54 protein-coding genes, 2 tRNA genes and 1 pseudogene (1 of these 57 cut by a window edge) are annotated in these 57,364 nt (G+C 74.5%); 41 read left to right on the top strand and 16 right to left on the bottom strand.

Annotated features, from left to right (window positions below; translation table 11 throughout):
• Positions 1–154: the start of a BTAD domain-containing putative transcriptional regulator gene (locus VKV23_08645; protein HLI16101.1), read on the bottom strand. Its footprint begins 1,364 nt before the window's first position; 154 of the gene's 1,518 nt are visible here — the first part of the coding sequence; the start codon lies at positions 152–154; the stop codon falls past the left edge of the window.
• A gap of 340 nt (positions 155–494) precedes the next feature.
• On the opposite strand from VKV23_08645, the gene rimP reads away from it, so the two are divergent.
• The 13 genes from rimP to VKV23_08580 all read left to right on the top strand — a co-directional run bounded on the left by rimP (position 495) and on the right by VKV23_08580 (position 12,398).
• Positions 495–1,037, top strand: a complete 543-nt coding sequence (rimP, locus tag VKV23_08640) for a ribosome maturation factor RimP (GenBank protein HLI16100.1) — start codon at positions 495–497, stop codon at positions 1,035–1,037.
• Positions 1,034–2,239: a transcription termination factor NusA gene (gene nusA, locus VKV23_08635; GenBank protein HLI16099.1), complete on the top strand. Its 1,206-nt coding sequence runs from the start codon at positions 1,034–1,036 to the stop codon at positions 2,237–2,239. The genes rimP and nusA overlap by 4 nt, the downstream gene beginning before the upstream one ends.
• On the top strand, positions 2,122–2,490 hold the full coding sequence (locus VKV23_08630) for a YlxR family protein (protein HLI16098.1): 369 nt from the start codon (positions 2,122–2,124) through the stop codon (positions 2,488–2,490). The genes nusA and VKV23_08630 overlap by 118 nt, the downstream gene beginning before the upstream one ends.
• A gap of 93 nt (positions 2,491–2,583) precedes the next feature.
• Complete coding sequence (gene infB, locus VKV23_08625) at positions 2,584–5,253, top strand: translation initiation factor IF-2 (GenBank protein ID HLI16097.1); 2,670 nt, start codon at positions 2,584–2,586, stop codon at positions 5,251–5,253.
• A 92-nt stretch (positions 5,254–5,345) separates the two neighbouring features.
• The gene (locus tag VKV23_08620) at positions 5,346–5,666 is read left to right on the top strand and encodes a ribosome-binding factor A (GenBank protein ID HLI16096.1); all 321 of its coding nucleotides are present in this window, start codon (positions 5,346–5,348) and stop codon (positions 5,664–5,666) included.
• Positions 5,666–6,607, top strand: a complete 942-nt coding sequence (gene truB / locus VKV23_08615; protein HLI16095.1) for a tRNA pseudouridine(55) synthase TruB — start codon at positions 5,666–5,668, stop codon at positions 6,605–6,607. Before VKV23_08620 ends, truB begins: the two co-directional genes overlap by 1 nt.
• Positions 6,598–7,473, top strand: coding sequence for a hypothetical protein (locus VKV23_08610; protein ID HLI16094.1), 876 nt, complete (start codon positions 6,598–6,600; stop codon positions 7,471–7,473). Before truB ends, VKV23_08610 begins: the two co-directional genes overlap by 10 nt.
• A 9-nt stretch (positions 7,474–7,482) precedes the next feature.
• The gene (gene def, locus VKV23_08605) at positions 7,483–8,004 is read left to right on the top strand and encodes a peptide deformylase (GenBank protein HLI16093.1); all 522 of its coding nucleotides are present in this window, start codon (positions 7,483–7,485) and stop codon (positions 8,002–8,004) included.
• 7 nt (positions 8,005–8,011) lie between these two features.
• Positions 8,012–9,634, top strand: a complete 1,623-nt coding sequence (gene rpe, locus VKV23_08600; GenBank protein HLI16092.1) for a ribulose-phosphate 3-epimerase — start codon at positions 8,012–8,014, stop codon at positions 9,632–9,634.
• Positions 9,635–9,671: 37 nt separating this feature from the next.
• A complete protein-coding gene (hisG, locus tag VKV23_08595) occupies positions 9,672–10,547 on the top strand; it encodes an ATP phosphoribosyltransferase (protein HLI16091.1) in 876 nt (291 codons plus the stop codon).
• Positions 10,544–10,852 carry a hypothetical protein gene (locus tag VKV23_08590; GenBank protein HLI16090.1) on the top strand — a complete coding sequence of 103 codons (309 nt, stop codon included), beginning with the start codon at positions 10,544–10,546 and terminating at the stop codon, positions 10,850–10,852. Before hisG ends, VKV23_08590 begins: the two co-directional genes overlap by 4 nt.
• Before the next feature lie 9 nt (positions 10,853–10,861).
• On the top strand, positions 10,862–11,239 hold the full coding sequence (locus VKV23_08585; protein ID HLI16089.1) for a nuclear transport factor 2 family protein: 378 nt from the start codon (positions 10,862–10,864) through the stop codon (positions 11,237–11,239).
• A 136-nt stretch (positions 11,240–11,375) separates the two neighbouring features.
• Positions 11,376–12,398: a zinc-binding dehydrogenase gene (locus VKV23_08580; GenBank protein HLI16088.1), complete on the top strand. Its 1,023-nt coding sequence runs from the start codon at positions 11,376–11,378 to the stop codon at positions 12,396–12,398.
• Between the two features lie 158 nt (positions 12,399–12,556).
• On the opposite strand, the gene VKV23_08575 is transcribed toward VKV23_08580, so the two are convergent.
• A complete protein-coding gene (locus VKV23_08575; protein HLI16087.1) occupies positions 12,557–12,976 on the bottom strand; it encodes a hypothetical protein in 420 nt (139 codons plus the stop codon).
• Positions 12,977–13,189: 213 nt separating this feature from the next.
• Between VKV23_08575 and infC the strand changes: the two genes are divergently transcribed.
• The 6 genes from infC (at position 13,190) to pheT (ending at position 18,886) form a co-directional block, all read left to right on the top strand.
• Positions 13,190–13,786 (top strand): translation initiation factor IF-3, encoded by a 597-nt coding sequence (gene infC, locus VKV23_08570; GenBank protein HLI16086.1) that lies wholly within the window; start codon positions 13,190–13,192, stop codon positions 13,784–13,786.
• 16 nt (positions 13,787–13,802) lie between these two features.
• On the top strand, positions 13,803–13,997 hold the full coding sequence (gene rpmI / locus VKV23_08565) for a 50S ribosomal protein L35 (protein HLI16085.1): 195 nt from the start codon (positions 13,803–13,805) through the stop codon (positions 13,995–13,997).
• 66 nt (positions 13,998–14,063) lie between these two features.
• Positions 14,064–14,477 (top strand): 50S ribosomal protein L20, encoded by a 414-nt coding sequence (gene rplT / locus VKV23_08560; GenBank protein HLI16084.1) that lies wholly within the window; start codon positions 14,064–14,066, stop codon positions 14,475–14,477.
• A 32-nt stretch (positions 14,478–14,509) separates the two neighbouring features.
• Positions 14,510–15,298: an RNA methyltransferase gene (locus VKV23_08555; protein ID HLI16083.1), complete on the top strand. Its 789-nt coding sequence runs from the start codon at positions 14,510–14,512 to the stop codon at positions 15,296–15,298.
• A 5-nt stretch (positions 15,299–15,303) separates the two neighbouring features.
• Positions 15,304–16,374, top strand: coding sequence for a phenylalanine--tRNA ligase subunit alpha (pheS, locus tag VKV23_08550; protein HLI16082.1), 1,071 nt, complete (start codon positions 15,304–15,306; stop codon positions 16,372–16,374).
• Between the two features lie 22 nt (positions 16,375–16,396).
• Complete coding sequence (gene pheT, locus VKV23_08545) at positions 16,397–18,886, top strand: phenylalanine--tRNA ligase subunit beta (GenBank protein HLI16081.1); 2,490 nt, start codon at positions 16,397–16,399, stop codon at positions 18,884–18,886.
• Between the two features lie 205 nt (positions 18,887–19,091).
• On the opposite strand, the gene VKV23_08540 is transcribed toward pheT, so the two are convergent.
• The 9 genes from VKV23_08540 to fabD form a co-directional block, all read right to left on the bottom strand.
• On the bottom strand, positions 19,092–19,448 hold the full coding sequence (locus VKV23_08540; GenBank protein ID HLI16080.1) for a hypothetical protein: 357 nt from the start codon (positions 19,446–19,448) through the stop codon (positions 19,092–19,094).
• Positions 19,449–19,613: 165 nt separating this feature from the next.
• On the bottom strand, positions 19,614–20,885 hold the full coding sequence (locus tag VKV23_08535) for an MFS transporter (protein ID HLI16079.1): 1,272 nt from the start codon (positions 20,883–20,885) through the stop codon (positions 19,614–19,616).
• Positions 20,882–21,334: a MarR family transcriptional regulator gene (locus tag VKV23_08530; protein HLI16078.1), complete on the bottom strand. Its 453-nt coding sequence runs from the start codon at positions 21,332–21,334 to the stop codon at positions 20,882–20,884. The genes VKV23_08535 and VKV23_08530 overlap by 4 nt, the downstream gene beginning before the upstream one ends.
• 49 nt (positions 21,335–21,383) lie before the next feature.
• The gene (locus tag VKV23_08525) at positions 21,384–22,967 is read right to left on the bottom strand and encodes an AarF/UbiB family protein (GenBank protein HLI16077.1); all 1,584 of its coding nucleotides are present in this window, start codon (positions 22,965–22,967) and stop codon (positions 21,384–21,386) included.
• A gap of 2 nt (positions 22,968–22,969) precedes the next feature.
• Positions 22,970–24,172 carry a beta-ketoacyl-ACP synthase II gene (locus tag VKV23_08520; GenBank protein HLI16076.1) on the bottom strand — a complete coding sequence of 401 codons (1,203 nt, stop codon included), beginning with the start codon at positions 24,170–24,172 and terminating at the stop codon, positions 22,970–22,972.
• Positions 24,172–24,411 carry an acyl carrier protein gene (gene acpP, locus VKV23_08515; GenBank protein HLI16075.1) on the bottom strand — a complete coding sequence of 80 codons (240 nt, stop codon included), beginning with the start codon at positions 24,409–24,411 and terminating at the stop codon, positions 24,172–24,174. Before acpP ends, VKV23_08520 begins: the two co-directional genes overlap by 1 nt.
• A gap of 47 nt (positions 24,412–24,458) precedes the next feature.
• Positions 24,459–25,187 (bottom strand): 3-oxoacyl-ACP reductase FabG, encoded by a 729-nt coding sequence (gene fabG / locus VKV23_08510; protein ID HLI16074.1) that lies wholly within the window; start codon positions 25,185–25,187, stop codon positions 24,459–24,461.
• Positions 25,184–26,113 carry a beta-ketoacyl-ACP synthase III gene (locus tag VKV23_08505; protein ID HLI16073.1) on the bottom strand — a complete coding sequence of 310 codons (930 nt, stop codon included), beginning with the start codon at positions 26,111–26,113 and terminating at the stop codon, positions 25,184–25,186. The genes fabG and VKV23_08505 overlap by 4 nt, the downstream gene beginning before the upstream one ends.
• Positions 26,113–27,465 (bottom strand): ACP S-malonyltransferase, encoded by a 1,353-nt coding sequence (gene fabD / locus VKV23_08500; protein ID HLI16072.1) that lies wholly within the window; start codon positions 27,463–27,465, stop codon positions 26,113–26,115. The genes VKV23_08505 and fabD overlap by 1 nt, the downstream gene beginning before the upstream one ends.
• A gap of 122 nt (positions 27,466–27,587) precedes the next feature.
• Here fabD and VKV23_08495 point away from each other — a divergent pair, with 122 nt between their 5' ends.
• Both VKV23_08495 and VKV23_08490 read left to right on the top strand, forming a co-directional pair.
• Positions 27,588–28,046, top strand: a complete 459-nt coding sequence (locus VKV23_08495; protein HLI16071.1) for a hypothetical protein — start codon at positions 27,588–27,590, stop codon at positions 28,044–28,046.
• On the top strand, positions 28,036–28,239 hold the full coding sequence (locus VKV23_08490; protein ID HLI16070.1) for a DUF6186 family protein: 204 nt from the start codon (positions 28,036–28,038) through the stop codon (positions 28,237–28,239). The genes VKV23_08495 and VKV23_08490 overlap by 11 nt, the downstream gene beginning before the upstream one ends.
• Before the next feature lie 18 nt (positions 28,240–28,257).
• Here the strand turns inward: VKV23_08490 and VKV23_08485 are convergent.
• Positions 28,258–28,340 (bottom strand) — tRNA-Leu (locus VKV23_08485).
• A 111-nt stretch (positions 28,341–28,451) separates the two neighbouring features.
• On the opposite strand from VKV23_08485, the gene menC reads away from it, so the two are divergent.
• The 3 genes from menC (at position 28,452) to VKV23_08470 (ending at position 30,559) form a co-directional block, all read left to right on the top strand.
• The gene (gene menC / locus VKV23_08480; protein HLI16069.1) at positions 28,452–29,570 is read left to right on the top strand and encodes an o-succinylbenzoate synthase; all 1,119 of its coding nucleotides are present in this window, start codon (positions 28,452–28,454) and stop codon (positions 29,568–29,570) included.
• 10 nt (positions 29,571–29,580) lie between these two features.
• A complete protein-coding gene (locus VKV23_08475; protein ID HLI16068.1) occupies positions 29,581–29,883 on the top strand; it encodes a hypothetical protein in 303 nt (100 codons plus the stop codon).
• Positions 29,884–29,959: 76 nt separating this feature from the next.
• Positions 29,960–30,559, top strand: coding sequence for a response regulator (locus VKV23_08470; GenBank protein HLI16067.1), 600 nt, complete (start codon positions 29,960–29,962; stop codon positions 30,557–30,559).
• Between the two features lie 9 nt (positions 30,560–30,568).
• Here the strand turns inward: VKV23_08470 and VKV23_08465 are convergent, their stop codons facing one another.
• Complete coding sequence (locus tag VKV23_08465; GenBank protein HLI16066.1) at positions 30,569–31,258, bottom strand: metal-dependent transcriptional regulator; 690 nt, start codon at positions 31,256–31,258, stop codon at positions 30,569–30,571.
• 388 nt (positions 31,259–31,646) lie between these two features.
• On the opposite strand from VKV23_08465, the gene polA reads away from it, so the two are divergent.
• From polA to VKV23_08430, 7 genes are all read left to right on the top strand, one after another.
• Entirely contained in the window at positions 31,647–34,364 is a 2,718-nt protein-coding gene (polA, locus tag VKV23_08460) for a DNA polymerase I (protein ID HLI16065.1), read from the top strand.
• Positions 34,365–34,537: 173 nt separating this feature from the next.
• Complete coding sequence (rpsA, locus tag VKV23_08455) at positions 34,538–35,842, top strand: 30S ribosomal protein S1 (protein ID HLI16064.1); 1,305 nt, start codon at positions 34,538–34,540, stop codon at positions 35,840–35,842.
• Between the two features lie 26 nt (positions 35,843–35,868).
• Complete coding sequence (coaE, locus tag VKV23_08450) at positions 35,869–36,480, top strand: dephospho-CoA kinase (protein HLI16063.1); 612 nt, start codon at positions 35,869–35,871, stop codon at positions 36,478–36,480.
• 47 nt (positions 36,481–36,527) lie between these two features.
• Positions 36,528–38,588, top strand: coding sequence for an excinuclease ABC subunit UvrB (gene uvrB / locus VKV23_08445; protein ID HLI16062.1), 2,061 nt, complete (start codon positions 36,528–36,530; stop codon positions 38,586–38,588).
• Between the two features lie 20 nt (positions 38,589–38,608).
• The gene (uvrA, locus tag VKV23_08440; GenBank protein HLI16061.1) at positions 38,609–41,434 is read left to right on the top strand and encodes an excinuclease ABC subunit UvrA; all 2,826 of its coding nucleotides are present in this window, start codon (positions 38,609–38,611) and stop codon (positions 41,432–41,434) included.
• A gap of 157 nt (positions 41,435–41,591) precedes the next feature.
• A complete protein-coding gene (locus VKV23_08435) occupies positions 41,592–42,167 on the top strand; it encodes a hypothetical protein (GenBank protein ID HLI16060.1) in 576 nt (191 codons plus the stop codon).
• Positions 42,168–42,285: 118 nt separating this feature from the next.
• The gene (locus VKV23_08430; GenBank protein ID HLI16059.1) at positions 42,286–42,618 is read left to right on the top strand and encodes a lipopolysaccharide assembly protein LapA domain-containing protein; all 333 of its coding nucleotides are present in this window, start codon (positions 42,286–42,288) and stop codon (positions 42,616–42,618) included.
• A 6-nt stretch (positions 42,619–42,624) separates the two neighbouring features.
• Here the strand turns inward: VKV23_08430 and nadA are convergent, their stop codons facing one another.
• Positions 42,625–43,770: a quinolinate synthase NadA gene (gene nadA / locus VKV23_08425; GenBank protein HLI16058.1), complete on the bottom strand. Its 1,146-nt coding sequence runs from the start codon at positions 43,768–43,770 to the stop codon at positions 42,625–42,627.
• A 131-nt stretch (positions 43,771–43,901) separates the two neighbouring features.
• Here nadA and uvrC point away from each other — a divergent pair, with 131 nt between their 5' ends.
• The 9 genes from uvrC to VKV23_08380 all read left to right on the top strand — a co-directional run bounded on the left by uvrC (position 43,902) and on the right by VKV23_08380 (position 53,553).
• Positions 43,902–45,776 (top strand): excinuclease ABC subunit UvrC, encoded by a 1,875-nt coding sequence (uvrC, locus tag VKV23_08420; GenBank protein HLI16057.1) that lies wholly within the window; start codon positions 43,902–43,904, stop codon positions 45,774–45,776.
• Complete coding sequence (locus tag VKV23_08415) at positions 45,773–46,597, top strand: class I SAM-dependent methyltransferase (protein ID HLI16056.1); 825 nt, start codon at positions 45,773–45,775, stop codon at positions 46,595–46,597. The genes uvrC and VKV23_08415 overlap by 4 nt, the downstream gene beginning before the upstream one ends.
• Positions 46,598–46,611: 14 nt before the next feature.
• Positions 46,612–47,466: an RNase adapter RapZ gene (gene rapZ / locus VKV23_08410; protein HLI16055.1), complete on the top strand. Its 855-nt coding sequence runs from the start codon at positions 46,612–46,614 to the stop codon at positions 47,464–47,466.
• Positions 47,463–48,356, top strand: a complete 894-nt coding sequence (locus VKV23_08405; protein HLI16054.1) for a gluconeogenesis factor YvcK family protein — start codon at positions 47,463–47,465, stop codon at positions 48,354–48,356. Before rapZ ends, VKV23_08405 begins: the two co-directional genes overlap by 4 nt.
• A 113-nt stretch (positions 48,357–48,469) precedes the next feature.
• The gene (gene gap, locus VKV23_08400) at positions 48,470–49,489 is read left to right on the top strand and encodes a type I glyceraldehyde-3-phosphate dehydrogenase (protein HLI16053.1); all 1,020 of its coding nucleotides are present in this window, start codon (positions 48,470–48,472) and stop codon (positions 49,487–49,489) included.
• Positions 49,486–50,667 (top strand): phosphoglycerate kinase, encoded by a 1,182-nt coding sequence (locus VKV23_08395; protein HLI16052.1) that lies wholly within the window; start codon positions 49,486–49,488, stop codon positions 50,665–50,667. Before gap ends, VKV23_08395 begins: the two co-directional genes overlap by 4 nt.
• The gene (tpiA, locus tag VKV23_08390; protein ID HLI16051.1) at positions 50,664–51,437 is read left to right on the top strand and encodes a triose-phosphate isomerase; all 774 of its coding nucleotides are present in this window, start codon (positions 50,664–50,666) and stop codon (positions 51,435–51,437) included. Before VKV23_08395 ends, tpiA begins: the two co-directional genes overlap by 4 nt.
• A gap of 77 nt (positions 51,438–51,514) precedes the next feature.
• On the top strand, positions 51,515–51,745 hold the full coding sequence (secG, locus tag VKV23_08385; protein HLI16050.1) for a preprotein translocase subunit SecG: 231 nt from the start codon (positions 51,515–51,517) through the stop codon (positions 51,743–51,745).
• Positions 51,736–53,553 (top strand): ABC transporter family substrate-binding protein, encoded by a 1,818-nt coding sequence (locus VKV23_08380; protein ID HLI16049.1) that lies wholly within the window; start codon positions 51,736–51,738, stop codon positions 53,551–53,553. Before secG ends, VKV23_08380 begins: the two co-directional genes overlap by 10 nt.
• Before the next feature lie 57 nt (positions 53,554–53,610).
• Here VKV23_08380 and VKV23_08375 read toward each other — a convergent pair.
• Positions 53,611–53,697 (bottom strand) — tRNA-Leu (locus VKV23_08375).
• Positions 53,698–54,147: 450 nt separating this feature from the next.
• Between VKV23_08375 and VKV23_08370 the strand changes: the two genes are divergently transcribed.
• Positions 54,148–55,518: an FAD-dependent oxidoreductase gene (locus tag VKV23_08370; protein HLI16048.1), complete on the top strand. Its 1,371-nt coding sequence runs from the start codon at positions 54,148–54,150 to the stop codon at positions 55,516–55,518.
• Between the two features lie 1,542 nt (positions 55,519–57,060).
• Here the strand turns inward: VKV23_08370 and VKV23_08365 are convergent.
• A pseudogene (locus VKV23_08365) lies at positions 57,061–57,188 on the bottom strand (IS110 family transposase).
• Positions 57,189–57,364: the final 176 nt, after the last annotated feature.

Raw genomic sequence — 57,364 nt, 5'->3', positions numbered from 1 at the left:
GCTCGTAGAGGATGGGCGGGGCGCTCCAGCGTGCGCCGGGGCGCGCGACGAAGGCCGCCGCGAGGCGAGCAGCCTGCTCCTCGCGCAGCGAGGTCCGCTCCCGCTCGCTGCCTGGCCTGACGCGCCGGCCGCCCACGCCGTCGGTCCCGCCCACGCCGTGACCTCCTCGTTTCCGCCGCACGGCAGGAGACGCCGCGTCGCCCGTCGGTTGTTGCCGCTCCGACCCGCCACGCCGGGGCCACGAGCGTGGACGCTCGCGCTACCGCTCGTTCTACCGCGCCGCGCCGGTCGGAACCAGGGTTCGTGGCGCCGGGGACGCCCCGGCGGGCCGGACGAGGCGCTGCTATACTCGGGCGCAGTTCAGCGGCCTTCCGAAGGTGCGGGAACGTGGGCGGGTGCCCACGTTCTTGATTTTTTGGGCGGCCGTGCGAACCTGCGAGGTGGGCACCGGCGCGTGGCGCCGGAGGAGGCGTCGGGACCGGCGAGGAGGTGCGGTGCGAGCGAGCTGGGACGATCTCGCCAGGGCGCTCGGCCCGGTGCTCGCGCCGCTCGACCTCGAGCTCTTCGACGTGGAGCTCCACGGCCGCACGCTGCAGGTCACCGTCGAGGGGCGCGCCGGGCTCGACCTCGACACCATCGCCGAGGCGTCCCGGGCGATCTCGCGTCTGCTCGACGCCCGGGACGAGCTCGCGCCGCCCGGGCCCTACGAGCTCGAGGTGACGAGCCCAGGCCTCGAGCGCCGGCTGCGCCGCCCCGAGCACTTCGCCCGGGCCGTCGGCGAGCAGGTCGCGCTGCGCACGGTCCCCGGCACACCCGGGGAGCGCCGCGTCGAGGGGGTGCTCGTGGCGGCCGGCGAGGAGGCGGTGGTCGTCGCCGGACCGGCCGGGGAGCGCCGCCTCACCTACAGCGAGATCGAGCGGGCGCGCACGGTGTTCGACTGGCGGTCGGCGCTTCGCAAGGAGCGCCGCGCCCCCGCGCGGCGAGAGGCGGTCGGCGAGGCGCCGTCCGCCACCGGGAGAAGGGCGACGACGAGATGAGCACGAACTTCGAGTTCCTGGACGCGCTCCAGCAGATCGCGCGCGACAAGGGGATCGCCGTCGACACCCTCCTCGAGGCGCTCGCCAACGCGCTCGTGGCCGCCTACAAGCGCCTGCCGAACGCCGCGGAGGAGGCGTTCGTCACGATCGACTCCGACTCCGGGGAGATCCGCGTCTACGGCCAGGAGCTCGACGAGGAGGGCAACGTCGTGCGCGAGTGGGACGACACGCCCCACGACTTCGGCCGCATCGCCGCGCAGGCGGCCAAGCAGGTCATCCTCCAGCGCATCCGGGAAGCCGAGCGCGACCTCAAGTACGAGGAGTACGCCGGGCGCGAGGGCGACATCGTCACGGGGATCATCCAGCAGAGCGACAACCGCTACACCCTGCTCGACCTGGGCAGGGTGGAGGCACTCCTGCCGCAGGCGGAGCAGGTCCCCTACGAGCGCTACGAGCACGGCGCGCGCCTCAAGGCCTACATCGTCGAGGTCCGCAAGACGACGAAGGGCCCCCAGATCGTCGTCTCCCGCTCGCACCCGGGCCTCATCAAGCGGCTCTTCGAGCTCGAGGTGCCCGAGATCTCCAACGGCGTCGTGGAGATCAAGGCCTGCGCGCGCGAGCCCGGCCACCGAACGAAGATCGCGGTCTGGTCGAACGACCCGAACGTCGACCCGGTCGGGGCCTGCGTCGGGGCGCGCGGCGCGCGCGTCCGCATGGTGACGAACGAGCTGCGGGGCGAGAAGGTCGACATCGTGCCCTACTCCGACGACCCGGCCGAGTTCGTCGCCCGCGCCCTGCAGCCGGCGAGGGTGAAGGAGGTCCGCCTCGACGAGGAGACCGGGACGGCGACGGTGATCGTGCACGACTACCAGCTCTCCCTCGCGATCGGCAAGGAGGGCCAGAACGCGCGCCTCGCGGCGCGCCTCACCGGCTGGCGGATCGACATCAAGAGCGAGTCGCAGCTCGCCGAGGAGGAGGCGGGCCTCACCGCCGACGGCTGGGCCGAGGGCGAGTGGGTCGAGGGCGAGGCCGGCGAGATGGTCTTCCAGCCCGCGGGCGGCGGCCCCGCGGTCTCGATGGAGCAGTGGGTCCAAGCCGGCGGCTCGCCCCGCGCCGGCGACGCCGGGGAGGCGCCCGCCGAGCCGGCGGCGGCCGAGACCGAAGCGGTCGTGCCGGGTGCCGACGAAGGAGCGCCGTCGTAGCCGGCCGGGCACCGCTGCGCACCTGCGTCGGCTGCCGGCGGCGCCGGCCGGCGGACGAGCTCGTGCGCGTCTCGTCCCCCGCGCCCGGTACCCTCGTGGTCGGGCGGGGCCAGCCGGGCCGGGGCGCCTGGCTGTGCACCGGCTCGCCCGCGTGCCTCGAGGGGGCCCTGCGCGGCGGCGCGCTCGCCCGCGCCCTGCGCGTGCCGCTGCCCGAGGACGCGGCGGCACGCCTCGCCCAGGCGCTCACGTAGGCCCGGGCACGGCCTCCGCCCGGGTGTGCGAGGATAGGGAGGCGGCGGGAGCGCTGCCGGAGGCGCGTCGCGTCTCGCTGGAAGGGACTGCTGTTGGCGAAGAAGATCCGGGTCTACGAGCTCGCCCGCGAGCTCGGGCTCACGAACAAGGAAGCGCTCGACCTGTGCCTCGAGCTCGGGATCGGGGTGAAGAGCCACTCCTCCTCGATCGAGGACGCGCAGGGCGACCGCGTGCGCCGGCGCGCCGAGCGCGACGGGCTCATCCGCAAGACGCCTCCGGTGGAGGAGCCGGCCCCCCGAGCCGTCTCCGAGCCTGCCGGCGCGTCCCGCCAGCCCGAGCCGCCGACGGCCGGCGTGAGACCGCCGGCCGAGGTGCCGCCGGCGGAGCACCGCGTCGTGCGCAGCCGGCCGGCCAGCGAGCTCGCCGAGCACGCGCGCACGATCGCCCAGCGCGGCGCCGCGCCACCGACGCGTCCCGCGGTCCCGGGGCGACCCGGACCGGGCGAGTCCGGTCGGCCGCCGGCGCCGCGCCCGGGCCCCACGCCCGAGTCGGGCCCCCCGCCAGCGCGTCGTCCGCTGCTCAGCACCTCTGGCAAGCCGATCCCACCGCCTCCGGGCGGCCCGCCCCGGTCGCCCTCTGGGCGCCCGATCCCTCCCCCGCCAGGTCTCGGGGGCCGCGGGCCCGTCGCCGGCGGGCGCTTCGGCGCGCCGGCCGGCGGAGGCCGGCCCGGCTTCGGCGGCCGGCCCGCCGCCGGGACGGGTCGCCCCGGCTTCGGCGGGGGCCGGCCCGGCTTCGGCGGCCGGCCCGCGGGTGGGCGCGCGCTCGGCGTCGGGGGCCCGCCCCCGGGCGGGCGGGGCGGACTGGCAGGTCGCGGCCGCCCGCCGCAGCGACGGGCCAAGCGCCGGCGCCGCGTCACCGAGGAGCTCGAGCCGATCCAGGTCGCGACCTACACGCCCTCGAACGCCCCGGTGCCCGAGGGCGAGGTGATCATCGAGCGCGGCTGCACGCCCCAGGAGCTCGGGCCGAAGCTGAACCGTTCGGCCGGCGACGTCATCCGCTTCCTCTTCCTCCAGGGGGAGGTGGTGACTGCTACCCAGTCGCTCACCGACGACATGATCGAGCTGTTCGCGGCCGAGCTCGGCGCGCGCATCAAGCTCGTCGACCCGGGCGAGGAGCAGGAGGCCGCCCTCCAGGCGCGCTACTTCGCCGAGGACGAGGAGGAGGTCGACCCGGCGACGCTGCGTCCGCGCCCGCCGGTCGTCACCGTGATGGGGCACGTCGACCACGGCAAGACCCTGCTGCTCGACCGCATCCGGCAGACGAACGTCGCGGCCGGCGAGGCGGGAGGGATCACCCAGCACATCGGCGCCTACCAGGTCGAGCGCGACGGCCACGTGATCACCTTCATCGACACGCCAGGCCACGAGGCCTTCACGGCGATGCGGGCGCGCGGGGCGCAGGTGACCGACATCGTGGTCCTCGTCGTCGCCGCCGACGACGGCGTCATGCCCCAGACGATCGAGGCAATCAACCACGCCCGGGCCGCCGACGTGCCGATCGTGGTCGCGCTGAACAAGATCGACCGCGAGGACGCCGATCCGACCCGCGTCCTGCAGCAGCTCTCCGAGCAGGGCCTCGTCCCGGAGGCCTGGGGCGGCGACACGATCACGGTCGAGGTCTCCGCCCTCCAGGGCATCGGCATCGACGACCTGCTCGACCACCTCGCGGCCCTCGCGGAGGTTCTCGAGCTCAAGGCGAGCCCGGAGGGCCGTGCCCGCGCCACGGTGCTCGAGGCGAACCTCGACGTCGGTCGGGGGCCCGTGGCGAGCGTCATCGTGCGCTCGGGGACGCTGCGCGTCGGCGATCCGATCGTGGCGGGCTCGGCCTGGGGGCGGGTCAAGGCGCTCATCGACGACCGCGGCGACCAGGTGAAGGAGGCCGTGCCGTCGATGCCGGTGGAGGTCCTCGGCCTGTCGAGCCCGCCGACCGCCGGCGACGAGCTGCGCGTCACGACGGACCTCTCGGTGGCCCGGACGATCGCCGAGGCCCGCGCCCAGCGGGCGCGCACCGCCGGCTACGGCCAGGCGCCGAGCGCGCCCGGCGCCGGCGCGCGCCTCGAGGACCTCTTCGAGCAGATCCAGCGCGGCGAGAGCGCGACGCTCACCCTCGTCCTCAAGGCGGACGTCCAGGGGTCGCTCGAGGCCGTCACCGAGAGCCTGCGCCGGCTCGAGCGCGAGGAGGTGAAGATCGCCTTCGTCCACCGTGGCGTCGGCGGGATCACCGAGGGCGACGTGCAGCTCGCAGCGGCCTCGAACGCGACGATCATCGGCTTCAACGTCCGCCCCGGCCGGGGCGTGCGGGAGCTCGCGGAGGCGCACGACGTCGAGATCCGCACCTACGAGATCATCTACAAGCTGATCGAGGACATCGAGGCGGCGATGGTCGGCATGCTCGCCCCCGAGTACGAGGAGGTCGTCACGGGCGAGGCCGAGGTCCGCGAGGTCTTCCGGGTGCCGCGCGTCGGCGCCGTGGCGGGCTGCTACGTGCGCAGCGGGACGATCGCCCGGGGCTCGAAGGTACGCTTCCTGCGCGACGGCGTCGTCATCTGGAAGGGCACGATCGCCTCGCTGCGGCGCTTCAAGGAGGACGTGCGGGAGGTGGCGGCCGGGTTCGAGTGCGGCGTCGGCCTCTCGGACTTCCAGGACCTCCATCAGGGCGACCTCATCGAGACCTACGAGGAGCGCGAGGTTCCGAGGACCTGAGCGCGCCGGCGCTCGTGGCACGCGAGAGAGAGCGGACGGCGATGGATGTCCCAGCACGCGGCTCGCAGCGTCCCTACGCACGGGTTGCCCGCGTGAACGCGCTCTTGCACGAGGTCGTGGCCGAGGAGCTCGAGCGGCGGGCCGACAGCGACGAGCGGCTCCGGCTGCTCACCGTGACCGGCGTGGCCTGCGAGCCGGACCTGCGTCACGCCGCCGTCTACCTTGCCTCCATCCCGCCGGCGTCGGCCGAGGCCCTCGCGCTGTGCCGGCGCGCCCTCCAGCAGGCGATCGGCCGGCAGCTGCGCCTGCGGCGCGTGCCCGTGCTCGAGTTCAGGGTCGACCCGGCGATCGTCGCCGGCGAGCGCGTCGACGCCGCGCTGCGCCGCGTGCACCGGCGCGAGGCGGGCGGGTAGTGGCGCACCGGCGCGCCGGCGCGGCCGACCCCGACGGCGTCGTCGTCGTCGACAAGCCCGGGGGGTGGACGTCGCACGACGTCGTGGCGCGTGCGCGCAGCCGGCTCGGGTGCCGGCGCGCCGGGCACGCCGGCACCCTCGACCCGGGCGCGACGGGGGTGCTCGTCGTCGGCGTGGGGCGCGCGACGCGCCTCTTGCGCTTCGCCAGTGCGCTCGAGAAGTCCTACACCGGCGAGCTCGTCCTCGGCGTCGCGACCTCGACGCTCGACGCGACCGGCGAGGTCGTCGCCACCTACGACATGGCCGGCGTCACGCCGGCCGAGGTCGCCGAGGCGGCGGCGCGCCTCACGGGCCAGCTCCTCCAGGTGCCCCCGATGGTGTCGGCGCTCAAGGTGGGCGGGCGGCGCCTCTACTCCCTCGCCCGTGCCGGCATCGAGGTGGAGCGCCAGCCCCGCCGCGTGCACGTCGCCCGCTTCGCCGTGGCAGCGGCAGACGAGCCGGGCGTCTACGCCTTCGAGGTCACCTGCTCGTCGGGTACCTACGTGCGCTCCCTCGTCGCGGACCTCGGCGCGTCGCTCGGGGGTGGGGCCCACCTCCGCTGCCTGCGGCGCGTCGCCGTCGGCCGCTTCACCCTCGAGGGCGCCGTCGCCCTCGAGGACCTCTCGGCCGCCCACCTGGAGCCGCCGTCCGCCCTCGTCGCCCACCTCCCGGCCCTCGCCGTCGACGACGACGTGGCCGGCGCGCTCCGCCACGGGCGCGTCCTCGAGCGGCGCGCCCTCAAGGCCGTGGGGGACGGCCCCTGGGCGCTCTACGGCCCCGAGGGGGGGCTCCTCGCCGTCTACGAGCGCCTCGGGCGCGACCGCGCCAAGCCGGCCGTCGTCCTGGCGGGGCCGGCCGGTCCTGCGGCCGGCGCGGGTAGTCTCGGGCGGCCATGGACGTGACCGACGGGATCCGCCGCCAGCCGCGTTCGACGGTCGTGAGCATCGGGAACTTCGACGGCGTGCACATCGGGCACCGTCGGGTCGTCGAGGAGCTGCGCCGCGAGGCGGCGTCGCGCGGCCTCGAGTCGGTCGTGCTCACCTTCGACCGCCACGCCGCCTCGGTGGTCCGGCCCGAGCGCGCGCCCCGCCTGCTCACCGGGGCGGCGCACAAGCTCGAGCTGCTCGTCGCCACCGGCGTCGACGAGGTCGTGATCTTGACGTTCGACGCGAGGCGGGCGGCCGAGCCGGCCGAGGACTTCGTCCGCACCGTCCTCGTCGGTCAGCTCGGCGCGGCCGAGGTGCTGGTCGGGGAGAACTTCCGCTTCGGGCACCGCCAGCAGGGCGACGTCGCGCTCCTCGAGGAGATGGGCGTCGAGCTCGGCTTCCGTGCCCGCGCCATGCCGCTCGTGGTCGACGACGAGCGTCACGAGGTCGTCTCGTCGACGCGCATCCGGCACCTCGTCGCCGCAGCGGACCTCGACGCCGCGGCGCGGCTGCTCGCCCGGCCGCACGAGGTGCGCGGCCGCCTCGAGCGAGACGGGCGCAGCGTGCGCCTGGCGCTCGACCCCGAGCTGCTCACCCCGCCGAGCGGGCTCTACGCCGGGACGCTCGGCCCGCCTGGTGACGCCGGCGTGCCCGTGCTCGCCCGCGTCGAGGCACCCGAGGCGCGTCACGCGCCGGCGCGCATCGAGGTCGTGCCCGACGGGGACGGCTCGGCGCCCGGCGACCTCGTCGGCGCCGGCGAGGTCGCCCTGCGCTTCGCGTCGGTCGTCGAGGGTGCCGTGCCGGGCCGGCAGCTGTCCGGCAGCGCCGAGCAGCCTCGGTAAGCTCTGGGCGTGGCCACCTACCCAATCCGCCAGTACGGCGACCCGGTGCTGCGCGAGCGAGCGGTGGAGGTCGCTGCGATCGACGGCTCGCTCGTGCGTCTCGTCGAGGACATGATCGAGACGATGCACGCGGCGCCGGGCGTGGGCCTCGCCGCGCCCCAGGTCGGCGTGCAGCGCCGCCTGTTCGTCTACGACGTGGGCAGCGGGCCCGCCGCGGTCATCAACCCCGAGATCGTCGAGGCCCGCGGCGAGTGGACCTACGAGGAGGGCTGCCTGTCGATCCCCGGCCTGTCCTGGCCGGTCGTGCGCCCGAAGGAGGTGCACCTGCGTGGCGTCGGCCTCGACGGCGAGCCACTCGACATCGAGGCCGACGAGCTGCTGGCCCGCTGCTTCCAGCACGAGGTGGACCACCTCGACGGGGTGCTCGTCGTCGAGCGGCTCGACCCGGACCAGCGCCGGCAGGCTCGGGCGATCCTGCGCCAGCGAGCCCTCGCCGCCAGCGGCGCGCTGGCCGCGAGCGCCGGGTCCTAGGAGCCACCTGGCTCGCCTCGCCTTCCTCGGCGCACCGCTCGCCGCCGCGACGGTGCTGCGGGCGCTCGCCGCGGCCGGCCACGACGTGGTCCTCGCCGTGACCGGGCCGGATCGGCGTCGCAGCCGCCGCGGCGCGCCGGCGCCGAGCCCGGTGAAGGCCGCCGCCCTCGAGCTCGGCATCCCGGTGAGCGAGGAGGTCGCCGACGTGGCCGGCGCCGGCGCCGAGCTCGGCGTCGTCGTCGCCTTCGGCCAGCTCATCCGCGCCGAGGTGCTCGAGGCGCTCCCGATGCTGAACGTCCACTTCTCCCTCCTGCCGCGCTGGCGGGGCGCGGCGCCCGTGGAGCGGGCGATCCTCGCCGGCGACGTGGAGACCGGCGTCTCGATCATGCGCGTCACGCCAGAGCTCGACGCTGGCCCCCTCTACGCCCAGCGCGCCGTCGCGATCGGCCCCGAGGAGACGGCCGAGGAGCTCACCGGCCGCCTCGCCGAGCTCGGCGCGTCCCTCCTCGTCGAGCTGCTCGCCCCGGGGATCGCGCGCCTCGGCACCCCGCACCCCCAGCAGGGCGAGCCGACCTACGCCCGCAAGCTGCGGCCCGAGGAGCTCGAGCTCGACTTCACGCGACCCGCGCTCGAGTGCGCCCGGCTCGTGCGCGTCGGGCGCGCCTGGACGACGCTCGACGGTCGGCGGCTCCTCGTCCGGCGGGCGCGTGCGCAGGCCGCGCCGTCGCCCGGGGGCGAGCCCGGGACCCTGCTCGGGAGCGCGGTCGTGACCGGCGAGGGGCTGCTCGAGCTCCTCGAGGTCCAGCTCGAGGGCCGGCGGCCGCAGCCGTTCGAGGACTTCGCGCGCGGCGCGCGCCTCGGCCCGAGGACACGCCTCGGTAGGGGAGGGGACGCTGCGGCGGCCGTCCCCGCTAGCGTGCGCGCCGTGCTCGAGTCCGGGGAGATCCGCGTCGCCCCGTCGTTGCTGTCTGCCGACTTCGGGCGGCTCGCCGAGGCGATGCGCGCCGTCGCGCCGGCGACGGACTGGCTCCACCTCGACGTGATGGACGGCCACTTCGTGCCGAATCTCACGATTGGCCCGCCCGTCGTGGCGTCGCTGCGCCGGCACAGCGGCGCCTTCTTCGACTGCCACCTCATGATGACGAACCCGGGCGAGTACCTCGAGGCGTTCCGCGACGCGGGCGCCGATCTCGTCACCGTGCACGTCGAGGTGGGCGACACGGCCGAGCTCGCGGCGAGCGCCCGCCGGCTCGGGCTTCGCGTCGGGCTGGCGTGCAATCCGGACACGCCCTTCGCCGCGGTCGAGCCGTACCTCGAGCGCATCGACCTGCTCCTCGTCATGACGGTCTTCCCCGGCTTCGGCGGCCAGCCCTTCATGGCCGAGGTGCTCGCCAAGGTGGCCGAGGCACGCGCCGCGATCGACCGGCGCGGCCTGCCCGTCGTCCTGGAGGTCGACGGCGGGATCGACGAGCGCACCGCCGCGCTCGCCGCGAGGGCCGGCGCCCGCGTCCTCGTCGCGGGGAGCGCCGTCTTCCGCGACGGACGGCCCGCCGAGGCGGTGGCGGCGATCGGCGCGGCGGCGGCGGGGGCGCTCGGGCCCGTCGCGGGCCGGCCGCCCGCCGCCCGCTAGCTGGCGGCGGGGGAGCAGTTCCGGGCACGCTAGAGCGGTGCTCCGCCTCGTCCTCCCCAAGGGCTCGCTCGAGCGGGCCACCCTCGACCTGTTCGCCGCGGCCGACCTCGCCGTCCAGCGAGGGTCGGAGGTCGACTACCGGGGCTCGATCGACGACCCGCGCGTCGAGGAGGTGCGCATCCTGCGGCCCCAGGAGATCCCGCTGTACGTGGCGGAGGGGCTCTTCGACCTCGGCATCACCGGGCGCGACTGGATCGAGGAGACCGGGGCAGAGGTCGTCTCGCTCGGCCGGCTGGCGTACTCGAAGAACACGAGCCGCCCGATCCGCGTCGTGCTCGCCGTCGGCGAGACGTCGCCGGTGCACGCCGTCGGCGACCTGCCCGAGGGGGCGCGGGTGGCCACCGAGTACCCTCGGCTCACCGCCCGCTACCTCGCCGAGCACGGGGTGAAGGCGGACATCGCCCTCTCCTACGGTGCCACGGAGGCCAAGGTCCCCGAGATCGCCGACGCCGTCGTCGAGATCACGGAGACGGGCCGGGCGCTGCGCGCCGCGGGGCTACGGGTGGTGGCGACCATCCTCGAGTCCTACACGGAGCTCATCGCCAACCCCGCGTCCGCCGCCGACCCGGCGAAGATGCACGCCATGGGCCAGCTGCACACCCTGCTCAGCGGGGCCCTCGAGGCGCGCGCGAAGGTGCTCGTCAAGCTGAACGTCGCCGCCGAGCAGCTCGAGTCGGTCATCGCCGTGCTCCCGGCGATGAAGGCTCCCACGGTCTCCGAGCTGTTCGGGTCGCGCGGCTACGCCCTCGAGGCCGTCGTCGCGAAGTCCTCCATCAACACCCTCATCCCGGCGCTCAAGGACCGCGGGGCGACCGACATCCTCGAGCTGCCGCTGCTCAAGATCGTCCATTGACGCTCCCCGCCGGACCGCCACCTGGCGCCCTCGGCCTCGGCCGCGTCGGCACCGTCGAGTGCTTCGACCCCGAGCGCGGGCTCGGCGTGGTGCGGGAGGAGGCCTCGGGCGCCTCCTTCCCCTTCCACTGCACGGAGATCGCCGACGGCTCTCGCCAGGTCGCGGCGAGGACGCGGGTCGTCTTCCAGCTCGGCGCGCGAGCGCGCGGGCGGATCGAGGCGCGCGCCCTCGTGCCGGTCGGGCCGCCCCCCGCCTCGGCAGGCCCGCTCCCGGCGGCCGAGTCCGGGGCGGGCGGTGTCCGCTAGCGTGAGGGCGTGGCGAGCGACACCCTCGAGGTCCTGGCCGCGCGCCTGCGCGACGCCCTCGTGTCCCACGACCTCGGGCGCTTCGGTGCGCTCCTCGCCGACGACGCGCGCTGGGGCGACGACGAGGCGGCGCATCCGTGCCGCAGCCGGGAGGAGGTCGTCGCCACGTTCCGGCGCGCGATCGACAGCGGTGCGTCGGGCGAGGTGGTCGGGGTTCGGACCGGGCCGGGCGGGATCCTCCTCGAGCTGCGCGTGCGCTGGCCGCCGGGGGCGGGCCGTCCGGACCGGGACGTCTTCCACCTCTGCCGGGTGCGCGAGGGGCGGATCAGCGAGATCGAGCCCTTCGCCGAGCGAGCGGCCGCGCAGGCGGCCCTCGCGGCCCGGTGACCGGCGAGGGCGAGGTGCTCGCTCGGCGCGAGCCGGTCGCCCCGCTGCGCCCGCGGGCGCCGTCGCCGGCGCAGAGCGCGACGCGCCAGCCCGAGGGGGCGGGGCACGAGGGTGGGCCGAAGGGAGGAGGAGCGAGGTGCGTGGCGTCGTGATGCATGCGCCGGGCGAGGTGGAGGTCGTCGAGCGGCCCGATCCGAGGATCCTCGAGCCGACCGACGCGATCATCAGCCTGCCGGCCACCTGCATCTGCGGCTCGGACCTGTGGCCGTGGCGGGGCGCCGACGAGGTGGTGGACCCGATGCCGATGGGGCACGAGTACGCCGGCGTCGTGGAGGAGGTGGGCCGGGACGTCGAGACCGTGCGTGTCGGCGACTTCGTCGTCGGGTCGTTCTTCGCCTCGGACAACACCTGCGAGATCTGCCGGGCCGGCTACCAGTCGCGCTGCCGGCGCTCCTACCTGATGGCGGCCGAGGGCACGCAGGCCACCCTGGCGCGGGTGCCGATGGCCGACGGGACGCTCGTGGCCACCCCGGGACCGCCCGACGCCGAGCTCGTCCCGTCGCTGCTCGCGGCCTCCGACGTGCTCGGCACGGCGTGGTTCGGCGCGCTGGCCGCCGAGGTCGCGCCGGGCAAGGTCGTCGCCGTCGTCGGGGACGGCGCCGTCGGGCTGCTCGCCGTCCTCGCCGCGCGCTGCCTGGGGGCGGAGCGGATCATCGCCATGAGCCGGCACGAGCGGCGCCAGCGACTCGCGCTCGAGTTCGGCGCGACCGACGTCGTCGAGGCGCGGGGCGACGAGGGTGTCGCCAGGGTGCGGGACCTCACCGGCGGCTACGGGGCCCACAGCGTCATCGAGGCCGTGGGCACCCAGGAGGCCATGCGCCAGGCGATCGGGGCGGTTCGCGCCGGCGGGCACGTCGGCTTCGTCGGCGTCCCGCACGGCGTCTCGCTGAGCGGGGCACAGCTGTTCTCCTCGGCCGTCCACCTCCACGGAGGCCCGGCGCCTGTCCGGCGCTTGCTGCCCGAGCTCATCCAGCGCATCTACGACCGCTCGCTCGAGCCCGGCAAGGTCTTCGACCTGGAGCTCCCGCTCGAGCGGGCGGCCGACGGCTACCGCGCGATGGACGAGCGGCGCGCGATCAAGGTGCTGCTCCGGCCCTGATCGCGCCGGCGCCGGACGCGTGGCGTGGAACCGAGCGCCGCCGCCGCGTCGCGGCGCGAGGGCCGGGGCGCGCACCGGCGCCTGCGCGGCCGACGGAGCCCGCGTCGGGCGGCGAGGACGGCCCGGCCGCCCGCGACCAGGCGGGCTGCGGCGGCCGCCTACTGCCCGCCGCCTTGCCCGCCGTCGGCGCGCTCGTGCGCGCGCGCCAGCTCGACGAAGGCGAGCTGGATCTGCGTGACGCTCTCGGCGAGCGTCGGGGCCGCGGCGCCGAGGCGCTCGCCGAGGCCGTTGACGAGGCAGCCGAGGGCGTCGATGGCGAGCCGGGCCGAGTCGAGGCGAGGCGGGCGCTGCGCGAGGTAGAGGGCGGCGAGCTGGAAGATCCCGTAGCAGTGGTTGGCGATGACGTCCTCGGGTGCGGCGGCGAGGAGCTGGCGCTCGAGCTCGGCGAGCTCGGCGCGCGCCTCGGCCCCGGGGACCTGCTCGCCGCGGTCGCCCGCCGGCGAGGAGGCGTGCTCGGGCGGGACGGCCTGCTGGGAGGGGATACGGTGCTCCCCACCGGGTGTCCACAGGCTGCTCATGCTGCTACCCTAGGCACAAAAGCGAGCGGGAAGCGGGGCCGCACACGTGTTGGCGACTCCCACCTGGCCACCGCGGCGGCGCGTGCTCCAGGTCCTCGGTGGTCGAGCCGGCGGGCAACGCCTCCCCCGCGGTGCCGGCGTCGCCGTCGCCGCGGTTCCCACCGAGAGGAGTGATGCCCGATCTCCACTGCCCCTGTCACCAACGAGCCGCGGATGAACGAACGCATCCGGGCCCGTGAGGTTCGCCTCGTCGACCCCGACGGCCAGCAGCTCGGGATCAAGCTGCTTCCTGAGGCGATCGCCATCGCCCGCCAGATGGACCTCGACCTCGTCGAGGTGGCGCCGATGGCGACCCCGCCGGTGTGCCGGATCATGGACTACGGCAAGTTCAAGTTCGACGAGGCGCAGCGTGCGAAGGAGTCCCGCCGCAAGGCGAGCAGCGTCGGCATCAAGGAGATGAAGTACCGGCCGAAGATCGGCCCGGGCGACTTCGAGACGAAGACACGCCAGGTGAGCCGCTTCCTCGCCGAGGGCCACAAGGTGAAGGTCACGATCATGTTCCGTGGGCGCGAGGTGTACCACCCCGAGCTCGGCAAGCGGATCCTCGACCGCATCGCCGAGTACGTCCAGGGGATCGGTCGCGTCGAGTCCGAGGCGCGCCTCGACGGCCGGAACATGGTGATGGTGCTCGCCCCGGACAAGCGGGCCCGCCAGTCCCAGGCGGCGCGCAGCGCCAACCAGGCGGACGGCGCGCGCCCGGCGGTCACGGCCGAGCCCGCCGGCGCCGCCGCGAGCACGCCGAGTCGATGACGAGGGGGCAGGGACGATGCCGAAGATGAAGACCGACCGGGGCGCTGCGGCCCGCTTCAAGGTGACCGGGAGCGGCAAGATCCTGCGACGCCAGGCGAACCGCAGCCACCTGATGGAGAAGAAGTCGTCCGTGCGTGCCCGCCGCCTCGGCCGCAGCGTCGAGCTCGCCGCGGCCGACCGCCGCCAGGTCCGCCGCCTGCTCGGCATCTGAGGACGGCGTGCCCGGCGCTGACGCGCCGGGCAGCGCAGAGAGGGATCTCACCGAAAGGAGCACGAGATGGCGAGAGTGAAGCGCGCCGTCCAGAGCAAGAAGCACCGCCGCGCCGTCCTCGAGCTGGCGCAGGGCTACTACGGGAACAAGTCGCGCTCGTACCGGGCGGCGCACGAGCAGGTCATGCACTCGCTCGCCTACGCGTACCGCGACCGCAGGGCGCGCAAGGGCGACTTCCGCCGGCTGTGGATCCAGCGGATCAACGCCGCGGCGCGCGCCGAGGGGATCAGCTACAGCCGCTTCATCGCCGGCCTGCACCGCGCCGAGGTGGACGTCGACCGCAAGGTGCTGGCCGACCTCGCCGTGCGCGACCGGGTCGCGTTCGCGCAGCTCGTCAAGGTGGCGGCTGGGGCGCTCGCCGGGGACGTCGAGGACGCGTCGGAGGCGGAGGGCGAGCTCGCCGAGGGAGCCGCGTCCTGACCGAGCAGCTGCTCGGTCCGCGCCACCAGCGCGTGCGACGCCTGCGGCGGCTGCTGCGCCAGCGCAGCTACCGGCGGGCCGAGCGTGCCTTCGTCGCCGAGGGCGCCAACCTCGTGGGTGCTGCGCTCGAGGCGGGCGCGCCGGTCGAGGCCGTCTACTACGCGCCCGAGGCCCTCGACCAGCCCTCGGCGGCGCGCCTGCTCGCCGAGGCGCGCCGCTCGGGCGTGCGCTGCTTCGGCCTGGCTCGCGGCGTCCTCGAGCGCGTCGCCGACGCGGTGACGCCCCAGCCGATCTGCGCGGTCGTCGCGGCGCTCGACGTGCCGCTCGAGCGCCTCGCGCCGGCCGACGTCCTCCTCGTGTGCGTCGGTGTGCGGGACCCGGGCAACCTCGGCGCCATCGTGCGCAGCGCCGACGCGGCCGGGTGCGGCGGCGTGGTCTGCTGCGGCGAGGGCGCCGACCCCTACAACCCGAAGGCGGTGCGCTCGTCGGCGGGGTCGATCTTCCACGTCCCCCTCGTCCTCGCCGGCGAGGCGCGCGCGGCCCTCGGCGAGCTCGCCGCGGCCGGCTTCTGCCGCGTCGCGACCCGGCCCTCGGGGGCACCGGACTACGCGACGGCGCCGCTCGCCGGGCGCGTCGCGCTCGTGCTCGGCAGCGAGGCGGCTGGCCTGCCCGACGAGCTCGGCGACTGCTTCGACGCGGCGGTGAGCATCCCGATGCGCGGGCGCGCCGAGTCCCTCAACGTCGCCATGGCGGCTACCGTGCTCTGCTTCGAGCTGGCACGGCGCGAGCGGCTGGCCGGTGCGGCAGGCCACCTACGATGAGCACCGTGACGCGACTCGAGGAGCCGGAGGCGCGCGGCCTGCCGAGCGAGGGCGAGCTCGCTGCGCACGTCGAGCGCGCTGCCGCCCGGCTGCGCGCGGCCGGCTCGCTCGCCGAGCTCGACGGGCTCGAGCCCGAGCTCGTCGGCAGGCGCTCGCCCTTCCTCGCCTGGCGGCACCTCCTCGGCTCCCTCCCGCCGGCGAAGCGGCCTGCCGCCGGGGACGCGCTGAACCGAGCGCGCGGCCTGCTCGTCGAGCTGGCGGCGACGCGCCGGCGCGAGCTCGAGGCCGCGGCGGCAGCCGAGCGCGAGCGCGCCGACCGGCTCGACCTGACCGAGGTCCTCCCCGCCCCCGGGCCCGGCCACCTCCACGTCGTCCACCAGGTGCGCGAGGAGCTCGAGGACATCTTCGTCGGCATGGGCTACGAGGTCGCCGAGGGCCCCGAGGTGGAGACCGACTGGTACAACTTCACGGCGCTCAACATGCCGCGCCACCACCCTGCCCGCTCGATCCAGGACAGCTTCTACCTCGCGGTCGGCGACGGCGAGACGTACCTCCTGCGCTCCCAGACCTCGCCGGTCCAGATCCGCCTGCTCGAGCGCGGCAGGCTGCCGATCTACGCGGTGGCACCCGGCCGCGTCTACCGGCGCGACACGGCGGACGCCCGCCACCTCTCGGTCTTCCACCAGATCGAGGGCCTCGTCGTCGACGCGGGGGTGAGCTTCGCCGACCTGGCCGGGACGATCGACACGTTCGTCAAGGCGATCTTCGGCACCGACGTGGCGGCGCGGCTGCGCCCGGCCTACTTCCCGTTCACGGAGCCCTCCGCCGAGTTCGAGGTGTCCTGCGCGATCTGTCGCGGCACGGGCTGTCGAACGTGCGGCCAGACCGGCTGGATCGAGCTCGGCGGCTGCGGCATGGTGCACCCGGCGGTCTTCGAGGCGACCGGCGTGGACCCCGAGGCGTGGTCCGGCTTCGCGTTCGGCTTCGGCATCGACCGGCTCGCCGCCATGCGCCACGAGATCGCCGACCTGCGCAGCCTGATCGAAAACGACGTGCGCTTCCTCGCTCAGTTCTAGGTCGGCGGCTCCGAGGACACACGTGCGCGTCCCGCTCTCCTGGCTCAAGGACTTCACGCCCCTCGCGACCGACCCGCGCCGGCCCGAGGAGGTCGCCGAGCTCGTGCGCGCGCTCGACTCGCTCGGCCTCGTGGTCGAGGAGGTCACCGAGGTGGGCGAAGGCCTCGAGCAGGTGGTCCTGGCTCGCGTGCTCGAGATCGCCCCGATCGCCGGCGCCGACCGGATCCGGCGCGTCCTCGTCGACGCCGGCAAGCCCGAGCCGCTCGAGATCGTCTGCGGCGCGTGGAACTTCTCGGTGGGCGACGTCGTCCCGCTCGCACCGGTCGGTACCGTGCTGCCGAACGGCCTCCGGATCGAGGAGCGGACCCTGCGGGGGGCGAAATCGCGGGGGATGCTCTGCTCGGCGCGCGAGCTCGGCCTCGGCGACGATGCGGCGGGGCTCTTCGTCGTGGCCTCGCCCGGCTCGGAGCGAGCACCGCTGCCGCCTGGGCTGCAGCCGGGAACGAGCCTCGCCGAGCACCTCGGTGTGGGGCGAGACGTGGTGCTCGACATCGCCGTCGAGCCGAACCGGCCCGACGCGCTGAGCATCGTCGGCGTCGCGCGCGACCTCGCTGCCCGCCTCGGCCTCCCCTTCGTCCTGCCCGAGCCCACGGTCGCCGCGAGCGGACCGCCGGTCGCCTCGCTGGCGACGGCGCGCGTCCTCGCCGGCGCCGGCTGCCGGCGCCTCGTCGTGCGCGTGCTCGAGGGGGTCGTCGCGCTCGCCTCGCCGCCCAAGGTGCAGCGGCGCCTGGCGCTCGCCGGGATGCGCCCGATCAACGCCGTCGTCGATGCCTCGAACTACGTCATGCTCGAGCTCGGCCAGCCGACGCACCCCTACGACCTCGACCGCCTCGAAGGCGCGGGGATCGAGGTTCGCTTCGCCCAACCCGGCGAGCGCCTCGTCACCCTCGACGGCGTCGAGCGCGCCCTCGTCGCCGGGGGGGACGACCCCGCCACGGCGGGCGACCTCGTGATCGCCGACGCCGAGGGCCACCCCGTCGGGCTCGCGGGGGTGCTCGGCGGGGCCTCGAGCGAGATCGGCGAGGGGACCCGGCGCGTCCTGCTCGAGGTGGCGGACTTCGACCCGATCGTCGTCGGCCGGTCGGCACAGCGCCACGGGCTGCGCAGCGAGGCGTCCGTCCGCTTCTGGCGGGGCATCGACCCCGAGGGGCTCGTGCGCGCCGCCGACCGGGTCTGCGAGCTCGTCGCCGAGGCGATGGCGGGCGCACCGGTGGCCGGCTTCGCCGTCGCGAGCGGCCGCCTCGACGTGCGCGTCGCGCCTCCTGCCGAGCCGCGGCGGGTGCTCCTTCGCGTCGGGCGGTGCAACAGTCTCCTCGGGACGTCCCTGCGGCGCGACGAGGTCGCCGCGCTGCTCGCCCCGATCGGCTTCTCGAGCGTCCCGGCCGGCGAGGACCTCCTCGTCGAGGTGCCCTCCTTCCGGCCGGACACGACACGCGAGGTCGACGTCGTCGAGGAGGTCGCCCGGCACCTCGGCTACGAGCGCATCGCGCCGCGCCAGCGGCGCTCGCCGTACGTCGGGCGCCTCACGGAGCACCAGCTTCGCCGGCGGGCGCTGCGGCGCCTGCTGGCGGGGACGGGCTGCCACGAGGCCTGGACGAGCTCGATCGTCGATCCGGCAGCGGCCGGCCGCCTCGGCGTGCCCGTGAGCGCCGTCGCGATCGCCAACCCCCTCGTGCGGGAGGAGTCGGCGCTGCGCACCCACCTGCTGCCCGGCCTCCTCGGCGCGCTGCGCCACAACGCCGCCTACGGCAACCCCGAGCTGCGCCTGTTCGAGCTCGGCCGCGTCTTTCGCCCCGGCGCCGATGCGTCGGGTCGGCCCGACGAGCGTGAGCACCTCGGCGTCCTGCTGGCGCGCCGCGGCGACGACGCCACCGGCGCGGTCAGCCTGTGGCGCTTCCTCGCGGAGGGGCTGGCGATCGATCCCGCCTCGGTCCGCCTCGCCCAGGGCGAGGACGTGGCGTCGCTCCCGCTCGCGCTCGGCTGCCACCTGCCGCGCACCGCGGCGCTGCGCGACGGCGCCGGGTCGGCGTTCGGTGTGGTGGGCGAGGTGCGCCCGGACGTCCTCGCGGCCTTCGACCTCGCCGGTCGCCGCGTCGGCTGGCTCGCGCTCGACGTGGACGCCCTCCTCGCCCTCGGGCGCCGGTCCCCGGTGGTCCGGCCGGTGAGCCGCTTCCCGGCGAGCGACGTCGACCTCGCCTTCACGCTCGACGACGCGGTGCCAGCGGCCGAGCTCGAGGCCGTGCTGGCGCAGGCGGCCGGCGCGTGGTGCGAGTCGCTCACCCTCCTCGACGTCTACCGCGGCCCTGGACTGCCGACCGGCGCGCGCAGCCTCGCCTTCCGCCTGCGGCTGCGCGCCCCGGACCGCACCCTCACGGACGCCGAGATCGCCGAGGTGCGCGAGCGGGCGGTCGGCGCGGCCGGGTCGGCGCTCGGCGCGCGGCTGCGAGCCTGACCCCGCGCCGCCTCGGGCGGTCTCCCGTCGCGCGCGGTCGCGGCGACGCCGGCGATGCTGTGCTCGCCGAGGCGCGCGAGCGGGCGGGGCGAGCGATCCGGTCCCGACGCCGGCGCGTCGCTGCGCCCGCTCCCGGCGTCGAGGCGCCCCCGAGCGTCGCGGAGGCGTCGCTCGGCGGACCGAGCGGGGGAGCGCGGTCCTCGGCTCACCACTCGCCGGCTTCGAGGGCCGCGAGGATGCGAGCGCTCGCCGGGCCGAGGTAGGCGTCGAGGCCCTCGATGACGTCTCCGTCGAGGGCGAGGAAGAAGCCGTAGCCGATGAGCTCCTCGGCCCCGACGTCCGGCGTCGTCGCGAGGGCCTCGAGCGCGGCGCAGACGGCCTCGAGCCGCTCCTCGTCACGAGCGTCGAGGAGGAGGCCGACGAGCTGCGCGAGCTCGGCGAGCACGCTCTCGGCGGTGAGGTCGTCGTCGAGCTCGGCGGCGAGGGAGCGGACGACGGGCCGCAGCTCGGGCAGGGCGTCGAGCAGGATCGCAACGGCTCGCAGGTCGTTCGGTGGGCGCACGGGCAGCTCCTCCCTCGATGGGCGCTCGAGGGAGGCGGCCGCTCGCCGCCTCCGATGCGCCCGGAGGCTAGCGCGCACCTGTCACGGTCCTCGGCGCACCGGGCGGCGCCGGGACGCGGTCGCGCGCCTCGGGCAGGTGGCCGGGGCGGCGCTCGGCCGAGGACGTCAGCTCGAGGCGGCGACCTGCGGTGCTGGGCACGTCGAGCGGGTCGCCCCGGCCCGCGGCCGGGCGGCTCGCTGCATCGCGCCGTAGCCGATCGCGGCGGCGGCGACGCAGGCCGCGGCGCCGACGCCGAGTCCTGCCCTCGCCCCTGCAGCGCCGCTGATCCAGCCGACGAGCGGGCCGCCGATCGGCGTCGAGCCGACCATGGCCATGGACCACAGCGCCATGATCCGGCCGCGCTTGGTCGGCTCGGCGGCGAGCTGGACCGTCGAGTTCCCGGTCGCGCTGAAGGCGACGCTCATGAAGCCGGCGCACGCGAGCGCGGCGAGCTCGGCGGGCAGCGACGGCGCGAGCGCGGCGAACGCCATCGCGGCACCGAACCCGGCCGCCCCGAGGACGATGGGGCGCAGGCCGGTGCGCCCGCGAGTCGCGACGGCGAGGCCGCCGATCGCCGCGCCGAGGCCGAGGAGGGACGTCATGAGGCCGTAGGTCTCGGCGCCCCCGTGGAAGACCCGCTGCGCGGCGACGGGCAGGGTGACCTGGAACTCGAAGGTGAGCGTGCCGATGAGGGCCATCATGAGGAGCGGGACGGCGAGGAGCGGGCTGTGGCGCGCGTAGCGCAGGCCCTCCCGGAGCTGCCCCCGCTCGCGTAGCGTCGGCGGGCTCGGCGAGAGGGCGTGCTGGTCCATCGAGGCGAGCGAGGCGACGACGGCGACGAAGCTCACCGCGTTGAGGACGAAGCACCAGCCGACCCCGACCGTCGCGATGAGGATGCCGGCGAGGGCCGGACCGACCGTGCGCGTCGCGTTCATGAGCGTCGAGTTCAGGCTGACCGCGTTGCGCAGGTCGTCGCGCCCGACCATCTCGAGGACGAACGCCTGGCGCGACGGGTTCTCGAAGGCGTTGTTGAGCCCGAGGACGACGGCGAGGAGGCAGATCTCGGGGAAGCGGACCGCCCGGGTCAAGGTGAGCGCGCCGAGCGCGAGCGCCTGGAGGCCCATGAGGCTCTGCAGCGCGATCATGAGGCGGCGCTTGTCCAGGCGATCCGCGACGACGCCGCCGTAGGCGCCGAGGAGGAGGACCGGGAGGCTCTGCAGCGCGACGACGAGGCCGAGGTCGCTCGCCGAGTGCGTGAGGCCGAGCACGAGCCATGCCTGGGCGGTCGTCTGCATCCAGGTGCCGACGAGGGAGATGGCCTGGCCGGCGAAGAAGCGGCGGTAGTTCGCGACGGCGAGGGAGGAGAAGGTGCGGCGCGCCGCTGCGGCGACGCTCACGGGCGCCGGTCCTTCAGCGCTTCGGCGAGGGTCTCGAGCACCGGGAGGGCGTCGAGGAGGCGGGCGCGCTGGCGCGGTCCGAGCTGTGCCAGCCTGGCCGCGAGAGCGTCGTTGCGCTCGGAGCGCATCTTGTCGAGCAGGCGGCGGCCGGAGGGCGTGGCGTCGAGGAGGTAGGAGCGCTTGTCCTCGGGGTCCTGGGTGCGCGAGACGAGCCCCTGGCGCTCGAGCGCCGCGGCGACGCGCGAGAGCATCGTCGGGTTGAGGTCCTCGGCGGCGGCGAGCTCGGACAGGCACACGGGGCCGGACTTGCTCACCGAGCCGAGCACGGTGCGCTCGGTCGGCGACAGCCCGGCGCCCGCGCGCGTCGGCCGGAGGCGCCGGTTCAGGCGCGCCACGACCTCCCGCACGCGCGATGCGAGGTCCCGCACCTCGACGTCGAGCACCTCCACGGGATCAGTGTAGCACTACTTGCCTGCTGGCAAGCATGTACGTGGCGGGTCAGGTGTCGCGCCGTTCGAACTTCTCCCGCAGCGCGGCGCGCCGGCGCTGCAGCTCGCGGTAGCTCAGGTGTTCGGTGCCGGCACCGACGCCGAGCGAGGCGCGCACCCGGTCGAGGTCGAGGGGGGTGCGGCGCGGGTCGATGCCGATCTCGTCGGCGATGCGCCCCCCGTGGCGGGCCGCGAAGTACGAGGCGATGCCCGCGATCTCGCCGAGCAGGTCGACGTCGGGTGCGAAGGCGGCGACCGCGCCGTCGAGGAAGAGGATGTTCTTCACGAAGAGCATGAGCTCCTTCGGCATGCGCGCGCCGTAGGCGAGGAGCTTGCGCGTCAGCTCGCGGAGCTGTGCGGTGAGCTCCTCGGCGGTCATCTCGACGACGTCCTCGGGTGGCGCGGCGAGGTCGAGGTCCTCGATGACCTGGTCGATGTCGGCGTCCGCGCGCAGCGCGCCGAGCTCGATGAGCGCCTCGACCTGGCTGCGCACGTCGTTCAGCGTGCCGGCCATGACGAGGCGGAGGAACGCGAGCCGCCGTGGCTCGTCGAGGCGGCCGGTGATGCCGAAGTCGAGGAGCGCGACGCGCCCGTCGGGCAGGACGAAGAGGTTCCCGCCGTGCAGGTCGCCGTGGAAGACGCCGTAGAGCATGGCGCCCTCGAGGAAGGAGACGACGCCGGCGCGCAGGACCTCCTCCGTCTTGATGCCCGCCGCTCGCATCCCCTCGACGTCGTCCCAGGCGAAGCCGTCGAGGCGCTCCATGACGAGCACGCGAGGGGTGACGAGGCGCGGGTGGGGGCGGGGGACGACGATCGCCCGCTGGCCCGTCGCAGCGAGGATGCGCGCGATGTCGAGCATGCTCTCGGCCTCGAGTCGGAAGTCGAGCTCCTCGACGATCGTCTCGGCGAACAGCTCGATGAGCGCGGGGGGGTTGGCGAGCACGGCGACGGGTATGCGCCCGACGAGGTGCGGGGCGAGGTAGCTCATGACGGCGAGGTCGTGACGGACGAGCTCGGCGACTCTCGGCCGCTGCACCTTCACGACGACCGGCTCGCCCGTGACGAGGCGGGCGCGGTGGACCTGGGCGATGGAGGCGGCGGCCACCGGCCGCTCCTCGATCTCGGCGAAGACCTCGTGGATCGGGCGGCCGAGCTCGGATTCGATGATCCGCTCGACGTCCTCGAAGCGCTCGGCGGGGACCCGGTCGCGCAGGAGCTTGAACTCGCCGACGAGCTCGGGCGGGAAGATCCCCTCGCCGGAGGAGAGGATCTGGCCGAGCTTGATGTACGTCGGGCCGAGCGCCTGGAAGGCGATGCGCAGGCGGTGCGAGAGCCCGGCGCGCGACGCCCGCCGGCTGCGGCGGCGCTCGAGAGCCCACCACAGCGCGAGCGCCCGGCCGATCCTCCAGCTGACGACGAGGATCCGCCGCCACGGCGGCAGCCGCCGCCGCCGCGTGAGCGCGGGAACCTCCTCGCGGGTGCGCTGGCGCACGAGGGACAGGCCGGTGCGCCACGGCAGGTCGTCGAGGTCGACGCGCCACGGGGCAGCCTCGCTGAACGCCCCGAGGGAGAGGTCGGAGGGCGCCGCCGCCACCTCTAGGCGGGCGGCGGCGCGAGCACGAGACAGCCGTTGTGCCCGCCGAAGCCGAGGCTGTTGGAGAGCACGGGTCCCGGGGTGAAGGACCGGCCCTCGCCGGTGACGACGTCGAGGTGGATCGCCGGGTCGAGCTGCTCGAGTCCCACCGTCGGCGGGATGACGCCACGCTCGATCGTGAGGACCGCCGCGACCGCCTCGAGCGCGCCGGCGGCGCCGAGCGCGTGCCCGGTGACCCCCTTGATCGAGGTCACCGGTGGCGACGGGCGCCCGAACACCTTCTCGATCGCCTCGGCCTCGGCGAGGTCGTTGAGCGGCGTGGAGGTGCCGTGCGCGTTGATGTGGGCGATGTCCGAGGGTCGCAGGCCGGCGTCCTCGAGCGCGAGCTCCATGCACGCGACGGCACCGGCGCCGCCGGGGGCGGGGGCGGTGATGTGGTGGGCGTCCGCCGTCGAGGCGGCACCGAGGAGCTCGGCGTAGACGCGCGCCCCGCGGCGGCGCGCGTGCTCGAGCTCCTCGAGGACGACGGCCGCGCCACCCTCGGCGATGACGAAGCCGTCGCGCCGCACGTCGAAGGGGCGGGACTCACCGGTCGTCGACAGCGCCGTCATGTTGGCGAAGGCAGCGATGCCGATCGGCGGCAGGCCGCCGGCCTCGGAGATCGCCGCCTCGGCGCCGCCCGCGACGACGACGTCGCAGCGACCGTCGGTGACGAGCCGGAAGCCGTAGCCGATGGCGTGAGTGCCGGCGGCGCAGGCCGTGACGACGGTCTCGCACGGGCCCCGCAGCCCGAAGCGCATCGAGATGGCCGCCGCCCCGGCGTTGCCCATGATCATCGGGACGAGGCGCGGCGAGACCCGGCGGGGGCCCTTCTCGCCGAGCAGGAGGATCTGCTCCTGGAGCGTCTGGAGGCCGCCGACGCCGGTCCCGAAGATGACGCCGCAGCGCTGCGGGTCGCCGGCCAGACCCCCCGCGTCGTCGATGGCGATCGCGGCGGCGGCGAGGGAGAACTGGGCGAAGCGGTCCGTCTGGCGCAGCTCCTTCGGGTCGAAGTAGCGCGCCGGATCGAAGTCCTCCACCCGGCGCTCGCCGGGCCCGGGCGCGCCGAACAGCCCGGCGAAGAAGGCATCCTTGCCGATCCCGCAGCAGGCCACCGGCCCGAGCCCGGTGACGACGACCCGGCGCCTGGCCGGTGCGGGGCTCATCAGAGCTTGGCGGACACCAGCTCGAAGGCCTGGCCGACCGTCTCCACCCCGTCCAGCTCGGACTCGTCGACGGTGATGTCGAAGGCCTCCTCGAGCGCCATGACGAACTCGACGAGGTCGAGGCTGTCGGCGTCGAGGTCCTCGGCGAAGCGAGCCTCCGGGACGACCTTGTCCGCGGGGACCTGTAGCACCTCGACGGCACAGGCCTTGAACTTCTCGAAGGTTGCGTCGTCTGCCACCTGTTCTCCCTTGTCGTGTGAAGAGGACCCGCCGCTCGAGCGTGCCGTCAGTTTCCCATCCCGAGGCCGCCGTCGACGGCGAGGATCGCGCCGGTGACGTAGGAGGCGCCGGCCGAGGCGAGGAACTCGACGCAGGCGGCGACCTCGTCTGGGGTGCCGATCCTACCGAGTGGCACGGCGCCGGCGAGCGCCTCGACGCGCTCGGGGCCGGCGGCGGCGAGCATGTCGGTGTCGATCAGGCCGGGGGCCACGAGGTTCACGGTCACGCCCCGGGCGGCGACCTCGCGCGCGAGGGAGCGTCCGAAGCCGATCAGGCCCGCCTTGGCTGCTGCGTAGTTCGTCTGACCCGCGTTGCCCGTCAGCGCGACGACGGACGAGACGAGGACGATGCGCCCGTGCCGGGCGCGCAGCATCCCGGGCAGGGCCCGCTTCACCGTCCGGTAGCAGGCGGTCAGGTTCGTCTCGAGCACCGCGGCCCAGCGCTCCTCGCTCATCTTGAGCAGCAGGCCGTCGTCGGTGATCCCGGCCGAGCACACGAGGACCTCGACGGGGCCGAGCGCCGCCTCGACCGCCGCGAAGGCCTGCTCGACGTCGGCGGGGGAGGTGACGTCGCAGGCGAGCGCCAGCAGCGGCGCGTGGTCGGCGTCGTCGAGGGGCTTGGGGGGCTCCGAGCGATAGGTGACGGCGACGCGCTCCCCGGCTCGCTGGAACCGGCGCGCGCAGGCCAGTCCGATGCCGCGCGACCCGCCGGTCACGAGCACCACCCGCCCGCTCAACGCGATCCCCTCCAGCGGATCAGCACCGAGGCCCAGGTCATCCCGGCGCCGAAGCCGGACAGCAGCACGAGGTCGCCCGGCTCGAGGCGCCCGGTCTCCGCTGCCTCGCACAGCGCGAGCGGGATGGACGCCGCCGACGTGTTCCCGGTCCGGTCCAGCACGACGGCGGTGCGCTCCATCGGGATGCCGAGGCGCTCGTTGACGGCCTCGATGATCCGCAGGTTCGCCTGGTGCGGGACGAAGAGGGCGACGTCCTCGGGGCGGGCGCCGGCCTCGGTGAGGACCTTCGTGATCGATCGCAGCTCGGTGCGCACGGCCCGCCGGAAGACCTCGCGTCCTTCCATGTGCCAGGTGCCGCCGTGCTCGCAGGACAGCAGGTGGGCCGCCGAGCCGTCGACCCCGAGGTCGTAGGCGACGAGCAGGTCGGGTGCCGGCCCGTCCTCGAGCACGACGGCGCCGGCCCCGTCCCCGAAGAGCACCGCCGTCGCGCGGTCCTCGAAGTCGGTGAGCCGCGAGAGCGTCTCGGCCCCGATGACGAGCACCTTGCGCTGGCCCAGCCGGATCATCGCGTCGGCGACGACGAGCGAGTAGGTGAAGCCGGCGCACGCCGCGTTGAGGTCGAGTGCGCCGCCGCGCAGCCCGAGCGCCTCGTGCACCGAGGAGGAGGTTGCCGGGACCGCCTGGTCGGGGGTGGTGGTGGCGAGGACGAGGAGGTCGATCTCCTCGGGCGCGACGCCGGCCCGCTCGAGGGCGCGTCGACCGGCCTCGACGGCGAGGCCGGCGGTCGTACCGCCGATCCGCCGCTCGAGGATCCCGGTGCGCTCGCGGATCCAGGCGTCCGAGGTGTCGAGGCGCGCCGCGAAGTCCTCGTTCGTCACGACCTTGTCGGGCAGGGCGCTGCCCCAGCCCGTGATGGCGGCGCCCATCAGGACGCGTCCTGGTCGTCGTCGACGCGCAGCCACGCAACCGGCTGACCGGTGACGACGCGCTCGCCGGCCAGCACGAGGACGCCCTCGAGGCTGCCGGCGAAGGGGGAGCGTATCTCCACGTCCCCGGCCCACCCCACGAGGTCGCCGACCGCGAGGCGGAGCGCCGGCCCGGCGTCGTCCGCCTCGCCGCCGTGCGCGCCGGCCCGGTGGCGGTGGCGACCCGAGCGGAGCTTCGGCGCGGCGGCGGCGAGCGCCTCGTGGAGGCGGAACGGTCCGGTCGCCGGCGCGACGACGAGGCGCTCGGTCATCACGTAGCGCTCGCCGACGGCGTGCGCGCGGCGCTCCCGCTCGGCGGCCGCGCCGAGCGCCTCGACGAGCGCCTCGAGGTCGTCGGGCGTGGCGACCGAGTGACCGGTGACGTCCTCGGCGGGCAGCGCCCGCCGGAGGAGGCCGGTGAGCACGCCGCCGGGTCCGAGCTCGACGAAGGTCCGGGCGCCGCTCGCGTGGAGGGCCTCGAGGGTCTGGCGCCAGCGCACCGGCGCGCACAGCTGCGCCGAGAGCAGGCCGGGCCACTCGAGCGGGTCGGGGTGCGGCCGCGCGTCGACGTTGGCGACGACGACCGGCTCCGCCTCGCGGAAGGCCACCGCCTGGAGTGCCTTGCGCAGCCGGTCGCGCGCGGGGGCCATGAGCGGCGTGTGGAAGGCGCCGCCGACGGCGAAGCGCAGCACCCGCTTCGCGCCGAGCGAGCGTGCGATCTGCGCGGCTCGGGCCAGGGACTCCTCGGTCCCCGCGATCACGACCTGGCCGGGCGCGTTGTAGTTCGCCACCCAGACCTCGCCCTCGGCCCGCACGCAGGCGGCTTCGACGGCGTCGTCGGGCAGGCCGAGCACGGCCATCATCGTCCCCGGCGCGTGGTCCGCCGCGTCCTGCATGGCCTCGCCGCGCTCGGCCACGAGGCGGAGGCCGTCCTCGTAGGAGAGCGCGCCGGTCGCGACGAGCGCGGTGTACTCGCCGAGCGAGTGCCCCGCCGCGGCCGCCGGCTGCAGGCCGAGGCGCTCGGTGGCGTCGAGCACCACGAGGCTCGCGACGAAGGTCGCGAGCTGGGCGTTGGTGGTGCGCGTCAGGCGCTCGGCGTCCGCCTCGAGCAAGAGCTCGGCGACGTCGCGGTCGAGGACCTCGCTGGCGTGCTCGACGAGCTCCCACGACGGGTGGTCGACCCAGGCCGCGCCCATGGCCGGGCGCTGCGAGCCCTGGCCGGGAAACGTGAACGCCAGCAACCAACCGCTCCCTTCGACGGCGAGGGCGCCGCGCCTCGATGCCCACCAGTTGGACCCTCGGGCGCGCCCCACGGTTACCTCGCGGACGGGCCTTCGGGGACCCACTGTAGAGAACGGGGCGAGCACCGGGGCAAGGACTGGGGGTCCGGCCGCCCTAGCCTGGAGGCGCCTCGGAGCCAGGTGGGAGGTGGGGCGTGGCGCAGGCCGACGCGGGCGCGCGCTGCCGAGCCCGCGCGGCCGGCTGGTCGGTCACCGTCGCCGGCTGCCTCGCCTACGGCTGGTGGGCGAGCGGCCTCGCGCACTTCTCCCCGGCAGCGAGCGCCGCCGTCCTCGCCCCGGTGGGCGCCGTCGCGGCCGCCCTCGCGCTGGGCGCCTCGCAGCGGAGGGCGCACCGGGGCACGCTGCGCCGGGTCGGCTGCTGGATGGTTCTCGCTGCCGCGGCGCTCGGCCTCGAGGCGGTCGCGCTCGCCCTCGGCGGTCGCTCCCGGCGCTGGCCGAGCCTCAGCCACCTCCTCGACGAGCTCACCGCCCCCCGACCCGCGCGCTCGGTGGCGTTCGCGACGTGGCTGGTGCTGGGGGCGCTGCTCGCGAGGCGCTCGCTCGGCCGGCCTGGCGCGGCCCGCTGGCTGCGGGGGAGAGCCGGTGCCCGGTGAGGCGGCGTGGATCGCCGTGGCGTGCGCCGCCCTGGCCTGGGAGGTGGCGGCGCGCCGTGGCCGGGGGCACGCCACCTTCGCCGAGGCCCTCTCGGCGGCAGAGCGTGCGCGGGCCGGCCGGGCGCTCCTCTTCCTCCTGTGGGCCTTCGCCGGCTACCACCTCTTCGTCCGCTACGGGGTGGCGCCTCGCTGAGCGCTGCCTCCTCGCGCGTGCCCGGGGCGGGACTCGAACCCGCACGCCCTCGCGGGCAGCGACTTTTGAGGCCGCCGCGTCTACCGTTCCGCCACCCGGGCCGGTGACGACAGGCTAACCGTGGCGGTCTCCCGGAGCCCGCCGTGGCAGCCTGGTGCCATGCACGCCCACGCTGCGGCGGGTCGCCGCTCGAGGCGCGACGAGGCCGCCTCGTGCGCCTGACCGGCGTCGAGGTCCGGCTCGTCGTGCTCGAGCTCGCCGAGCCGCTCGTCGCCGCCCACGCGACGGTGCGCGAGCGGCCGCTCGTGCTCGTGCGCGTGCTCACCGACGCCGCGGAGGGCTGGGGGGAGTGCGCGGCGCTCGCCGAGCCGACCTACACGGCGGAGTACGCGGCGGGCGCCTTCGCCGTGCTCGTCGACCACCTCGTCCCCCGCCTCCTCGCCCCGCGGCCCCCGGCATCCGTGCAGGAGGCGCTGGCGCGCCTCGAGCAAGTGGTCGGCCACCCGATGGCGAAGGCGGCGATCGAGATGGCGCTGCTCGACGCCGGCCTGCGCGCCGAGGGCCGGTCGCTCGCCGAGCACCTCGGGGCGGTCGAGCGGCGCGTCGTCGCGGGGGCGACGATCGGCCTCGGTGCCCCTGCGCAGGTCCTCGCCGCCGCGGACGCGGCCGTGGCCGCCGGTTACCGGCGGCTGAAGTGCAAGATCGCGCCGGGTCGGGAGTGGGCGCTGCTCGAGGGGGTGCGAGCGCGTCACCCCGAGGTCGCCCTCGTCGCGGACGCGAACGGCTCCTACCGCCTCGGCGACCCTCGCCAGCGCCGCGCGCTCGAGCGGCTCGACCGCCTCGGGCTCGCGGCCCTCGAGCAGCCGCTCGCGCCCGACGACCTGCTCGGCCACGCCGAGCTGACCGCGTCGCTCGAGACGCCCGTCGTCCTCGACGAGTCGGTCACCTCGCTCGGCGTGCTCGACAGCGCGATCGCGCTTCGCGCGTGCCGCGGGGTCGTCGTGAAGCCGGCACGGCTCGGGGGCCTCCTCGCCGCGCGGCGGGTGCACGCTCGCTGCGTCGAGGCCGGCCTGGCACTCGCCCTCGGCGGCATGCTCGAGAGCGGTCTCGGGCGCGCCGCCACGCTGGCGGTCGGCGGGCTCGGTGGCTTCAGCCTCGGGAGCGACCTCGGGGCGAGCGACCGGTACTTCGCGACGGACCTCACCGAGGCGCACCGTCTCGAGGGCGGGTGGCTGGAGGTGCCAGCCGGACCGGGCCTCGGCGTGGCCCCGGTCCCCGAACGCCTGCAGGCTGCGCAGCTGCGCTCCTGGAGCGCCCGGCCGGCGCCGTAGACTGCGCGTCGTGCGAACGGGCCGGAGCGTCCACCAGGCGCGCGTGGAACGCCGCCTGTTCGACGTCCACGCGAGGCTGGCGAGGGCCCGTGCCGAGCTCGAGGTGGCCGAGGAGCAGCTCGCGGCCCTCGACGAGCAGGCGGACGAGGCCCGGCTTCGAATGCTCGTCTCCGAGACGCCGCTCGCCGAGCGGGAGTGGCGCGAGGCCGAGCGCCACGCCGAGGCGATGCGGCGGAGCCGGGACGCGGCGCGCGCGCTCGTCGCCGAGCTCGAGGCGGCGCAGGACGAGCTGCTCGGCAAGCTCGTAGGCTGACCTCGGCGCGAGCTCGCCGAGCGCCGCGCTCGCACCTGGCGCACGCCGCCGGAGCAGGGTGAGAGGAGCGATCGGGTTGTCCAGGACCGTCGTCATCGCCGAGGACGAGGCCATCGTCCGCCTCGACCTGCGGGAGATCCTCCAGGAGGAGGGCTACCGCGTCGTCGGCGAGACGGGACGCGGCGACGAGGCGGTCGAGCTCGTCCGCCGTCTGGCACCTGACCTCGTCATCCTCGACATCAAGATGCCGGGGATGGACGGCCTCGCCGCGGCGAGGGAGATCGGCGAGCACTCGAGGACGGCGGTGCTCATCCTGACCGCGTTCTCCCAGCGCGACCTCATCGAGCAGGCCCGCGACGCCGGAGCCCTCGCCTACCTCGTGAAGCCCTTCCAGAAGGAGGAGCTCCTGCCGGCCATCGAGGTGGCGCTCGGGCGCTTCGCCGAGGTGCAGGCGCTCGAGGCGGAGGTGGCGTCGCTCACCGACGAGAAGCGGCGGCTCGAGGAGAAGCTCGAGACCCGTCGCTGGCTCGACCGCGCCAAGGGGCGCCTCATGGACGAGCACGGCCTGAAGGAGGCGGAGGCGTTCGCCTTCATCCAGCGGAGCGCGATGGACCGGCGGACGACGATGCGGCAGGTCGCGCAGGCGATCGTCGCGGGGGAGCTCGCCCCGAGCTGAGGAGGACCGTCAGCCGGCGGCCGGCGCGTCGGTGACGTACAGCTCGCGGCACATCGCCGCACCGACGGCGACGGTGGCGGGCCGCGAGCCGTCGACGCCGTCGAGCTCGAGGGTGACCGTCCCGTCGGGCGCCCGCGAGGCGACGCGCGCCCGTCGTCCGGGGACGAGCCCGTGCTCGCCGAGGTAGGCGAGCACGTCGCGATCGGTCTCGACCCGCTCGGTGATGCGCGCCAGGCGGATCTGCTGGCCTTCCACGACGTCGGCCATCGGCACCTGGGGCGCCTCGTCGCGGGGGGCGCCGGGGATCGGGTTGCCGTGCGGGCACGTCGTCGGGTGGCCGAGGAGCTCCACGAAGCGCGCCTCGACCTCGTCGGAGATGACGTGCTCCCACCGGCCGGCCTCGTCGTGCGCCCGGTCCCAGGCGAGCCCGAGGACGTCGACGAGGAAGCGCTCCGCGAGGCGGTGCTTGCGCACGACGCTCTCGGCGCGCGCCTGGCCGAGCGGGGTGAGCGCGACGCCGCGGCCGCGTCGCTCGAGGTAGCCCGCGCTGGCGAGGCGTCGGACCATCTCGGAGACCGCCTGCGGCGAGTGGCCCAGGCGCTCGACGAGGCGCGCCTGGATGATGGTCGTGCCCTCCTCGGCGAGGGCGTGGATTGCCTCGAGGTACTCCTCGAGCGGGGGGTGGAAGCCGCCAGCCATGCGCCGCCATGCTACCGCCGCAGGTCGGTCGAACCTCGGGAGCGCCGACGACGGGCGAGGTGCGGTCCCGGCGCGCCTAGCATCGCGCCGTGCCGCTGGCGCGACGTCCAGGCCGATCCCGTGCCTCGCGAGGCGCCCAGCCGAGAGCCGCAGCGACGCCGCGTGCCGGTGGGCGCGGCTGGAGGGAGCTCGTGGACGGGGAGCGGCGCGCGAGCAGCGCGCGCGTCGGGGCGCGCTCGGCGGGTGCCGCGCCGCCCGGGCCCGCCGCGCGCGAGGCGGGCAGGTGCGCCCCAGCCGGCGCCGTTCCTGCGGGGAACCGGCGACGTCCGTCGTGCGCGCCGGACCAGCGCGCCGGGCTGCCCGCCGGGCCCGCCGATCCGGCGGGCCCGTGACGAGCGTGGCGACCTACCTCCTCCTCGACGGGCACTCGCTCGCCTTCCGTGCCTGGTTCGCCCTGCAGGATGCGGGGATGCGCACCAGCTCGGGCCAGGAGACACAGGCCGTCTACGGCTTCGTCTCGATGGTGACGAAGCTGCTCGAGGACTTCCGCCCGGCGGGCATGGCGGTGGCCTTCGACCGGCCCGAGCCGACCTTTCGTGACGAGATCGCCGAGCACTACAAGGCGGGCCGCGTCGCCACGCCCGAGCCGCTCGCACAGCAGATCGAGATCATCCGCGGCTTCGTCGAGGCGCTCGGCGTGCCGGCGCTCGACGCCCCCGGCTACGAGGCCGACGACGTCATCGCCACGCTCGCCACGCGCCTCGCGGCAGACGGTCACGACGTCATCGTCGTGACGGGGGATCGGGACGCCTTCCAGCTCGTCGAGGACCCGCACGTGCGCGTCCTGTACAACCGTCGAGGCGTCACGGACTACGTCCTGTACGACGAGGCCGGGATCCGCGAGCGAACCGGCGTGCGGCCCGCCGACTACCCGCTGCTCGCCGCGCTGCGCGGCGACCCCTCGGACAACCTGGCCGGCGTGCCGGGCGTCGGCGAGAAGACCGCGGCGCGCCTCGTCGCCACCTACGGCGACGTCGACGCCATCTTCTCGCACCTCGACGCGTGCACCCCGAAGCTGCGCGAGGCCCTCGCCGCCTGCGAGGCGCAGGTGCGGACCAACCTCCGCCTCACTCGGGCCGTGCGCGACGTGCCGCTCGCGCTCTCGCCCGGGGCGCTCGACCTGCGTCCGCCCGACCGGGAGGCGCTGTCGCGCCTGTTCGCCTTCCTCGAGATGCGCACCCCGCGCGAGCGCCTCTTCGCCGTGCTCGACGCGCTCGCGCGCCCAGGCGACGAGCGGCCGCCCGCGCCCGCGGCGGCGCTGCCCGTCGCCGTCCTCGGGACCGACGCCGACGCGGCGGCCTTCCTCCGATCGCTCTCGGCCGGCGAGGGGCCGGTCGTCCTCGAGCCGGCCTGGGCGGGGCCGCCGGGGCGCTCGGCACTCGAGGCGCTCGCTGCCCTCGGCCCGGCCGGCGAGGAGGTGGGCGTCGTGGCGGGCGAGCTCCTCGGCGAGGCGGCCACGGCTGCCGCGCTCGGCGCGCTGTGCGCGCCGAGCGACGGCAGGCGCCGGGTTCGGGCGCACCGTGCGAAGGAGCTCATGCGCGCGCTGCTGGCCGAGGGCATCGACATCACCGGCCTGGAGCTCGATACCGCCGTCGCCGCCTACCTCGTCGATCCGTCGCTCGGCCAGGCCGGCCTCGAGGACGTGGCGTTCCACTTCGGCCTCTCGCTGCCGAGCGCCTCGGACGACGCCGGCGGACCGTCGGCGGGGCGGGAGGATGCCTCGGCACGCGCGGGGGCGCTCGCGGCCCGGGCCGAGCTCGTCGGGGCGCTCGGGGAGCGACTGCGCGACGAGCTCGCCTCGGTGGGGGGGGTGGCCCTCTACGAGGAGGTCGAACGGCCGCTCGTGCGGGTCCTCGCGAAGATGGAGCACGTCGGGATCGGCGTCGACGTCGAGGCCCTGCAGGCGATCAACGCCGAGCTCACCGCCGAGGCTCGAGCGCTCGAGGAGCGGATCCAGGCGCTCGCCGGCGAGCCGTTCAACGTCAACTCGACGGTCCAGCTGCGTGTCGTGCTCTACGAGAAGCTGGGGCTGACCCCGCTTCGGCGCACGAAGACGGGCTACTCGACGGACGCGGCGACGCTCGAGCGCCTGCGCGACCAGCACGAGATCGTCGACGCCCTCCTGCGCTACCGGGAGGTCGAGAAGCTGCGCTCTACCTACGGGGAGGGCCTCCTCGCCGAGGTGGCGCCCGACGGCCGGATCCACGCGTCGTTCAACCAGACCGTCGCGCGCACCGGTCGACTGTCGTCGGACCAGCCCAACCTCCACAACATCCCGGTTCGAACCGAGGAGGGCAGGCGCTTCCGGGCGGCCTTCGTCCCGGCCCCGGGCGCGGGCCTCCTCGTCGCCGACTACAGCCAGATCGAGCTGCGCGTCATCGCGCACCTCGCCGACGACCCCGGGCTCATCGAGGCCTTCGCGCAGGGACAGGACATCCACGCCGTCACCGCGGCGCGGCTCTTCAAGGTGGCGCCGAGCGAGGTGACGCCGGCTCAGCGGGCGAAGGCGAAGATGGTCTCCTACGGCCTCGCGTACGGCATGGAGGCGTACGGCCTCTCCCAGCGCCTCGCCATCCCCGTCGAGGAGGCGTCGGCCATCCTCGAGCAGTACTTCGCCGCCTTCCCGGCGGTGCGCGCCTACATGGAGCGCACGGTCGCCGAGGCGCGCCGGCGCGGCTACACCGAGACGGAGAAGGGCCGCCGGCGCTACCTGCCGGAGCTCGCGTCGACCAACGCGCGCATCCGCCAGGCAGCCGAGCGCCAGGCGATGAACGCCGGCATCCAGGGCCTCGCCGCCGACATCTTCAAGATCGCCCTCGTCGCGCTCGACGCCGCCTTCGAGGCACGCGGCCTCGCGGCGCGCATCGTCCTCCAGGTCCACGACGAGATCCTCGTCGAGGCGCCGCACGCCGAGCGGGAGGTGGCCGAGGCGCTCACGCTCGAGGCGATGCAGCGCGCCTACCCCCTCAAGGTGCCGCTGGAGGTCCACCTGGCGTGGGGCCCCACCTGGGCCGACGCCAAGGAGGTCGCGCCGCCCGCGGTGTAGCATGCCGGGCGGCTCCGGCCCCGGGTGGGTCCCGCCGGCCGGCCCTAGACTTGTGACATTGGAAGCCCTCCGGGCGCACCTGCCGGCGCTCGGGCCACGTCCCCCGAAAGCGACGTCCCAGCATGTCTGATACCTCCACAACGATCCCCGCCGCCGGTACCTCGCCCGCGCCGATGGGAACCTTCGACGCCGAGGGCGTGTACACGCCGCGCCAGGTCACCGAGGACGACCTCGCCGGGCTCACGCTCGACGAGGCCATCGCCCGGACGATCGTCGAGTTCGACGACGGCGACATCGTGACGGGGACGGTCGTGAAGGTGGACAAGGACGAGGTCCTCCTCGACATCGGCTACAAGTCCGAGGGCGTCATCCCGGCCCGGGAGCTCTCGATCCGCCACGACGTGGACCCCCACGAGGTCGTCTCGGTGGGCGACACGATCGAGGCGCTCGTGCTGCAGAAGGAGGACAAGGAAGGCCGGCTCATCCTGTCGAAGAAGCGCGCCCAGTACGAGCGGGCCTGGGGGGAGATCGAGCGCCTGAAGGAGACGAACGGCGTCGTGCGCGGCCCGGTCATCGAGGTGGTGAAAGGCGGCCTCATCCTCGACATCGGGCTGCGCGGGTTCCTGCCCGCCTCGCTCGTCGAGCTGCGCCGGGTGCGGGACCTGCAGCCGTACGTCGGCAAGGTGCTCGAGGCGAAGATCATCGAGCTCGACAAGAACCGGAACAACGTCGTCCTGTCGCGGCGCGCCTGGCTCGAGGAGACGCAGAAGGAGCAGCGCGGCGAGTTCCTCATCAACCTGAAGCCGGGCGAGATCCGCAAGGGCGTCGTCTCCTCGGTCGTGAACTTCGGCGCCTTCGTCGACCTCGGCGGGATGGACGGGCTCGTCCACGTGTCGGAGCTGTCGTGGAAGCACGTCGACCACCCGTCCTCGGTCGTCTCGGTCGGCGACGAGGTCACCGTCCAGGTGCTCGACGTCGACCTCGAGAAGGAGCGGATCAGCCTCTCCCTGAAGGCGACGCAGTCGGATCCCTGGCAGGAGTTCGCCGCCGCGCACCGGGTCGGCGAGCTCGTCTACGGGCGCATCACGAAGCTCGTGCCCTTCGGTGCCTTCGTGCAGGTGGGCGACGGCATCGAGGGCCTCGTCCACATCTCGGAGATGGCGAGCCACCACGTCGACCTCCCCGAGCAGGTCGTCACGCCGGGCGAGGAGCTGTGGGTGAAGATCATCGACATCGACCTGCAGCGGCGCCGGATCAGCCTGTCGATCAAGCAGGCCGCCGAGGGAGGCGAGGTGGCCGAGGAGTACCGGGAGGCGTTCGGCCAGCACGCCTACGACGCCGAGGGCAACTACATCGGCGGCTACGACTACTCCTCGACCGAGTTCACCCCCGAGACCGAGGCGCAGGCGGCGTGGGCCGACTTCGCCGCCAGCGACGAGCCCTCCGAGGGCGCCGACGGAGCGGCCGAGGCGCGCTGAGGCGCCGGGCCGAGGCAGCGGGCCCGGTGGTCGTCGTCGGGCTCACCGGTGGCATCGGATCGGGGAAGTCGACCGTGGCGAGCCTGCTCGCCCGCCGCGGCGCGCTCGTCGTCGATGCCGACGAGCTGGCGCGAGCGGCGCTCGCCCCGGGCTCGCCGGGCGCGCGCGCCGTCGCCGAGCGCTTCGGCGAGGAGGTGGTGCCCGGCGGGACGGTCGATCGGGCCGCCCTCGCCGAGATCGTCTTCGCCGACGACGCGGCGCGAGCGGACCTCGAGGCGATCGTGCACCCGCTCGTCGAGGCCGAGATCCGCCGTCGCCTCGACGAGCTCGCGCCGAGCGACGCCGTCGTCGTGCTCGTCGTCCCCCTCCTCGTCGAGACCGGGGTCGACCGCTACCCGATCGACGGGGTCCTCGTCGTCGACGTGCCGCCCGAGCTCGCGGTCGAGCGCCTCGTGGCGAGCCGGTCGATGACGCCGGAGGAGGCGTGGCGCCGCGTCCGCGCGCAGGCCCCGCGCGCGGCGCGCCTGCGGGCGGCGGACTTCGTCATCTTGAACGTCGGGACGCAGGCCGAGCTGGCCGAGATGGCGCAGAACGCCTGGCGCTGGATCGAAGGCCTGCGCGCCGGGTCCGCCGGGTAGCCTCGGCCCGCCCGGCTGGCGCCCGCCGCCCCGGTACGATGGCGGCGATGCCCCCCTTCCGCGTCGTCTCGGGGTTCGCTCCGGCCGGCGACCAGCCGAAGGCGATTGCGGCGCTCGCCGAGGGGCTGGCGCGGGGCGACCGCTACCAGACGCTGCTCGGCATCACCGGGAGCGGCAAGTCGGCGACGATCGCCTGGACGATCGAGCGCGCCCAGCGTCCGACGCTCGTGATCGCTCCGAACAAGTCCCTCGCCGCGCAGCTCGCCGGGGAGTTCCGCGAGCTGCTGCCGGACAACCGCGTCGAGTACTTCGTCTCCTACTACGACTACTACCAGCCCGAGGCCTACCTGCCGCAGACCGACACCTACATCGAGAAGGACTCCTCCATCAACGACGAGATCGACCGGCTCCGCCACTCGACGACCGCGAGCCTGCTCACCCGGCGCGACGTCGTCGTCGTCGCCTCGGTGTCGTGCATCTACGGCCTCGGCTCGCCCGAGGAGTACGAGGGGCGGATCCTCGTGCTGCGGCAGGGGGAGGAGCACCCCCAGCGCGAGATCCTCGCCCAGCTCGTCGAGATGCACTACGAGCGCAACGACACCAACCTCGTGCGCGGGCGCTTCCGCGTGCGCGGCGACACGATCGAGGTGCACCCTGCCTACGAGGAGACGTCGGTGCGCATCGAGCTGTTCGGCGACGAGGTCGAGCGCATCACCCGCTTCGACGCGCTGACCGGCGAGGTGCTCGGCGAGCTCGGGGAGCTCGTCGTCTTCCCGGCGAGCCACTACGTGGCGGGTGACGAGCGGCTGCGACGCGCGCTGGCGTCGATCGAGGCGGAGCTCGGCGAGCGCCTCGCCGAGCTCGAGGCGGCCGGCAAGCTGCTCGAGGCGCAGCGGCTCCGGATGCGCACCGAGCACGACCTCGAGATGCTCGCCGAGGTCGGCACCTGCAGCGGCGTCGAGAACTACAGCCGTCACCTCGACGGGCGCGCCCCTGGGCAGCCGCCGTACACCCTCCTCGACTACTTCCCCGAGGACTGGCTCCTCGTCATCGACGAGAGCCACGTCACCGTTCCCCAGCTGCACGGCCAGTTCGCCGGCGACCGGTCGCGCAAGGAGGTGCTCGTCGAGCACGGCTTCCGCCTGCCCTCCGCGCTCGACAACCGCCCGCTGCGCTTCGAGGAGCTCGAGGCGCGCATCAACCAGTGCATCTTCATGTCGGCGACCCCCTCCGACTACGAGCTCTCGGTGTCGAGCCAGGTCGTCGAGCAGATCGTGCGCCCGACGGGTCTCGTCGACCCCGAGGTGGTCGTCAAGCCGACGAAGCGACAGATCGACGACCTCATCGCCGAGATCGAGGCGGTGACCGCGCGCGGCGAGCGGACGCTCGTCACGACGCTCACGAAGAAGATGGCCGAGGACCTCACCGACTACCTGCTCGGCATGGGGCTGCGCGTGCGGTACCTGCACTCGAACATCGACACCATCGAGCGCATCGAGATCGTGCGAGACCTGCGCCTCGGGGAGTTCGACGTGCTCGTCGGCATCAACCTGCTGCGCGAAGGCCTCGACCTGCCCGAGGTCTCGCTCGTCGCCATCCTCGACGCCGACAAGGAGGGCTTCCTCCGCTCCTCGACCTCGCTCATCCAGACGATGGGGCGCGCCGCGCGCAACGTGTCGGGACGAGTCGTGCTCTACGCCGACGTCATCACGGACTCGATGCGGCAGGCCATCGCCGAGACCGAGCGCCGCCGTGCCCGCCAGCAGGCGTACAACGCCGAGCACGGCATCGACCCGCAGACGATCCGCAAGGCGGTGACCGACCTCGTCGCCCAGTTCCGCGCGGCTGCAGGCGGGGGCGACCCCGAGGGCGTGTCGGGCGGCAGGCGCAGCGAGCGCCAGCGGCGAGCGGGGCGGCGCGCCGCCGAGCGGGTCGGGGCCGGCCTCGGGCAGCGACCCGGCGAGCTCGCCGGCGACGAGCTCGAGCGGCTCATCGCCGCGCTCGAGGCGGAGATGGCCGACGCGGCGAGGCAGCTGCGCTTCGAGTACGCGGCCCGCCTCCGGGACGAGATCCGCTCGCTGCGGCGCGAGCTGCGAGAAGTGGGCTGAGCGACCGGTATCCTCGGGCGATGTCCGGCACCCTCGTCGTGCGCGGGGCGCGCGAGCACAACCTGAAGGACGTCTCGCTCGAGCTGCCGCGCGACAAGCTCATCGTCTTCACCGGGCTCTCGGGCTCCGGCAAGTCGTCGCTCGCCTTCGACACGATCTACGCCGAGGGCCAGCGGCGCTACGTCGAGTCGCTCTCGGCCTACGCGCGCCAGTTCCTCGGGCAGATGGACAAGCCCGACGTCGACTTCATCGAAGGCCTCTCGCCCGCGATCTCGATCGACCAGAAGTCCGCCTCGCGCAACCCGCGCTCGACCGTCGGCACCGTGACGGAGATCTACGACTACCTGCGCCTGCTGTACGCGCGCATCGGCCAGCTCCACTGCCCGAGCTGCGGCCGGCCGGTGACGCGCCAGAGCCCGCAGCAGATCGTCGACCGCGTGCTCGACCTGCCCGAGGGGACCCGCTTCCTCGTCCTCGCCCCGGTCGTGCGAGGCCGCAAGGGCGAGTACGACGCGCTCCTCGAGGACCTGGCGCGACAGGGGTTCGCGCGAGTGCGCATCGACGGGGAGGTCGTGGAGCTGGCCGAGCGGCGCGAGCGCTCGCTCGCCCGCTACGAGCAGCACACGATCGAGGTCGTCGTCGACCGGCTGGTGCGCCGCGGCTCGATCGCTCGGCGCCTGACGGACTCGATCGAGACGGCGTTGCGTCTGGCGGAGGGGACGGCGGCGATCCAGCTCGTCGACACCGACGAGCTGCTCACCTTCTCCCAGCACCTCGCCTGCGCCGAGTGCGGCCTGTCCTTCGAGGAGCTCGCGCCGCGCAGCTTCTCCTTCAACTCCCCCTACGGCGCGTGCCCCCAGTGCGCCGGCCTCGGGACCCGCTACGAGGTCGACCCCGAGCTCGTCGTGCCGGACCCGGACCGCTCGATCGCGCAGGGCGCCATCGCCCCCTGGGCGGGCGCGCGCACCGAGTACTTCGCGCGTGTGCTGCGAGCTGTCGCGGAGGCGTTCGGCTTCGACGTGCGGACGCCCTTCGCCAAGCTCACGAAGGCGCAGCGCAACGTGGTCCTCTACGGCTCGGGCAAGCGGCGCGTGCGCGTCTCGTACCGCAACCGCTTCGGGACCTTGCGCGAGTACGAGACGCCCTTCGAGGGCGTCGTGCCGTGGCTGCAGCGCCGCCACGCCGAGGCCGAGTCCGAGTTCCAGCGGGAGCAGATCGCCGCCTACATGCGCGAGGTGCCGTGCCCCGCCTGCGAGGGCACCCGGCTCAGCGCGACCGCCCGGGCGGTCACGGTCGGGGGGCTCGGCATCGCCGAGCTGACCGCGCTGCCGATCGGCCGGGCCCTCGGCGTGCTCGGGGAGCTCGAGCTCAGCCCGCGCGAGCAGCTCATCGCCGAGCGCGTGCTGAAGGAGATCCGGGCGCGGCTGCGCTTCCTCGTCGACGTCGGCCTCGACTACCTCACCCTCGACCGTTCCGCGGCGAGCCTGGCGGGCGGGGAGGCGCAGCGGATCCGCCTCGCGAGCCAGATCGGCAGCGGCCTCGTCGGCGTGCTGTACGTCCTCGACGAGCCCTCGATCGGTCTGCACCAGCGAGACAACCGGCGTCTGATCGAGACGCTCGAGCGACTGCGGGACCTCGGCAACACCGTCATCGTCGTCGAGCACGACGAGGAGACGATCCGCGTCGCCGACCACGTCGTCGACATCGGACCGGGCGCGGGCGAGCACGGCGGCGAGATCGTCTACTCCGGCCCCGTGAAGGGGCTGATCGGGTGCGAGGCGTCCATCACCGGGGCCTACCTCGCGGGGACGCGCGCGATCCCCGTCCCGCCGAGGCGTCGCCCGCCCGACAACGGGCACGTCGTCGTGCGCGGCGCTCGCGAGCACAACCTGCGGGACATCGACGTCGCCTTCCCGCTCGGGTGCTTCGTCGCCGTGACCGGGGTGTCCGGGTCCGGCAAGTCGACGCTCGTGAACGACATCTTGCACCGGGCGCTCGCCCAGGTGCTCAACCGCTCGCGCACGACGCCCGGCAGGCACCGTGCGCTCGAGGGCGCCGAGCTCCTCGACAAGGTGATCGACATCGACCAGTCGCCGATCGGCCGCACGCCTCGCTCGAACCCGGCGACCTACACGGGTGTCTTCGACCACATCCGTCGGCTCTTCGCGCAGACGCCCGAGGCCAAGGTGCGTGGCTACCTACCCGGTCGCTTCTCCTTCAACGTGGCGGGCGGTCGCTGCGAGGCCTGCGCGGGGGACGGGACGATCAAGATCGAGATGCACTTCCTCCCGGACGTCTACGTGCCGTGCGAGGTGTGCAAGGGCGCCCGCTACAACCGGGACACCCTCGAGGTCTTGTGGCGAGGCCGCTCCATCGCGGACGTCTTGGAGCTCTCGTGCGAGGAGGCGCTCGAGCTCTTCTCGGCCCAGCCCGTCATCGCCCGCCACCTGCGCACGCTCGTCGACGTCGGCCTCGGCTACGTCCGCCTCGGCCAGAGCGCCCCCACGCTCTCCGGCGGCGAGGCCCAGCGGGTGAAGCTCGCCGCCGAGCTCTCCAAGCGGGCGACGGGGCGGACCCTCTACATCCTCGACGAGCCGACGACGGGCCTGCACTTCGAGGACGTGCGCAAGCTCCTGCTCGTCGTGCAGCGCCTCGTCGACCAGGGCAACACCGTGATCGTGATCGAGCACAACCTGGACGTCATCAAGTCGGCCGACTGGATCATCGACCTCGGGCCGGAAGGCGGCGAGGGCGGCGGCAGGGTGGTCGCCGAGGGGCCGCCGGAGGTAGTGGCGAGGTCGGCGGCGAGCCACACGGGCCGGTTCCTCGGCCGCGTGCTTGCCTGAGGCCGTGGCCGGTCGTCGGCGCTGGCGTGCGGCGGCAGGCGCCGCAGCCGTGCTCGTGGCGGCGCCGAGCGTCGCCTCGCGCCCGTCCGATCTCGCTGGCCTGCCGCCGGCCGCCGTGGCACGGCGCGCGAGGGCCGCAGCCGTCCGGGCCGCGGGAGTGCGCGTCATCGCTCACGCCGTCAGCACCCTCGGCGGCGTCACGGTCCGCCTCACGGTCACCATCGATGCCGCTCGCTCGCGCGCCCTCGAGCGAGAGGTCGTCACGGCGCGCGGGCTGCGCGCCGTCGCGCAGGCGCGCCTCGCACCGAGCGGTGCCTGGTGCCAGGGGAACGCCCTCGGGCTGGAGGAGACCTGCGACCTGGCCGCCGCGGATGCCGCCGCAGCCCACGGCCGCTGGGTCGAGCTCGAACGGCCGAGCCGTCCTCTCGCCCGCCTCGCGGCGTCCACGCTCCTGCGGGGCCAGTTCGCGCACCTGTTCCTGCCGGGTGCGGCCACGAGCGCGACGGCGCGGGCCGGCCGCCTCGGCCGCCGTGCCGTCGTCGTGGTGACGGAGCGAGTCGGGCGGGCCTCGACGGTGACGCTCGTCGTCGCTCGCTTCGGCGCGGCGCGCCTCGAGCGCGCCGTCATGGTCGCTCCGGGCTGGCGGGCCGTCGAGCGCTTCAGCCGCTGGGGCGAGCGCGTCGTCGTCGTGCCCCCTCGGGGGGCGGTTCCCCTCGCGCGCCTTCGCGCCTGAGCGCTCGCGGGCGCTGCGGGGGCCGGTGTTAGCGTGCGCGCAGGGTCCGCAGCGCGCCGACCGCGCTGAGCCGGGATTGCGCCTCGGCCCGGACGGAGGGGACGGTAAGGAGGCCGCCATGACGACCGAGCAGCCGAGCGGACCGGCGCCGACGTCGAGGCCCGAGGCCTCGTCGGCACCCGAGCCGCCGGCGCGGACGCGCACGAGCGCCCTGTGGGTGGCGATCGTCGCGACTCTCGTGATCCTCGCCGTGCTCATCGTGTTCATCCTGGAGAACGGCCAGCACGTCAAGGTGTCGTTCTTCGGTGCGCACGGCCACCTCCCGCTCGGCGTCGCGCTCCTCGCCGCGGCCGTGGTCGGCGGGCTCTTCGTCGTGCTCGTCGGCGCGGCCCGGATCGTGCAGCTGCGCCTGCGCCACCGCCGCAGCCGGCGCGCCGCCCAGGGCGCGTGAGGGGGCCTAGGTGATGGCCAGCATCCGCTCGAGCGCCAGCCTGGCGTCGCGCGCGGTGCCCTCGTCGACGACGATCTGGTTCCGCACCTCGCCCTCGAGGAGGCCGTCGAGCACCCAGGCGAGGTGCTTCGCGTCGATCCGGAACATCGTCGAGCACGGGCAGACGAGCGGATCGAGGGAGGTGACGGCGAGGTGGGGGTGCTCCGCCGCGAGGCGGTGCACGAGGTGGATCTCGGTTCCGACCGCGATCGTCGCGCCGGGGGGCGCCTCGCCGACGTAGCGGATGATGAAGTCCGTGGAGCCGACGGCGTCGGCGAGGACGACCACCTCGCGCGCGCACTCCGGGTGGACGACGACGAGGCCCTCGGGGTGCTCCTGGCGGAAGGCGGCGACGTGCTCGGGGCGGAAGCGCTGGTGGACCGAGCAGTGACCTTTCCACAGCAGGAGCGTCGCCTCCTTGACGGACGCCTCGTCGAGGCCGCCCAGCTCTCGGCGGGGGTCCCACACCGCCATGTCGGTCTCGTCGAAGCCGAGCTGGAAGCCGGTGTTGCGCCCGAGGTGCTGGTCCGGGAAGAAGAGGACCTTGCGGCCGGCCCGGCGCACGGCCTCGGCGAGGTCGGACCCGGCCGGGACGTCCGGACCGACGCCGAGGGCGTAGCGGAGCACGGCTCGCGCGTTCGACGAGGTGCACACCGCGCCCCCGTGGCGGCCGACGAAGGCCTTCAGCGCCGCCGAGGAGTTGATGTAGGTGATCGGCACGACCGCCTCGATGTCGACGACCTCGCCGACCTCCTCCCAGGCGGTCTCGACCGCCTCGAGGTCGGCCATGTCGGCCATCGAGCACCCCGCGTTCAAGTCGGGGAGGATGACCTTCTGGTGGGGCGCGGTGAGGATGTCGGCCGCCTCGGCCATGAAGTGGACGCCGCAGAAGACGACGAACTCCGCGTCCTGGTGGGCGGCGGCGAAGCGGGAGAGCCCGAACGAGTCCCCCCGTGCGTCGGCCCAGACCATCACCTCGTCCCGCTGGTAGTGGTGGCCGAGGATGCACAGGCGGTCGCCGAGCGCGGCGCGTGCCTGGCCGATCCAGCCGGCGAGCTCCTCCGGGCTCGCATCGACGTAGCGCTGTGGGAGGCGGGCCTGCAGACGGACCATGGGGCCTCGCTATCTGTTGGCAGCTCCGCTCACGGCCGGCGGGGACAGCCTGGTCGCCCATCCGCGGGGTTGTCGGCCACGAAGCCTGATCTGTTCGGCCGGGGTACCAGGCCGGCCTAGCCTCCACAATAGTGCTCGAGCGCCCGGCAGACGTACCGGACGCCCCCGGCTCCTACCAGTTCAAGGACGCCGAGGGGCGGGTGATCTACGTGGGCAAGGCGCGCTCGCTTCGCGCGCGCCTCGCCACCTACTTCGGGGATCCCCAGCAGCTGCACCCGCGCACGCTGCAGATGCTCGAGCGGGCGGCGTCGGTGGAGTGGATCCAGGTCCGCTCCGACGTCGAGGCGATCATGCTCGAGTACAACCTCATCAAGCAGCACCGGCCCCGCTTCAACGTCCGCCTCGTCGACGACAAGAGCTACCCCTACCTCGCCGTGACCGTGGACGAGCGCTGGCCGCGCGCCGTCGTCCTGCGCGGCGCGAAGCGGCGCGGCACGCGCTACTTCGGACCCTACGCCCATGCCTACGCGATCCGCGAGACGCTCGACCTGCTCCTGCGCTCGTTCCCCGTCCGGACCTGCACCGACACGAAGTTCCGCCGCCACGAGCGCCTCGGTCGCCCGTGCCTGCTCTTCCACATCGAGCGCTGCTCGGCACCGTGCATCGGGGCCGTCGACGAGGCCACCTACCGCACGCACCTCGAGGAGCTGATGTCCTTCCTCGAGGGGGACACCGCCCCGGTCGTCGAGCGCCTCGAGGCCGAGATGCTCGCGGCGGCCGAGGCCCTCGAGTTCGAGCGCGCGGCGCGCCTTCGCGACCAGCTGGCCTCCGTGCGCCTCGCGAGCGAGCGCCAGGAGATGGTGGCCGCGTCGGACGAGGACCTCGACGTCGTCGGGATCGTCGACGACGATCTCGAGGCCGCCGTGCAGGTGCTCCACGTGCGGCGCGGCCGGGTGGTGGGGCGCCAGGGCTTCGTCCTCGAGAAGGTCGAGCCGCTCGGCTCGGCCGCCCTCGCGGCGAGGGTGCTCGAGCAGCACTACGCCGAGACGCCGCTCGGCGTCGCGCGCGAGGTGCTCGTCGCCTGCGAGCCCGACGACGCGGCCACCTACGCGGCGTGGCTCGGCGAACGCCGCGGGGCGAAGGTGACGATCCGCGTGCCCCGGCGCGGCCGCAAGCGGGCGCTGCTCGAGGTGGCCACGGCGAACGCCGCGGAGCAGCTGCAGCGCCACCGGACGAGGCGGGCGAGCGACCTCGCGGCCCGCGCCAAGGCGCTCGAGGAGCTGCAGGCCTACCTCGGGCTGCCGGAGGCGCCGCTGCGCATCGAGTGCTACGACATGAGCCACCTCCAGGGCAGCGACTACGTCGGGTCGATGGTCGTGATGGAGGACGGGCTCCCCAAGCGGAGCGACTACCGGCGCTTCAAGGTCGCGGTGCGCGGCAACGACGACTACGCCGCGATGCACGAGGTGCTGACCCGACGGCTGCGCCGCCTCGACGAGGAGGCGAGGCGCGAGCGCGACGGGCGGCCCCGCCGCTTCGCGTACCGACCGCACCTCATCCTGCTCGACGGCGGCCGCGGCCAGCTCGGGGTGGGCGAGCGCGTCCTCGCCGAGCTGGGGCTCGAGGGCCGCGTCGCCCTCGCCGCGCTGGCGAAGGCCTTCGAGGAGGTGCACCTGCCCGGGCGTCCGGAGCCGGTGCGCATCCCCCGGGACAGCGAGGCGATCTACCTGCTCCAGCAGGTGCGCGACGAGGCCCACCGCTTCGCCCTCGGCTACCACCGTACGCTGCGCGCTCGCCGCATGACCGAGAGCACCCTCGACGGCGTCCCGGGGCTCGGACCGGTCCGCCGGGCGCGCCTCGTGCGCGAGCTCGGCTCGCTCAGCGCCGTCCGGGCCGCCACGCTCGCCGAGCTGCTCGAGCTCGGCTGGCTCCCCGACCAGGTAGCGCGTGCCCTCTTCGAGCACCTCCACCCGGGTGCAGCGCGGCGCGCCACGGTGGCGACGTGACGGTCCCGGGTCCCGGTGCGACGTGGCAGCCGGCACCGGGTGCCGCCTCGGGCGCCATCTGGGACGGCTACGCGACGTGGTGGAAGGCGACGTTCACCGGTGGCGCGGACGTCGAGTACGAGCTCGAGATCCTCCCCCTCGTCGCCCGGGAGATGGCGGGGTGCCGGCGCATCCTCGACGTCGGCTGCGGCGAGGGCCAGGTGGCCCGCCACCTCGCCGCCGTGCTCGACGGACCCGAGCTCGTCGGCGTCGACCCCTCCCGGGCGCAGCTCGCCAACGCTCGGGCCGCGGGTGGCCCCGTCGCCTACGTGCAGGCCGCCGGCGAGCTGCTCCCCTTCGCCGCCGCCAGCTTCGACGGGATCCTCTGCAGCCTCGCCATCGAGCACGTCGAGGACGGGGACGCCCTCCTCGGTGAGGTCGCGCGGGTGCTCGCCCCGGGCGGGACCTTCCTGCTCCTCGTGAACCACCCCCTCTACCAGGGCACGGGCAGCGGCCTCGTCGACGACCAGATCCTCGGCGAGCGCTACTGGCGCGTCGGCCCCTACCTCGCCGAGGCCGTCACCGTGGAGGAGGTCGACCCCGGCGTGGCGATCCCCTTCGCGCACCGGCCCCTCTCGCGCTACCTCAACCCGCTCGCCGAGCACGACCTGCTGTGCACGAGGATGCTCGAGCCCCGCCCCCTCGCGGCGTTCCTCGCCACGTCGGTCGCCCCGGAGCTCGAGGCGGCCATCCCGCGGCTCCTCGCGATGCGCTTCGAGCACCGGCCGGCCCTGCGCACCGGACGGCGCGTCGGGCGGCGGGCCGGCGCGAAGATGCGGTGAGGAGGTCGACGCCGATGGCCGAGTACCTGATCGTCACGGGCCTCTCGGGAGCAGGGCGCTCGAGCGCGGGAGCGACGCTCGAGGACCTCGGCTGGTTCGTCATCGACAACCTGCCGCCGGCGCTGATCGGAAAGGTCGTGGAGCTCGCCAGCCACCCGGGCTCGGAGCTCGACCGCTTCTGCTTCGTCGCCGGGCGCGGCGGGGCGGAGACCTTGAGCGAGCTCGGTCCCGAGCTGTCGCGCCTGCGGGCGGGCGGCGCGCGCGTGCGGCTCCTCTTCCTCGACGCGTCCGACGAGGTGCTCGTCCGGCGCTTCGAGGGGACGCGCCGGCGCCACCCGGTCGAGGCGGACACCGTCCTCGCCGCCATCGCCGCCGAGCGCGCCCTGCTCGCGGAGCTGCGCGACGCGGCCGATGTCGTGATCGACACGAGCGAGATGAACGTGAACGACCTGCGGGCCCGGCTCGTCGAGCTCTTCGCCTCGAGCGAGGCGGCGGGCATGATGGAGACGGCCGTCGTGTCCTTCGGGTTCAAGCACGGGATCCCCCTCGACGTCGACCTCGTCCTGGACTGCCGGTTCCTGCCGAACCCGCACTGGGTCGACGAGCTGCGCCCGCTCACGGGGCTCGAGACGCCGGTGCGCGACTACGTGCTCGGCCAGGAGGAGGCGAAGGCCTTCCTCGCGAAGCTCGACGACCTCCTCGCCTTCCTCCTCCCCGCCTACGCCAAGGAGGGCAAGTCCTACCTGTCGATCGCGATCGGCTGCACGGGCGGCCGACACCGCAGCGTCGTGATCGCCGAGGAGATCGCGGCGCGCATCGCCGAGCACGGCTTCCGGCCCACGGTGCACCACCGCGACATCGCCCGATGAGCGGTGGCGACCCCCTCTCGCACGGCGGGCCGCGCGTCGTGGCGATCGGCGGGGGCCACGGGCTCGCCCGCACCCTGCTCGCGCTCCGGCGCTTCGCCGGGCACATCACCGCGGTCGCCTCCGTCGCCGACGACGGAGGCTCGAGCGGGCGCCTGCGCGAGGCGACCGGCCTGCCAGCGCCGGGCGACGTCCGCAAGTGCCTCGCCGCCCTCTCGGCGCCCTCGTCCGTGCTCGGCGCCGCGCTCGAGCACCGCTTCAGCGGCGGCGGCCTCGACGGGCATGCCTTCGGGAACCTGCTGCTGGCGGCGCTGGCGGCGTCGACCGGCGACTTCGTGCGCGCCGTCGACGAGGCCGGTCGGCTCGTCGGGGCCGTGGGGCGGGTCCTGCCGGCGACGGCCGTGCCCGTCGTGCTGCGGGCCGAGGCGGCCGGGGGCGAGCTCGTGGGGCAGGTGGCGATCATGGGGGCGAGCGGGGTGCGGCGGGTCTCGCTGCTGCCGGCCGATGCCGCCGTCCCCGCCGCGGTCCTCGAGGCGATCGAGGCGGCGGAGGCGATCGTCATCGGCCCGGGTTCGCTGTTCACGAGCGTGCTCGCCGCCCTCGCCCCACGCGAGACGGCGCGGGCGCTCGCCCAGGCGCGAGCGAGGCGCGTCTACGTCTCGAACCTGCGGGAGCAGTGCCCGGAGACGGCCGGGTTCGACGTCGCTCGCCACGTCGCCGCCCTCATCGACCACGGCGTCGTGCCCGACGTCGTCGTCGCGGACCCCTCGGCGATCGCGCTCGGCGAGGTCCCGCCCGGGATCCGCGTCCACGCGGCGCGCCTCGCGTCCGGCGACGGCCTCGCGCACGACGCCGGGCGCCTGGCCGCCGCGCTCGAGGCTGCCATCGCCTGAGCACCGGCGACGCAGTTGCGGGCCGGTAGGGTGCTGAGCGAGAGTGTCCTCTCCCTCGCCAGGCGGGCCGCGTGGCTCACGCCGGCGGGCGTCGTCGTGGGACGGTGATGGCTATGGCGGTGCGGGTCGGCATCAACGGGTTCGGCCGGATCGGGCGCAACTTCCTGCGCGCCGTGCTCGCGGCGAGGACGGATGTCGAGGTCGTCGCGTTGAACGACCTGCTGCGTCCCGAGGTCAACGCCCACCTGCTCCGCTACGACTCGACCCACGGGCGGCTCGGCGTGCCGGTCGAGGTGGCCGACGGCCGCCTCATCGTGGGCGGCGCGCCCATCGCGGTCTACGCCGAGCGCGAGCCGTCGGCGGTGCCCTGGGCACGCCACGACGTCGACGTCGTCATCGAGTCGACCGGCCGCTTCACGAAGCGGGAGGCCGCAGCCGGCCACCTCGACGGGGGAGCACGCCGCGTCATCGTCTCGGCTCCCTGCAGCGACGCGGACGCCACCTTCGTCGTGGGCGTGAACGACGACACCTTCGACCCCGAGCGCCACGTCGTCGTGTCGAACGCGTCGTGCACGACGAACTGCTTCGTGCCGATGGTCAAGGTCCTCGACGACGCGTTCGGGGTCGACCAGGGGCTCATGACGACGGTCCACGCCTACACCAACGACCAGGAGCTGCTCGACCTCGGCCGGGACAACCTCCGGCGGGCGCGCGCCGCGGCGGTGAACATCGTGCCCTCGACGACCGGCGCAGCGCGAGCCACCTCGCTCGTCCTGTCGGCGATGAAGGGACGCCTCGACGGGACCTCCCTGCGCGTCCCGGTGCCCGACGGGTCGATCACCGACTTCACCGCCATCGTGCGCGCCGCCGTCGACGCCGCCACGGTGAACGAGGCCTTCGCCAAGGCAGCCGCGTCGGGACCGCTCGCGAGGGTCCTCGAGTACTCGCCGGACCCGTTGGTCTCGAGCGACATCGTCGGCTCGGCGGCGTCGTGCGTCTTCGACGCCGAGCTCACGATGACGTTGCCGATCGGCGATGACCGCACCCTCGTCAAGGTCTTCGGCTGGTACGACAACGAGTGGGGCTACTCGTCGCGCCTCGTCGACCTGGCCTCGATCGTCGGCGCGGCGTGAGGCTCTCGGTCCCTGTCCTCGAGGACCTGCCGCCGGTCGAGGGCGCGTCGGTCCTCGTACGCGCCGACTACAACGTGCCGCTCGCCGAGAACCCCGACGGCACGCGGCGGGTCGTCGACGACTTCCGCATCCGGGCGACGCTCCCGACCCTCGGGTGGCTCACCGAGCGCGGCGCCCGCGTCACGGTGGTGTCCCACCTCGGCCGGCCGCACGGCCGACCCGACGAACGCTTCAGCCTGGCGCCGGTGCGGGCGCGCCTGGCAGAGCTCGCCCCCGGGGTGGCCCTCGGTGAGAACCTCCGCTTCGACCCAGGCGAGGAGGCCGGCGACCCGGCCTTCGTCGACCGCCTCGTCGCCGGTCACGACTACTTCGTCAACGACGCGTTCGGCGCGTGCCACCGGTCGCACGCCTCCATCGTGGGGCCACCATCCCGCCTGCCATCGGCCGGGGGGCGCCTGCTGGCCCGCGAGGTGGAGGTCCTCGGGACGCTCCTCGAGGGCGCCGAGCGGCCCTTCGTCGCCGTGATCGGAGGGGCGAAGGTGGCCGACAAGCTGGGCGTGCTGCGGTCCCTCGCTGGCCGGGTGGACGCCCTCGTCGTGTGCGGCGGTATGAGCTACACGTTCCTCGCCGCGCGCGGCCGCCGCGTCGGCTCGTCGCTGCTCGACGAGCGCAGCCTGGCCGCCTGCTCCGACCTCCTCGCCAGCGGGGTCGAGGTGCTGCTGCCGCTCGACCACGTGGTCCTCGGCCCCGGCGGCGCGCTCCACCCCGACGACGACGCCGGCGCCGCCGCCGATCCCGGTGAGGTGCGCGTCGTCGGGGGGGACATCCCCGACGGCTTCCAGGGCGTCGACATCGGTCCGGCGACTCGCGCGCGCTACCGGGAGGTGATCCTCGCCGCGCGCACCGTCCTGTGGAACGGTCCTGCCGGCGTCTTCGAGGACGCCCGCTTCGCCGCGGGGACGAGGGCGCTCGCGGAGGCCGTCGCCGACTGTCCGGGCTTCACCGTGGTGGGCGGGGGGGACTCGGTCGCCGCGCTCGACCGCTTCGGGCTCGCGCCGCGCATCGGCCACGTGTCGACCGGCGGGGGAGCGTCGCTCGAGCTCCTCGAGCACGGCGACCTTCCCGGGCTCGCGGCGCTGCGAGCGTCGCGTGGGCTGCGTGCCGGAGGCGGGCGGTGACGGGCCGCACCATCCTCGTGAGCGGGAACTGGAAGATGAACGGCAACCACTTCGAGGCGCTGAAGCTCGTGCAGGAGCTCGCCGCCCTCCTGCGAGCGGGAGGGCTCCCGGCCGGTCGGGAGGTGAGCCTGCACCCGCCGTTCACGTCGCTGCGCACGGTCCAGACGGCGGTGGAGACCGACCGGATTCCCGTCCAGCTCGGCGCGCAGACCTGCCACTACGAGGACCGCGGCGCGTTCACCGGCGAGGTGAGCGCCGAGATGCTCGCGAAGCTGAACGTGACCTACGTGCTCGCCGGACACTCCGAGCGCCGTGCGTATGCCGGCGAGACCGACGAAGTCGTGCGGCGGAAGGTCGACGCGATCGTGCGGCACGGGATGCGCCCGATCGTGTGCGTCGGTGAGTCGCTCGAGGAGCGGCAGGCCGGCATCGCTCTCGACAAGGTCCGCCACCAGGTCGAGGCGGCCTTCGTCGGCCGGCCCGCGGCCGTCGTGGCCGAGGCCGTCGTCGCCTACGAGCCGATCTGGGCGATCGGCACCGGGCACACGGCGACGCCCGACGACGCCGCGGAGATGTGCGCCGCGATCCGGGCCGAGCTCGCACGGCTGGCAGGGAGCGCGGCCGAGGCCACCCGCATCCAGTACGGGGGGTCGGTCACATCGGAGAACGCGGCGGACCTGCTCGCGGCGAAGGACGTGGACGGGCTCCTCGTCGGCGGGGCGAGCCTCGACGCCACGGGGTTCGCCGCGATCTGCCGCGCCGGCGCCTGAGGGCGCGGCGCCGATCCGCCGAGGTGCCCTGCTAACCTCCGGCTTCGCCGGGCCGCAGCCTCGGGAGGTCGCATTCGGTGCTCACGGACATCCTCGTCGGGATCGAGGCCGTCTGTTCGTTCGCCCTCGTCATCCTCATCCTGCTGCACTCTGGTCGCGGCGGCGGCCTGTCGGACATGTTCGGCTCGAGCATCGGGAGCGCGGCGGCGGGGTCGACGGTCGCCGAGCGGAACCTCGACCGCCTGACGATCACGATCGCCATCGTCTTCGCGTTCACGACCATCATCATCGGCTTGCGGTGGGGCTGAGCCGCCGCTCTGCCCTCGCGCTCGTCCTCGTCGGTCTCGGCCTCGCTTCGTGCGGGCGTGCTGGCGCGACCGCCCCCGTGACGACGAAGTCCGCCGACCAGGGGCCGCTCGTCCTCGCCCAGGGCGGCACGGTGACCGTCGCGGTCTCCCGGCTGCCGACGAACTTCAACCCCTCGGCGCCGGCCGGCGCGAACGCGGTCACGACCGAGGTGATGGCGCAGGTCTGGCCGCAGCCGTTCGTCGTGAACCCGTCCGGCAACGTGATCCTCGCCGGCGGGGGGGGAGGGCTGCTCGCTCAGGCGGAGACGACCGGTGTGAGCCCCGAGACCGTGGTCTACACGATCAACCCGGCAGCCCGCTGGTCCGACGGGGTCCCGATCACCGCCGAGGACTTCATCTACAACTGGCGGGAGCACCTGGCGATGGGCGCTCAGCTGCCCCCCGGCGACCTGCTGCGCGGCTACCAGGACATCGAGTCGGTCACCGGATCGAACGGCGGCAGGACGGTGACGGTGGTGTTCAAGACGCCCTTCGCTGACTGGGAGGGCCTGTTTGCCAACCTCATTCCCGCCCACATCGCGCGACGCTTCGGGTGGTCACGTGCCTTCCAGGGCTTCGATCCACGCCGGGTCATCTCGGGCGGGCCCTTCGAGGTGGCGAGGGTCGTTCCGGGGCGCGAGCTCGTGCTCGACCGCAATCCCCGTTACTTCGGTCCGAAGCCCCGGCTCGACCGGATCATCTTCCGAGTGGTGCACGGCGAGCGGGCCACGCTCGCTGCTCTGCGGTCGGGCCGTGTCGACGTCGCAGAGGTCCCGTCGGGACCGGCTGTCACCCGGCTGCTCGAGACGAGCTCGGACCTCGTCGGCTCCGCGGCGCTCGCTCCGACGCTGTGGCAGCTCGTCTTCAACGTGGCGAACCCCGTCCTCGGGTCGGTCGACGTCCGCCAGGCGATCGCCAAGGCGATCGACCGCCACGAGCTCGTCGCCAATACGATCGGACTCGACACCACCTTCGGGACGACGAGCGGCAATCGCATCACCCTGGCCGGGGCGCCAGGCAGCCAGGGCAACGACAGCGCGTACGCCTCGGCCTACCTCGCCGAGGCTGCCGCGCTCCTCGCCAAGGTCGGCTACGCCCAGGACGCCGACGGCTACGTGATGACGCCGAGCCACCGCCGCCTCGTGCTCGACCTGACGGTCCCGAGCGGCAGCAGGGTCATGGCGTCCGTCGCCGCCGAGATCCAGGCCCAGCTCCTCCAGGTCGGCATCGTCGTGCGGATCCGCGACGTGCCCGAGGCTGCGCTCCTCGCGACGATCCTCCCGGCGGGCTCCTACGAGCTGGCGCTCGCCCCCTACACCCTGTCGCCCTACCCGTCGGCGATGGCGCGTCTGTACACGGCGCCGGTGGGCGCGTCGCCGGCCGCGTCCTCGAGCGCGCCAGGCGCCGCGTCCCCCGCGGCGTCGACGGGGACGGTCGGTGAGCCTGACGCCGTCGCCACGGGATCGGTCACCGCGGACGTGCTCGGCTACGACAACCCAGCCGTGGACGCGCTCTTCAACGAGGCGGCGGGTGAGCTGAACGCGACGGCCGCGGCGGGCCTGTACAACGAGATCGACACGCAGCTGTGGGCCGACATGCCGACGCTCCCGCTCTTCCAGGTCCCGATGACCCTCGTCACCCGGGTCGACGTCGTCAACGTGAGCACCACGCAGACGTGGGCCGGACCGCTCTGGAACGCGGATCAGTGGGCGATCCAGCTGAATCCTCCGCCGACCGTGCCGACGACCGCGCCGAGCTCGTCGGGCTGAGCACCTGCGACGGGGAGCGCCCGGACGTCGTGACCGGACGTTGTACCTGTGAAGCGTTGGTGTCGGAGGGGGGACTTGAACCCCCACGCCCTTGCGGGCACTAGCCCCTCAAGCTAGCGCGTCTGCCTATTCCGCCACTCCGACGTCGGCAACGAGTCCGCCGAGCGAGGCACTGAAGATTAGCGCGGTCGTTCGGCGGGCACGCGGGGCGCGTGCGGGTGTGGCTGACGGCCCGGACTCGAGTGCTGGTGCCGCCTCCGGCGAGTACAGCCGGCGAGACGCTGCGCCAGGAGGCTGGTCGGGTCGAGTGCACCGTTTGGCTGCCGGACCACCGGGCCCGACCGGTCCTAGCGACAGCGGCTCGCGTGGGGTCGAGCGCCGTGGCGAGCGAGGGCTGGCGCTGTGGGCGCATCGCCCGTCTGGGCTGGTGGTGCGGGCCTCCGAACTCGACCCGACAGACGTCGTCGCGGACGCCGGGGTCGCGCCCGGTTTGCGGAGGTGGCCGCACCGGGCAGTTCCACGCCACACGGCACGAGGAGCACGCTGCACTCGGCGCGAAGCACGCACCAACGACAGTCGGAGGGAGGGACACCGTTGCAGGCAGGTCGGGACCACGCCGCGTTGGGTCCGAGCGCGCAGGACTGCGACGTCGTCGTCGTCGGAGCGGGTCCCTACGGGCTATCGGCTGCCGCGCACCTGCGCGCACTCGGTCTGGAGCCCCGCGTCCTCGGCGTGCCGATGTCTGCCTGGGTGGAGCACATGCCTCGCGGCATGTTCCTGAAGTCAGCTCCGGCGGCGTCCAGTCTCGACGCTCCGTGCCGAGGGTTCGCGCTCGAGGACTTCTGCGCAGGCCGGGGGCTTGAGCCGCTGACGGAGCTGACGCCGGTCGCGCTCGAGCTCTTCGTCGACTACGGCTGCTGGTTCCAGGAGCACCTCGTGCCGGATGTCGAGCGAGTCGAGGTGCGGCAGGTCGCGCCGGCACGGGGAGGCTTCGTGCTCGAGCTCGGCACCGGAGAGCTCGTCCGCACGCGGGCGGTCGTCCTCGCGTGCGGCTTCAGCCCCTTCCGGCACGTGCCGGGCGAGCTCGACGGTGCCGACCTCGGCGGACAGCTCTCCCACTCCTCGGAGCACAGCGACCTCGGGGTGCTCGCCGGCCAGCGCGTCGCCGTCGTCGGCGCTGGCCAGTCGGCCCTCGAGTCGGCGGTGCTGCTGATCGAGGCCGGCGCGACCGTCCACCTGGTGGCGCGCGCGCCGCGGATCTCGTGGGGCTCGCCGCCTTCGGAGGCTCGCTCGGTGCTGGAACGGATCCGCAAGCCCGCCTCTCCGCTCGGACCCGGCTGGTCCCTCGTCGCGGCGGCGAAGGGCGCGCCGCTGTTCCGCCATCTGCCGGCAGCGCTGCGCGTCGAGCTCGTGCGGCGGGTGCTCGGGCCGTCTGGCGGCTGGTGGCTCCGGCGTCGCTTCTCCGAGCGCATCAGCCTCCACCTGTCTGCGCGCGTGCGTGCGGCGACACGAGGGGACGGCACCGTTCGGCTCGTCCTGGAGCGCCCCGGGGGCGAGGAGGTCCTGGAGGTCGACCACGTCCTCGCGGCGACCGGCTACGCGGTGGAGCTCGATCGCCTGGGCTTCCTCGTGCCCGAGTTGCGCCGGGGCCTGCGGCGCGTCGGCGGTTCGCCGCGCCTGTCTCGCTCGCTCGAGTCGTCGCGCGAAGGCCTCTTCTTCACCGGTCTGGCTGCTGCCGCGACCTTCGGCCCCGTGCTCCGGTTCGTCTGTGGCACGCGCGTCGCATCGCCGGCGCTTGCCCGCGGGGTGCTGGAACGACTGCACGGCCGGTCGCTCGCGTCAGCTCGGACACACCTGCGCGGGTCCCGGCCTGCGAGCGAGCCAGCCTCGGGCGAGCGCGCCGCGCACGAGCCGGAGCGCTCGGCGACGCAGGGCTCGCACGCACTCGACCAGCGCGAAGGCTAGGGCCGCCGCCGCCGGGAGCGGGTCGTCCGCGGCGGCCCAGGTGAGACGGGGACGACCGGCCGGTTCGGCTCGTGCTTCGCGTGTCGGGATCGCTCGGTAGCGGAGGCGGGCCGGCACGTCGAGGTGCTCGACGATGATCGTCTCGCCCTCGATCTGCTGGCCGCACGGAACCGCGCGACCGGAGAGGTCGAGGTGCATCGCCCGCACGACGTCGATCCCTACATCCGTCTCGAAGAGACGGAACTGGGCTCCAAGTCGGGGGTTCGCGTCGAGCAGCTTGTACTGGCCGTCGCGCTCGTCGAAGCGCCAGTCCATGTCGATGATCCCGCGGTACGCGATGCCCCGGCAGAAGGCGGCGGCCGTCTCGGCGAGCACGTCGTTCGAGCGCACCTGTGCGTAGGTGGTGACGCCGGCTCGAGGCGGCCAGGAGCGGAGCTTTCGCGCGGTGAAGAGCGCGGCGGGTTCGCTCCTGCGGTCGAAGTAGGCGGCGACGATCCAGTCCTGGCTGGCCGAGTCCGGGATGTGCTCCTGGACGAGCGCGGGGAACGCCTCGCGCCCGCGGGCGAGCGCGAGCAGGTCCTCTGGGCTCGTGACGACCGTGGTGGCCCGAACCACCGGGTGCTGCAGCCGGACCCACGGCTCGACGCTCTTGACGACGACGGGGAACTCCAGGTCCCGAGCGATTCCGACGACGTCGGACGCGGCGTGGGGGAAGGCCGTCTTCGGCGTCGGGACACCGTGCACCCCGCACAGCTCGAACAACTCCCGTTTGCTCGCGAGCATCCCCGGCAGGCGGGGCGCGACCGGCGGGAGGACGAAGAGATCGCCGAGCTCCGGGCTGTGCTCGGCGACGAGGACTGCGGCCTCGTCGTCGGTGGCGATCACGAGCGAGCGGGCATCCTGGCGGCGGCCGAGCGCGGCGAGTCCGTCGACGAGGAGCCGCGTCGGCTCGGTGCCCGTCGTCGGCCACCGGATCCTGCGGGTCGCGTAGCGCGAGAGGCAGGCCGGCGCGAGGAGACTCTCCGTGACGAGGGTCACGGGTACGCCCGCCCGACCGAGGGAGCGCAGCGCGCCGAGCGAGCCGTGGCTCAGCGAGTACCGCCCGATCTTGAGGAGCAGAACCGGCAGCGAGCTGTCGAGGGGGACCACCGGGGGGCGCTCGCGATCGAGCCTCGGCACGGTCCGCAGCAGGCTCGAAGCCACCCGCTTCGTGCGCGGTCGGCTCGTGGCGCGCCAGAGGTCGTCGGGCACCTCTGGGGCGCGCGTCACGGGCACGAACTTGCTCTACCCGCGCAGCCGGCGGTTGGAACTGGGCGGATCCGCGCCGCGACGGGGGGTGCCCGCATCGGCTTGTCGACGCAGTCAGGCAGCTTGGTCGGCGCCGACGACCTCGAGCCCGGGTGTGCTCGTCCGGTAGAACTCGCCGCAGCGGATCGCCGCGATGGCCGTGGCAGCGCCCCCGGGGCGAGGCAGGTCAACGCCGCGCTGTGCGCTTGCCCTCGGAACGTCCTCGGTCGTAGAAGGGCGTCGACCGGGCGTGCGCAGGGCAGCGAACGCGGCGAGGAAGATGGCGTGCTTCAGTCGGTGATTACCGCGGCGGCTCTTGAACTCACCGTGCAGGGACTTGACCGACTCGCGAGTCACGGTGCGAGGTCGGCCGACGAGGCGAGCCTTTCGCCGTCCGCCGAGCGAATGCCGTCGCCGATGACGGCGGCCATGGCATTCTCCCCATAGGCGGCCACGGAAAGTCTCCGCGCGTGGCCATCGGAATTCCCCGCGCGTGGCCATCGGAATTCCCCGCGCGCGGCCGTTGAGGTCCCCGCGCGGGGACGTGGTTCACCAAGGG

Source organism: Acidimicrobiales bacterium, assembly GCA_035294085.1.
GTDB lineage: Bacteria > Actinomycetota > Acidimicrobiia > Acidimicrobiales > Bog-793 > DATGLP01.
The sequence above is the reverse complement of the archived record's forward strand: the minus strand, read 5'-3'. Positions and strand labels throughout refer to the sequence as shown.

What these genes read in the sequence shown, in the direction of transcription:
- nusA (HLI16099.1), top strand. Translation starts at nt 1,034, where the DNA reads ATGAGCACGAACTTCGAGTTCCTGGACGCGCTCCAGCAGATCGCGCGC.
- VKV23_08610 (HLI16094.1), top strand. Translation starts at nt 6,598, where the DNA reads ATGGACGTGACCGACGGGATCCGCCGCCAGCCGCGTTCGACGGTCGTG.
- VKV23_08575 (HLI16087.1), bottom strand. Translation starts at nt 12,976, where the DNA reads ATGAGCAGCCTGTGGACACCCGGTGGGGAGCACCGTATCCCCTCCCAG.
- infC (HLI16086.1), top strand. Translation starts at nt 13,190, where the DNA reads ATGAACGAACGCATCCGGGCCCGTGAGGTTCGCCTCGTCGACCCCGAC.
- rpmI (HLI16085.1), top strand. Translation starts at nt 13,803, where the DNA reads ATGCCGAAGATGAAGACCGACCGGGGCGCTGCGGCCCGCTTCAAGGTG.
- rplT (HLI16084.1), top strand. Translation starts at nt 14,064, where the DNA reads ATGGCGAGAGTGAAGCGCGCCGTCCAGAGCAAGAAGCACCGCCGCGCC.
- VKV23_08520 (HLI16076.1), bottom strand. Translation starts at nt 24,172, where the DNA reads ATGAGCCCCGCACCGGCCAGGCGCCGGGTCGTCGTCACCGGGCTCGGG.
- VKV23_08505 (HLI16073.1), bottom strand. Translation starts at nt 26,113, where the DNA reads ATGGGCGCCGCCATCACGGGCTGGGGCAGCGCCCTGCCCGACAAGGTC.
- VKV23_08465 (HLI16066.1), bottom strand. Translation starts at nt 31,258, where the DNA reads ATGGCTGGCGGCTTCCACCCCCCGCTCGAGGAGTACCTCGAGGCAATC.
- rpsA (HLI16064.1), top strand. Translation starts at nt 34,538, where the DNA reads ATGGGAACCTTCGACGCCGAGGGCGTGTACACGCCGCGCCAGGTCACC.
- uvrB (HLI16062.1), top strand. Translation starts at nt 36,528, where the DNA reads ATGCCCCCCTTCCGCGTCGTCTCGGGGTTCGCTCCGGCCGGCGACCAG.
- uvrA (HLI16061.1), top strand. Translation starts at nt 38,609, where the DNA reads ATGTCCGGCACCCTCGTCGTGCGCGGGGCGCGCGAGCACAACCTGAAG.
- VKV23_08430 (HLI16059.1), top strand. Translation starts at nt 42,286, where the DNA reads ATGACGACCGAGCAGCCGAGCGGACCGGCGCCGACGTCGAGGCCCGAG.
- nadA (HLI16058.1), bottom strand. Translation starts at nt 43,770, where the DNA reads ATGGTCCGTCTGCAGGCCCGCCTCCCACAGCGCTACGTCGATGCGAGC.
- rapZ (HLI16055.1), top strand. Translation starts at nt 46,612, where the DNA reads ATGGCCGAGTACCTGATCGTCACGGGCCTCTCGGGAGCAGGGCGCTCG.
- VKV23_08405 (HLI16054.1), top strand. Translation starts at nt 47,463, where the DNA reads ATGAGCGGTGGCGACCCCCTCTCGCACGGCGGGCCGCGCGTCGTGGCG.
- gap (HLI16053.1), top strand. Translation starts at nt 48,470, where the DNA reads ATGGCGGTGCGGGTCGGCATCAACGGGTTCGGCCGGATCGGGCGCAAC.